Origin of the sequence: Candidatus Pelagibacter communis (assembly GCF_001179845.1) — a bacterium.
In the GTDB taxonomy this organism is placed as follows: Bacteria; Pseudomonadota; Alphaproteobacteria; order Pelagibacterales; family Pelagibacteraceae; genus Pelagibacter; species Pelagibacter ubique_Q.
Genome location: NZ_CVSB01000045.1, coordinates 1 through 50,000 on the forward strand (window position 1 = coordinate 1; position 50,000 = coordinate 50,000).

Below are 50,000 nucleotides of genomic sequence, written 5' to 3' on the forward strand. Positions count from 1 at the left end.
TCTTTCTTTTTTAAGTAGATCTTCAACACCTTTTAAACCAAAACCTGGTTTATCTAATTTATTAATTTACCGTTTTATAGGTGGTATACCTTGGCAGCTGAGCTGTCTCTTACCAACCTTATTTAATGTTAAGGTTATAAATTTTTTCTTTGCTACATTGATTGGAATAATTCCTCAAATTTTTTTAGCAGTTTCTATTGGTAGTGGATTAGAAAAAATTATAGACCAAAATGCTGAAGTGCCAGGAATAACTGATATAATATTTTCACCTGATATATATATTCCTATTTCAGCTTTCTTTATTTTAATTCTGATTACAATATTTTTGAGAAAGTTTTTTTATAGAAATTAGTGGTGCTCCCACCCTGTACTGACCAGGGAACTAGTCATTACCAATGACTTGTTATACCATTTAACTACAGGAGCTTAGAGACAAATTGTATTTTATTGATAATAAAGCATTTTTTTCAAATTATTGCCTTAATTTTTTGATGAATATGATTTATATCTATTTTAGGAAAATGTTATGGGAATTCATTACGACTACAAATCAACTAAAGGTAATAAGCTTATGGAAAAGCAAGCTAAAAGGGAGAGAAAGCTTGCTGAAAAAAAAGCTAAACGTTTAGCTAAAGAGGGCCAAAAAAAAGAAGAGGAAAAAGCACCTGTACTAGATCCTAATAAACCAATTTCTTTAGATTTCCTGACTAACCCAGATAAAGAATGAGTTCAAAAGAAAAAAATGAGCGTTTAAGCTTGGCGCTTAGAAAAAATTTGAAGAAAAGAAAAATTTTCCAAAAAAAAAATAAAAAGAAAAATAAATAATGTCAATTCAACCTGATTCTTGGATAAAAAAAATGTGTAAAGAGCACAATATGATAGAGCCATTTTTGGATCATCAAGTTTCCGAAGGTAAAATTTCTTATGGATTAAGTAGTATGGGATATGATGTAAGAATCTCAGATGAATATAGAATTTTTACCAATGTTAATAGTTCTTTAGTTGATCCAAAGAATTTTTCTGATGATAACTTTATAGAACGAAAAGGACCACATTGTATTATCCCACCAAATTCATTCGTTTTAGCTAAAACAGTAGAATATTTTAGAATACCAAAAGATGTTTTATGTATTTGTGTTGGAAAAAGCACTTATGCAAGGACAGGAATTATTTGTAATGTTACTCCAATTGAAAATGAATTTGAGGGCAATATTGTAATTGAGCTAAGTAATACAACACCTAATCCTGCAAAAATCTATTCAAATGAAGGAATAGCACAATTTTTATTTTTTAAATCAGATACTCAGCCAGAAACAACTTATAAATCAAAGAACGGTAAATATCAGGGTCAAACTACAATTCAAGTTGCTAAAATTAAAAAGTAATTTATGGATAAATTTCTGATTAATGGCCCTTGTAAAATCAAGGGCAATGTTTCAATTTCAGGTTCGAAGAATGCATCTCTCCCAATTTTAGCTGCAACATTATTATTTGATAAACCTGTTGTTATCAAAAATTTACCAAGAGTTAGAGACATTAATACAATGTTAAATTTATTAAAGTCTCTTGGTTCTAAAATATTTTTATCAAGAGATAAAAAAACAGCAAAAATTATAAATAAAAAAAATATGAAAACTTTTGCTAGTTATTCTTTAGTCAAAACAATGCGTGGTTCTATTTTGGTTTTAGGTCCACTTATTTCAAAACACCATAAATCTAAAATCTCTTTACCTGGAGGGTGTTTAATTGGTGCTAGACCAGTTAATTATCATCTAACAGCATTAAAAAAACTTGGGATGAAATATGAACTAAAAGATGGATATATTTTAGCAAAATCAAAAGGAAAACTTAGCGGAACAACTGTAAATTTTCCAAAGATAAGTGTTGGGGCAACTGAAAATTCTATAATAGCAGCATGTTTAGCAAAAGGAAAAACAGTTTTAAAAAATTGTGCAATAGAACCTGAGATTAAAGATCTTACAAATTTTTTAAATAAAGCTGGAGCGAAAATAAAATGGACAGGAAGAGTTTGTAAAATTATAGGTGTAAATTCTTTACATGAAACTGAATATTCTGTAATGGCTGATAGAATAGAAGCAGGCACATTTTGTGTAGCTGCAACACTTGCGAAAGGTAATTTACAAATAAATAATTTAAATCCTAAAATTATTGGTACAGAAATAAAATTACTAAAAAAAGTTGGTGCTAAAATTAAAACTAGTGAAAATAAAATCTTAATTAAAGGACCTGAAAAAATAAAATCCATAAAAAGCATTAAAACTAAAGAATTTCCAGGTATTCCAACAGACCTTCAAGCACAATTGATGGTTTTAATGTGCAAAGCAGTTGGCAAAAGTTCAATAACCGAAAGTATTTTTGAAAATAGATTTATGCATGTTGCAGAATTACAAAGACTGGGAGCAAAAATAAATATTAAAAATAATACTGCTACGATAGAAGGAAATACTAAATTCATTGGCGCTGAATTAATGTCTAGTGATTTAAGAGCTTCTGTTGCTTTGGTTCTAGCAGCTATAGTTTCTAATGGTAAATCATATATTAACAGAATTTATCACTTAGATAGAGGTTATGAAAAAATAGAAAACAAATTAAAAAAAATAGGTGTTAAAATTAAAAGATTAAAATAGTGAATAAATATTTAGCAAAAATTATAGCAAGTGACCAAGAAGGGTTACAGATGATTTCAGCTTGTAGTTCAGGGGCTAAGGTTAAAATTGCAGATATAAAATATCTCGCATCCAATAAGGTTTTTTTATTATCAATTGAAAGAACTAAGATTGAAAGCGATCAGGTAGATAAAAAAATCAATAGCATTTGTAGGTTTGATTTTGTTGATAAAGTAAGATCAAAGAACATTGATCAATCAAATCAAGAAATAGTTTTAGAACTAATAGGTATAGATTATTTGAAAAATAATGATGTTTATGAAATAAATCTTATTTTTAATAACAATGCTCATATTGCTTTAACCACAGAAACTATTGAAGCAAGATTAGAGGATCAAAGTGAAATTAAATAATATGAAGATACTAAATAGTAAAAGTAAAAATTTTGATAAATTATTAGAGAATTTGCTCTTACAGAGAAAAAAAAAAATTCAATCAGACTCTGTCTCTGTAACAAATATAATTAAAGATGTTAAAAAAAATGGTGATAAAGCATTATTAAAATACGAGAAAAGATTTAATCAAAACAACATAATTATTCCAAGCACAAAACAAATAAAAAAATCCATAAATTCACTTGATAAAAAAGTAAAGAAAGCAATCGATACGGCTTATAATAGAATTTATAAATTTCATTCACTTCAAAAATTTAAAAATATTTCTTATACAGATAAATTAAAAAACAAACTTGAATATAAATACGTACCTTTGGAGTCTGTTGCAATTTATGTTCCTGGTTCTACTGCTTCATACCCATCGAGTGTATTGATGAATGCTATTCCAGCAATTGTAGCGGGTGTTAAGAGAATAGTTATGATTAATCCAGGTCATAAAGGAAAACAAAATCCAGCCGTATTATACGCCGCAAAAAAATGCAAAATACAAGAAATTTATTCTATCGGGGGACCTTCTGCTATTGCAGCAGTATCTTATGGGACTAAAAAAATTAAAAAAGTTCATAAAATAGTTGGTCCAGGAAACGCATATGTTGCGGCTGCAAAAAAAGAAGTTTTTGGTGTTGTTGGAATTGAAGGTATGACCGCAGGTCCTTCAGAAGTGACTGTCGTTTGTGATAAATTCTCAAATCCTGAGTGGGTTGCAAGTGATTTAATTGGACAAGCTGAACATGATATTCTTGCACAATGTATTTTGATTTCAAAAGATAAAGATTTACTAGATAAAGTAAAAATTGAAATTACTAAACAATTAAAAGAAATTCCAAGAGCTTCTGTTGCAAAAAGAAGCTTAATTAATAATGGAATTCTTATGTATATTTCTTCAGAGGCTAAAATAATAAGTGTTATAAATAAAATTGCACCAGAACATTTAGAATTAAATATTAAAAATTATAAATCGTTAGTTCCAAAAATAAAAAATTCAGGATCAATATGTTTAGGAAAATATGCAGTGATGGCAATGACTGATTATAATGTTGGATCAAACCATGTGTTGCCAACTAATGGTTCTGCCAAATACTCAAGCGGCATAAGTGTAAATGAATTTTATAAAAGAATTTCATACATAAACTTATCAAAAAAGGGTATTGAAAGTCTTGGACCATCAGTTATAACACTTGCAAATTACGAAGGGTTGGTTGGACACGCTCAATCTGTAGTAAAACGAATAAGGAGAAAATAAATTTGTCAAAACAAGACTTACTGGAATTTAAAGGTACAGTGATAGACCTACTTCCGAACGCTATGTTTAGAGTAAAATTAGAAAATGGACATACCGTTACTGCCCATACAGCTGGTAAGTTAAGAAAAAACAGAATTAGAGTTCTCCAAGGTGATAATGTGACAGTTGAAATGACACCTTACGATCTTACTAAAGGAAGAATAATCTTTAGGGGATAAATAAGGCTGAGTAGCTCAGGAGTAGAGCAGAGCCCTGAAAAGGCTTGTGTCGGAGGTGCGAATCCTTCCTCAGCCACCACCACAAAGTTTCATCTTGAAATAATCTTAAAAGAAATTAACTTTAAGAGATAATAAATAACAAAAGGACTAAGAATAAGATGACTACAACATTAACTGGAAAAATAAAATGGTACAATGGGAAGAAGGGTTATGGGTTTATCGAAAGAGATGACAAAGAGAAAGACGCGTTTGTACATGCCAGCGCTTGCAAAGCAGCTGGTCTGAGATATTTAAATGAAGGTGATAAACTTGAGTTCACTTTAGAAGATGGTCCCAAAGGTCCTTCTGCAGTTAATTTAAAAAAAATAGACTAATTTAGAAATTATTTAAAAGGGCGTTTTATCTATCAAATAGATAAACGTCCTTTTTCTATTTAGACCTTGAATATTAATTTTTTTTGTCTAAAAGACTGCTCATGAATATAAATATTACATACAGAAAGACTTTTAGAAGTACTCATAGAAACTGTTTCCATAGCCAGTAGGCTATTTATTTATATTATAATTTTAAATCCACATAAAATAAGATAAAAACAAAGAGGATAAGCCCGGGTGGTGTAATGGTTAGCACGGAAGTTTGTGGAACTTTAAGTTTGAGTTCGACTCTCAGCCCGGGTACCAAAAAATGAATAAAGAAAAAAAATTAATTCCTGGATTACCTTCAGGATTTGAAGATCGTTGGGATAAAAAACTTCTTCTCAAAAAAAAGCTTTTAAAAGCTATTGAGAATAATTTTATTAAATTTGGAGCAGAGGCTCTGGAAACCCCTTCGTTTGAGATAAGTGAAAATATAGGATCTTTTTTGGCAGAAGATGAAGCTAATCCTATGTCTGATGTATTCTCATTTCAGGATGGAGAAAAAAGCATTACTCTTAGGTATGATCTTTCAAGCCCACTAGCTAGATTCGTTGCTCAAAATAATCAAGAGCTTCCATCAATCTTTAAAAGGTATGCTATTCAAAATGTCTTTAGAAATGAAAAGGCTGGTAACGGAAGGTACAGAGAATTCATGCAAGCAGATTTTGATATCGTTGGAAATGTTAATCCTGCGCAAGCAAATGCGGAGCTTTGCAATTTAATATCAAGTACTTTGTTAGATTGTGGTCTAAAAAAAGATCAATTTACAATTAACATTAGCAACAGAAAAATAGTTCAAGGATTAATTGATGATTTAAAAATATCAGAAGAAAAACAAGTAAAAGTAATTAGGGCAATTGATAAATTAGATAAACCAGGTTTTGGTTTAAAAGGTGTTGAAGATCTACTTAAAAAAGAAAGAAAAGATATAAGTGGTGCAGTCACTAAGGGTGCAGATTTAAACGATGAACAAGCATCTGAAATACTTAATTTTCTGAAAATTAAAGATTTAAAAGTATTAAAAGAAACATTAAAAAATCCATTGTCTCAAGAAGGTATAAAGGAATTAGAACAAGTATTTGAAGTATTGAGTTACAGTTCAAATTTAAATCAGGTCAAAACAAATTTTACAATTGTTAGGGGATTGGCTTATTATTCAGATTTCATTGTTGAAACAAATCTAAATTTTAAAGTCACAAATAACAAAGGCAAAGAGGTCGATATAGGCAGTATTTGTTCTGGAGGAGCCTATGCAAAATTAATTTCGAGATTTAAAGGTGTGGATATTCCAGGCACTGGAATTAGTTTTGGAGTTGATCGATTGTTATTTGCTTTAATTCAATTAGATCAAGTAAAAGTAGATAATCAAAAACCAGTTTTAGTTTGTGTAATGGATGAAAAATATCTTAAAAATTACTATGAAATTTTAGATCTTTTAAGAAATAATAATATTAATGCTGAAATATTTTTAGATACCAAGAAAAATTTAGGCAAGCAATTAACATTAGCAAATAAACGTAAGTTGGATGTTGCAATAATATGTGGTGAAAATGAATTTAATGAAAATACAGTCACTATAAAAAGTCTTAAAGGTGTTAAGGGTGAAAACAATAAAACATTTTCAAAAGAAAATTTAATCGATGAAGTCAAAAAACTTATCTGAAAACATCCTTAGATCAGTAAAATCTAAGGGTTTTAAATATATTGATTTACCTTCAGTAATTGAGGCTAATCACATTGTTCAAAGATCAGGAGAAAATTTTAGAAAGTTTATCTTCTCCTTTACTGATCAGAATGGAAGCGAGTTGTGTTTAAGACCAGATTTAACAATTGCATCTTGTTTAAGGTATTTGGAAAATAATTTAAAAGGTAAGGAAAAAATTTTTTACAGTGGTCAAGCTTATCGAAAATCACAAAACAAAAAAGACTCAATCATTAGAAATCAAATTGGATTTGAAATTTTAGGATCTAAGGATGAGAAAAATGACGATAAAGAAATTATAAATACATCTCTTAAATCACTTCAAAATATCAAATATTCTTCAGGAACACTAACTATTGGAAATGTTGAAATATTTAATTTGTTAATTTCAAAAATGGATATTCCAAAGAGATGGAAGCTAAGATTAGCCAGACACTTCTGGAGAGAAGAATATTTTAATGATTTATTAAAAAGATTAGAAACTAATTCAGATGTTGATCCAACAATTGTAGAAATAGATAAAAAGCGTTACGTGAAAATGCTTAAAGAGGATTTATCAAATATTGTTGCAGGAAGAACAATTAATGAAATATTAAAAAGGTTTGATCAGAAAATAAAAGATCCTAGAAGAGCTAGTAAAGGAAAGAATGTTTCAAAAATAATTAAAGATTTCTTAAAAATTAAATGTCCCATAAATAAAGCAGCAATTGAATTAAATAAATTTTTTAAAAAAAACAAAATAAATCTAGCTGTAGATCAAAAATATTTTCCAATCTCTAATAATAAGGTTTCAAAATTAAATGTAGTATTTTCAGCATCCTTTGGAAGACAATTAGAATATTACACCGGAATGGTTTTTAAAATTGATATTAAATCTAAAAACTCATTAAAAAATATTATTAATGGTGGTCGTTATGATGGTCTAATTTCGGACTTAGGATCAAAAAAACAAACTCCAGCAGTAGGTGCTGCTTTAAATTTAAATTACTAATGACAAAAAATATTTTAAATATTGGAATTCCAAGCAAAGGTAGACTTAGAAAAAATATTTTAAATATTTTTAAAAAAAATAAATTAAATCTCATTTCTGAAAGAGGAGAAAGAGATCTTTTAGGATCTATAAAACAATTTAAAAATATTAAGATTTTATATCTTCATGCAAGAGAGATCATCGAAAGACTTGGAGACGGATCTTTGGACATAGGCTTTTCAGGCTTTGATTTATTAAAGGAAAGTGAAATTAACACTCAAAAGAAAATTAATGTTTTAAAAAGATATGATTTTGGTAAGGCTACATTAGTAGTTGCAATTCCAGATCCATGGATAGATGTACAAACAGTTGCAGATTTAGAAGAAATTGCATTTGAATTTAAAGATAAGAAAAAGAAAAGATTAAGGGTTGCAACAAAATATCCAAACTTAACAAGGGAATTTTTGTTTTCAAAGGGCGTTACCCAATTCAAATTAATTGATAGTTTGGGTGCAACTGAAGCTTATCCTTTTACAGGCTCATCGGAAATAATTACAGATATTACTTCTACCGGAGAAACGTTAAAAGCAAACAATCTACGTATTTTAAAGGATGGAGAAATATTAAGATCAGAGGCTTGCATGATGATTTCTAAGTCATCCAATAATAAAATGGGTCTTAAAAAAATAGTAAAATTACTTTCTAAAAATTAAGTCTTTCCAATAAATTAGTATAATTTTGATAATATCTAGATTTCTAATAATTGCATAAAGTGCAACAATAACACATATAATAAAGAATATTTTTAATACTAAAATTAGTTCCATAAAGTATTTTTAAATATTTAAATACATTAATCAAATATTTACGATAAAATAAAAAATTAGAATCATGGATAATATATTGTTAATTTTACTAGTTTTGTTATTAGGTGGCGTTTTAGCTATTCTTTATCTAAATTTAAAAACTAAGCCAAAAGATGAAAATGAAAACAAAGAAGCTGAGGAAATAGCTAATTTAAAATCAGAAATATCAAGTTTAAAAGATACCTTAAATACTACAATCAATAGCTCACTTGGCGCAATGTCGACTTCCTTTAATAATCTATCAACTGGGGTTACTAAAGATATGACTGAAACTTTAACTAAGGTAGAGGAAAAGGTTGGTAATTTTAATCAACAAGTTCAACTATTAAATCAAAGCCAAGAGGGGATAACTAAAATTTTAGCTGGAGTTAAGAAATATGGAACTCTTGCAGAATTTAGCTTAGATGCTCTAATTAAAGATTTGCTACCAGCCTCTCAATTCATGACAAATGTTAAAATGAAAGAGGACACCAGTGAAAATGTTGAATTTGCAATAAAGCTTCAAGGAGATGTTTTAGTTCCTGTTGATAGTCATTTTCCAGTAGAAAAATTCAAAGCAATTACCGATGGTCATGACGCGGAAGATAAAAGGGCTGTAGCAGATGCTAGAGCAAAATTAGCCTCAGCGTTTAAAGCAAAAGCTAAAAGTGTTAATGAAAAATATATTGTTCCACCAAAAACTACTGATTTTGCAATCGTATATGCTCCTACAGAAAGTTTATACAAAGAGTTAACTGAATACCAAGATCCAAGTACAAAAGAATTATTAACTCAAGAGTTAATGAAAAAATATAAAGTTGTAATATGTGGACCTAATACCCTTTCTGCCTACTTACAGTCTTTACATATGGGATTTCAATCATTGAAGGTACAAAAAGGTGCAACGGAAATTTATAATCATTTAAAAACAATCAGTACAAGATTTTCTAAACATTTTGACAACATTATAGTTCTTAGAAAAAAATTAGAAGATGCTATGGGAGTTGTTGATAAATTTGGAACGGATGCAAGATCAATTTCAAGAACCTTAGAAAATATTAAAGATCCCGAGCAGGTTGAGAAAGCTTTACAAACTGAAAATGTAGAAAAATTTGTTGAACGAAATAGGCAGCTTAAAAATTAATTTCTTTTTTTCCTTAATAACGTCTATAAGAAATCTCATGCAGTGGAATCAAAAATATGATTATCCAAAATCATCAAGAGCAACAGTTGATGGCATTAGAAGATACTTATTAGGGGAAACAAAATTACCAAGTGTTACTTCAATTTTAGATGCAACTCGATCTGAAGAAGATAAAGCAGCATTAGCAAATTGGAGAGAAAGAACTGGGCAAAAAGAAGCTGAAGCAATTACAAGAGCAGCAAGTAGCAGAGGATCTCAAATGCACAACTATTTAGAGTCTTATTTACTTGGAAGAGAAAATTTAAGTTTTTTTGAAGATAATGAACAATACAAATTAATGGCCAAAGAGATTATAGAAAAAGGATTAAAAAATAGATTAGATGAAATTTGGGGAGTTGAATGCACACTTTATTACCCAGAGAAGTATGCAGGTACCGCTGATTGTGTTGGAGTGTATGAAGGAAAAGAAACAATAATTGATTTTAAACAAAGTAATAAACCCAAAAAAGCTGAGTATATAGATTCATGGCTTCTTCAAACAAGCGCATATTCATTAGCACATAACATTGTGTATAACTCCAATATCACTTCTTGTGTAATTTTGGTTTGCACAGTAGATAAATTATTCCAAGAGTTTAAAATTCAAGGGCATGATTTAATTGTTTATCAAAATTTGTTTTTGGGAAGATTAAAAAAATTTAACGAGCTATCGGATTTAACTTAGGATTTTATGGATAAAATAGTAATTTACGATACAGAAACAACAAATAGCACAATTTGGGGCTCAATAATTGAAGTAGGTGCGGTAGTTGTCGATAAAAACTTAAAAGAAATTGGTAAGCTTAATATTCGTGGCAGAATGCCTGAAGGTGAGGTTCCAAGCGCAAAGGCCTTATTGGTTAATTCAACAAGTATTGATTTACTTACCAAAGGAAATTATTCGCATTACGATTTTTTAGGAGCTGTCGAAAACTTTTTCTCAAAAGCTGGCCCAGCATTGTTTATGGGTTGGAGTAATTTAAATTTTGACAGAAGAATGTTTCATTTTAATTTTTTTAAAGGGAACAGATATCCATACATTACACACTCATCACCCAATAAAGAACATGATGGTTTACATGTTGCAAGAGTAGCTCAAACCTTGAATCCTGAAACATTAAAGACTGAATTAACAGAAGCAGGCAATGAAAGTCTTGCTCTAGAGGGTTTAGCTAGACAACAAGGTTTTGATACATCTCAACAACACACAGCTTATCATGATGCGTTCACAAGCTTAAAAATTCTTCGAATTATAAAAGATAAACATAAAGACAATTGGGAAAATTTTTTAAGTACATCTACAAAAAATAGTGTTGAAACTATCTTAAAAAGTGAGGGGATTTATTCAATTTTCGAAAATGTTAAGGGAAAAAATATGATGTATCTTGTCTCTACATTACATTCAGATCATTGTTTTCATCCATCATATGCATCTTGGGGATATTTATTTGATTTAAGAAGAGATCCTGAACCTTTGTTAAATTTATCAATAAATGATCTTAAAGTTTATTTAAAAAAGTTTAGTCCTAAAGCACTTAGAGTAATCAAAACCAACAAAGCTCCTGTAGTTCTTGATAAAAAGTTTGCATTAAAAGAGAAGGCATATGCTGACTTAGATTTAGAAACAATCCAGAAAAGAGCAAAAATGGTTAGAAATAGTGAAAATTTTTGTAAAAATATTCAAATTATTAATAGAGAGGCCGCTGAAGAAAAAGCTCAAACTCAAACCCAGGAAGATCTATTACCAGAGGAAACTTTATATGAGAAATTTATTCCTAATATAGATACCCAATTGTTTAAAACTTGGCATAGTTCTTCTTGGGAAGATAAATTAAGAATGTTGGATAAGTTTCAAGACAAAAGATGTAGTTGGTTTGGGCAAAAAATTATTTATCAAGAAGCACCACATATCTTGCCACCAGATTTATATAAAAATATAAAAAGTGAAATTGCTAGACGAATTTTGAGTAAAAATAGAGAAAAGTGGCAAACTATAGGAATGGCTTACCAAGAAATTGATACCTTAAGAGATCAGGCATCTAATAGAGACGATGAAGAAGAACTAAAAAAATTAGATGAAATAAATGAATTTATTATGTCTATAGAAAAAAAATATGAAATTTCCTAGTTGACTTTAAGGCTCTAATTAATAGAAAAGATATATGCTTACAAATTTTAAAGACGAAGATTTTGATACTAAAATTAAAAATGAGGATATTTCAGTCATTCAGTTTTCAGCTGAGTGGTGTGGCCCATGTAAGGCACTAAAACCAGTAATGGATAAATTATCTGATGAATATAAAGATAGGGCTGGTTTTTATTATGCAGATATTGAAGATGGTGGAATTAATACTGGAAGTGCAGCGGGAATTAGAGGTGTACCGACAGTTATTATTTACAAAAAAGGTGTTGAAGTAGATAGAAAAGTTGGTGGAGTTCCCGAAAGTCATATGAAAGAATTTTTAGATAAAAATATCTAATTTAAATTTAATACTTCTCCAGCAAGATAAAGAGATCCAGTAATTAGGATAATGTCGTTTTCCTTGACAGGAATTGACCTAATTGCTTCCTCTATACTTTCTTTATAATTGATATTCTTGAAGTTATTTAGCTTATCTTTTAGATCTTTTCCTTTAATTGAATTTGGCTGATTAGGAATATCAATAGTAGTTAAGGTTTTAACATTCATAAAGTAACTCATAAATTCGTTATGATCTTTATTAGCCATCATTCCTAAGATGATGTGCTTATTGCAATTTAAACTTTCTAAATATTCATTTAATACTTTTGCCCCTAAAGGATTATGTGAACCATCAACAAATAATTGATGATTTTTTGTAAGTTCTTTGAGTTTACCAGACTTTATTTCCTGTAATCTTGCAATACTATTTATTTTTGTAATTCCTTGTTGAATATGTTCATCCTTAATATTAAAATCTTTTGTAGCTCTTAACGTTGCGATTGCAGTTGAGATATTTTCTAATTGAAATTGGCCCTTAACATTTGGCATTGGTAATTTTATTCCACCCAATTGATCCTCATAATAAAAGAAATTATTTTCTTTCATTGTAAAACTATAATTTTCATTATGAAAAAACTTATTTGAACTATTATTTAATATTGTTTTTTTTATACTTTCTGAAATTTCTCTAGAACTTTGTTTTGCAACTATAATATTTGAATTTAAAAGTGACGAAGTTTTCTCAAATATAATTTTTTCAATAGTTTTCTCGCTTTCAGGTAGCCAATCTAAATGATCAAGACCAATAGAAGTTACAACACTAGCCAGATTATCTTTAAGGATATTTGTTGCGTCAAATCTATGAAATAGGCCAGTTTCTATTAAGTTGATATTATCTGGATATTGAGAAGCTTTTAAAAAATAAGCTGCAGTTAATATCTCAAAAAAAGTAATAGGTTCATTGTTATTAGCGTTTTCAATTTCTTCAAACAAATTTGCTAACTCTTCATCATTGATTTCTTGGTTATTAAATACAAACCTTTCATTGATACTCTTGATATGAGGGCTAGTGTAGATATTACATTTAATGTTTGCCTCTTTTAGAATAGCAAACATCGCTTGAATGGTTGAGTACTTTCCATTTGTCCCTACAATTGAAATTGCTTTGAGTTTGTGTTGGGGGTTTCCTAATTTTTGACAGAGATTTTGTATACGATCTAAATTTAAATCTATTTCTTTAGGATGCAGCTCTTGTAAGCGACTGACTATCTTCCGAAGTTTCATTTTGCTCAGAATTTATAACAGAATTTTGCTTTAAGAGTATTGATAATAAAGTTCCTATTTTGAATGCAAGATATTTACGCTCAACAATCAAATCAACAAAACCTGTTTTTTCCACATATTCACTTTTTTGAAAACCCTCAGGTAATTCTTCTTTAACGGTTCCTTGAATAACTCTTGCACCCGCAAAAGCAATTAATGCACCAGGTTCAGCAATATGAATATCGCCCAACATTGCATAAGAAGCTGTGATACCACCTGCCGTTGGATCCGTAATGCATACCAAATATGGTAAACCATTTTTCTTTAATTCATTAATTGCAAGGGTTGTTCTAGTCATTTGAGAGAGTGAAATTAAACTTTCCATCATTCTCATTCCTCCCCCCGCACTAATGCATAAAAAAGGAGTTTTGTTTTCTATAGCATGTTGAATTCCATATAAAAAAGCTTCTCCTTCAGCAGCGGCCATAGAAGCACCTAGGAAATCAAAGTCAGACGCAACTGCAGTAATTTTAATATTATTGATGGTTCCACAAGTAACCATCATTCCACACTCCATCCCTGTTTTTTTACGAGCATTTTTTAATCTCTCTTTGTAGGGTTTTGAGTCTGTCCAGTTTAAAGGATCATCTTTTGGTATAGGCGTCTTAAATACCTCATAATTATTTTTACCAAACAAAATATCAAATCTTTGTCTTGGTTTAATTCTATGATGTTTGTTGCAATCTGGGCAAACCCATAAGTTTTGTTCTAAATCTTTTTTAAGAATTGGACCTCTACAACAGCTTGTCCAATCACTTTTTGCAATATCTTCTTTTGTAGCTCGTTCATGAAAAGCAGTTTTTATTTTTTCACCTGCTTTTATTATTTTTGTAATCCAATTCATTTAATCTTATTTTTTAATCTTTTAACTATATTAGTAACATTTGTGACAGGATTTTGTCTTTTATTAATTGAGTCTGAAATTTCTTTACAAATTGCACTTCCAACCACCAATCCATCAGCTTTTTTTAGAGATTTTATTGTTTTTTCTGTAATTCCGAATCCAATAACAACATTCTTAGATTTGTTTTGATTTTTAATTTTGCTGTATCTTTCAAGTATTTTTTTAGGAGAAACTTTTAGTTTTCCTCCGGTAGTTGATAGCATACTGATGTAATAGACCATATCATGGGAGTCTTTGATGATTTTTTTTAATCTTATCGAAGTTGTGGTTGGAGAAACTAATTGAATAAAGTTAACTCCTCTTTTTTTACATTTAGCAGCAAATTTTTTATTTTCAGGATAAGGAAGATCTACTACTATTAAACCATCAACTTTTACTTTTTTACATTTATCTAAAAATTTATTTTCATTATATTGAAAGATCATATTATAATAACCCATCAAAATAATTGGTTTATTTTTTTTTGATTTTTTAAAATCTTTTGCTATTGAAAAAACATCATTAATTTTTATTCCGTTTTTAATTGCTCTATATGCGCTAGTTTGAATTTGGCCACCATCAGCAATTGGAGTGTTGTGAGGAAATCCTAGTTCACAGATATCCGCATAATTAGAAATTGATTTAAGTATCTCTATTGATTTCTTTTTAGTGTTATCACCTGCAACAGTATAAGTAAGTAGTGCCGGTCTATTTTCATTTTTTGCATTTTGAAATGCTTTACTTAATAAAGAAGTCATTATTTTTTACCTAATCTTTCTCTTAAAATATCACGATCTTTTTTTGCGTCCCCACAAGAATTAACAATGATGATCGTGTCTTTACTTAATTTAGGTGCAATTCTAATAGCTTCTGCAAATGCATGACTAGGTTCTAAACTTGGATTTAAATTTTCATATTTTGTAACCATTACATGTGCTTTGAGGGCATCCTCATCTGTTGCATAAGTGTATCTTGCTCTTTTAGTATCTTTTAAAAAACAATGAATAGGGCTAACACCTGGATAATCTAATCCGGCACTAATAGACTCTGTATCATTAATTTGCCCTTCGCTATTTTGACAAAGATAAGATGCTGCTCCATGTAAAATTCCAATTTTAGCATTTTGGCTTAATGGTGCTGCATGAAGCTTTGATTTTTTAGGTCCACCAGCTTCAACACCAATTAATTCAATTTTTTTTCTGTCGTAGTCAATAAATTCACTCCAAAAACCATAAGCAGAGCTTCCTCCACCAACGCAGTTGATAAGTTTAATCTTATTTGGAAGTTTTTTAAATTCTGATTTTAATTGTACTTTTAATTCTCTAGAGATTTGTGCTGTACTCCAACCACAAATTTTAACAAATATATTTGGACCAACAGTACTTCCAACACACATATGAGTGTTATCACAATTAGACACCCAATATCTCATACACTCACTAACGGCATCCACTAGTGTTTGACTGCCTGAATAAACTGGAACTATTTCAGCTCCATTTTTTCTCATTGCATCACAGTTAGGTTTTTGTCTTTTAATATCTTTTGCCCCCATAAATATTTTACATTTGAGGCCAAATTTTTTAGCTGCCATACTAAGCATTTTACCTGCATACCCAGCTCCAGTATCACCAACGATATACTTCTTACCCATTGCTTTACAAATAAGTGCATGAACAGTTGCATTGTAAATTTTATGAGCCCCTCCATTAGCCTCGGAGACAACCTTTGCCCAAATCTGAGCACCACCTAAATGATTTGTTAAATTGTCTAATTTTACAAATGAAGTAGGAGTTCCAATATAATTTTTAAAATAAAAATCTCTTTTTTTTAAAAATTTTTTATCTTTTCTAAGTTTCTTGAACTCATTTGTTAAATCTTCTACAGGTTTTTTTAAAGTTTCAGGAATAAAGCTTCCTCCGAATTTTCCTCCCCAAAATCCGTATCGATCGTGCTGATCAATTAAAGGAACTCCTTTTTTAAGTTTCATTTTGTACCTGCTCTACTTTTTTTAAAAATATATCTATTTTGGATTTATCTTTCACCCCAGAGGTCTCAAGACCCCCAGATATATCTATAATATCTGCTATTTTTTTATATTTTTCAAGATTATCATTCACCTGAATGTTTCCTGCTATCATTAATGGTTTATTAATCTTTATTTTTTCAATAAGTGTATGATCAAAACCCATACTTTTCTCATAACCCTTGCTATCAAATAAATAAATATCAGTTACTTCAGAAAATAATTGATATTTTTTAATATCTGTTTCATCTTTAATAGTGAGAGCAGTAATAATTTTCTTATTATACTTTTGCTTAATTTCTTTTATTTCTTTAGCTGTGCAGTCATAAATTTGATAATAATCAAAAGGAAGGTGTTTAATTTTTTCCAAAATATCTTTATCTGGTTTTACAAGTACTGCTACAAAGTTAGAATTCTTTTTATCTAGTTTTAATAATTCGTTTAGCTTTTCAACTTCAACATATCTTGAACTTTTTTTATAGTTACAAATGAAACCAACAAATTGAGGTGGATAAGGATGATTGATTATAAATTTAAGTGTATCAAGATCTGAGACGCCACAGATTTTAGACCTTGTGATCATCTATTTATGTGGTCAATTAATCTTTGAATATTATTTTTAATATTTCCTTTAATTAATGATCTGCCGAGCACAATTCCTGATACTTTATTTTTAAATGCGTTATTGGGAGTCATCACTCTTGACTGATCATTGGCACTATCGCCAGGCAATCTAATTCCAGGGGTAACAATAAATAATTTTTTATGTTTCTTTCTAACTATTTTAGCTTCGTTCGCTGAGCAAACTATTCCATCACACCCCGATTTTTGTATAAGACCAGCTTGTTTTAATACTAATTCTTTTACAGACTTTGTGTATCCTATTTCTTTGAGAGATTTATTGTCAAGGCTTGTAAGAATTGTAACTCCAAGAATTTTTAAATTTTTATTAATTGATTTAGCTTTTTTCTTGATTTCTTTTAACATCTTAAGCCCACCATTTGAATGGACCGTTATGTATTTACATCTTTTTAAATCTTTTAAACTATCTACTGCAGATAATGCAGTTTGTGGGATATCGTTAATTTTTAGATCTAACCAAAAGTCTTTATTATATTTTTCTAAAAATTTTCTTCCATTTTTAGAGTAAAAAAATTGTAGACCAAATTTTGGAATAATTTTAAGTTTGTTTGTCTGTGTTTGATTTATAATTTTTTTTATTTCGCTTAAACTAGATGTATCGCAAGCAACAAAAATTTTTTTATTTTTCATTGTTTAATTTTTTAAATAAGTCTTTTGACATTTTAAAGTGAATTGTTTTTTTTTCTGGCGTATTTACTTTCTCACCTGTTTTTGGGTTTCTGGATATACGAGCTTTTTGAATATTTGTTGAAAATACACCAAAACCCCTAAGTTCAACTCTCTCACCTTTTTTAAGTGCTCGTTTAATTTCTCCTAAAATTATATTGATAAATTTGTTGAGATCTTTTTTTAGAAAATTTGGGTAGTTATCTGAGAGTTGTTTTAAAAGCTTTGATTTTACAATAGCCAATTTTTTAAATCTTTTTTATTCTTTTTCTTCTTTTTTCTTCAAATCCTCAGAAAGTGATGAGAAAGGTAAATTTTTACCCGAGTCTTCAGACCCATATTTTTCTAAAGCTTCTTTCTTCTCAATTTCTTCTAACAACTTAATGCTTAAAGTCACTTTTCTTTTTGGAAAATCTATGTCAGCTATTGCACAGTCAAGTTTTTCACCACCTGTCCACCTGTTTGGTCTTGCATCAGCAGCATTAACAGCAATGGCTGATTTTTTAATTTGAAAATCCATTTCACAACCTTCCGGTCTAACTGTTAAACCTTTGTTATCAGTAGAGATTACTTTAACTGTAATTGTTTGATTTTTAGATTTATCTTTAAACCAATCAAAAGGATCTGCTTGGGTTTGTCGAAGTCCAACTCTAATTTTTTGCTCTGAAGTTTTAATTTCAAGAACTTTAACTTTTATTTTGTCACCTTTTTTATATTTTTCTAATTCCTCTTCACTGTTATTTAAATAAGTTAAATCATTACAATGTAAAAATGCATCAATATCTAAATCTTCCACTTTTACAAATAACGAGTATTCATTTTTATTTATAACTTCTCCCTCAACTATTGTTCCAACTGGATAATTAGTTTCAAATATTTCATAAGGGTTATCTTGAGTTAATCTATGAGAAATTGCAACACGTCTTTTCTCTTTATCGATTTCTGTAATGACACAATCAATTTCATCACCAACTTTAAACATTTTTTTTGAAGAAACATTTTTTTTAGTCCAGCTAAGTTCACTTGAGTGAAGCAGAGTTGTAAGACCTGGTTCCAATTCGCAAAATGCACCAAAGTCCATTAGTTTAACAACTTTTACTTTATAAATTTTATTTAACTCATAATTTTGAATATGTTCAAAGGGATCCGGAGAGAGTTGTTTAACAGAGCACCCAACTTGAAGTTTTTCTTTGTCTACTGTAATTACTTTTAAATCATGTTTCTCACCTATGTTAAATACCTCGTCAGGATGATTAACTCTAGAGTAAGAAATTTCTTGTAAGTGAACTAAAACATCTAATTCATTATTAACGTTAAAGAAACAACCAAATGAGCTATATCCTTTTACTTCAGCATTTTTAATAATATCTCCAACTTTATATTTTTCTATAATTTTAGCTTTATCCTCTTTTTTAAAAGATGAAATAATTTCTTTTCTTGAAACACAAGCATTGCCTCTTACTTTGTCTAATTTGATCAAAGCAAATTTTTGTGGTTCATTCATTAAATGACTAATATCTTTTAGAGGCTTATCACTAATCTGTGAACCAGGTAAAAACATTAAGGAACCAGTTTCTATATGTTCGACTATGCACCCACCTTTACACTTAGATGTAATTTTTCCCATAATCGGTTCATTTTTTTCATAAGCCTCAACTAATTTATCCCAACCTTTTATTTTTTGTGCTTTAGAGGCCGAAACTAATATTTCACCATTTTTATCCTCAATTTTTTCTAACAATACAGGAATTGTTTCTCCAACTTTAATTTTGTCAGCAAGATCCATGCTTTTAAGTTCGTTCACATCAATAACAGGTTCACTTTTCAAACCTTCTACAAACAAGAAAACAAATTTGTCAGTAATTTTATTAATTTTACCCTCTATAATTTTACCTTCTTCAATTTGGATTTTTGACAGTTGGCTGTTAAGTAGTTTTTCGAATTCTTTTGAAGCTGGATTTGATAAATCTTTGTAAATTTCCATTAAATATTTTTTTCTGTGTATATTTTTTTAATTTTTAAAAAACACGATCTTTTAGTAAGTTTTGATCTATTTAGCAACAATGAATCTTGAGATTTTTTAGAATTAGATTTTTTCACTTTTTACTTAGATTTTTACCGATTTTATGCATTATTTTGATAAATTTTTTATTATATTTAAAAATGTTGGAAAAGAAGTGTTGATAGAGTTTTTGTCATGTATATACCATGTTCCACCAAAGGCTAAAGCAGCTATTACACTGGTCATAAATACACGGTGATCTTTTAGATAATTTTTAATTTCAATTTTTTTATTCACTCTTAAATTAGGGTTTCCAAATATCTTTATTGAGGTTTCTGTAGAAATTGTTTTAATTCCAATTTTACTTAAGATTTTTGATGCCCATTTAAGTCTTGGACTTTCTTTTTTATTTAATTCACCTATATCTTTGAAATAAGATATCCCATTTGATTTAGCAGCAATTAAAAAAATAACTAAAAATTCATCAATAGCTAAACTATTGAATTTTTTTGGGCAATTTATTGCTTTTAGTTTTTTTGAGCTATTTACAAAAATATTAGCTATTGTTTCGCCTTTGTATTTTTTTTTATTTTTAAATTTTATATTAACTCCCATTTTTTTTAAAATAGTTATTATGCCAATTCTTGATGGATTTATATTTACATTTTTAATTAGTAATTCAGAATTATCTGATAAAGCTGTCAGTACTATAAAAAATGCTGCAGAACTTATGTCAGAAGGTATCTTATAATTTAGAGGTTTAATTTTTTTAGCTTTACTAACCTCAATTAAATCATAGTTTTTAGTTTTGTTAACTTTAATAGGTAAATTCAAATGCTTACATAAAAGTTCAGTGTGATTTCTAGATTTTTTTGCTTTAATAAATGTCTTACCTCTAGTTTTTAAACCTGCAAAAATAACACTACTTTTACACTGTGCAGAACCTCTGTTTTCTAAGTATCTAATTGGACGTAAATTTTTATTTCCCTCAATTGTTAAAGGCAATCCATTTTTTGTAAGATTAATTTTAGCACCAAATTTATTTAATGGTCCAGCGACTCTATAAAAGTCTCTTCTCGATAAACTTTTATCTCCAATAATTTTAATTTTATGAGGAGTATCAATTAAAATACCCATGATTAACCTTCCTAAAGTTCCAGAGTTTTCAGCGTTGATTATGATATTTTTTTTATAATTATATCCGTAAAGTCCATTTCCATAAATAGTACAACTTTTTTTATTTAATTTTACTTTTATTCCAAATTTTTTTACTGTTCTAATTGCTGCTAAAACATCATCTGATAAAAGTAAGTTCAAAGCTTTTGAATTTCCTAGCGCCATTGAAGAAAACAGAACCCATCTAATACTTAAACTCTTATCCCCCGGAACTGTAATTGTTTTATTAAAATTATTAATCTTATTATTTATCTTTATTAAATTTGACATGCTATAATTCAATTATTCTAATTAAACTGAAAATTATTTCCAAAATAAAACTTATTAGCACTTTCATCTTTCATTAGATCATTTGGCGTACCTGAGGCAACTATTTTACTATTTGAAAGGATTATAGCTTTGTCACAAATTGCGAGCAGATCTCGAGCTTGATGATCAGTAATAATTATAGTCAAATTTAAATCTGACTGAAGATTTACTATAGTATTTTGCAACATTTGAATTGTTTGGGGATCTAGTGCTGCTAAAGGTTCATCCATTAGTACAATATCTGGTTTTGATATTAATCCCATGGCTATAACCAGCCTTCTTTTTTGACCACCAGATAAATACTTTGCTTCAATTTTTTTAACTGAGTCTAATTCAAATTTTGCTATTAGTTCATTTATTTTTATATTAATAAATGTCTTATCTTTGATTAAAATTTCAGCAACTGCTCTAATGTTTTGTTCAGTTGTAAGAGATGCAAAAAGACCTCCAAATTGTGGAATTATAGAAATTTTAAATTTTTTTGTTCTTATATAAATTGGAAGATCTGAAATATCATTGTTGTTTATTTTTATTTTACCGTAGTTGGGCTTTATCAGCCCCGAAATGACATTCATTAATGTAGATTTTCCAGCACCATTAGGACCAAGTAACCCTAATATTTGTCCTTTTGGTATTTTTAAAGATATATTATCTAATATTTGATGATTTTTTTTAAACGAAACTGATATATTTTCTAATGATATAAAACTTTTTTCACGCTTAAAAGAAGTAATTCTAAATTTTTTTACAATTGCCATTAGTTTTTTTTTCTTATTCTAATTTTTTTCTGGTTTTTTGATTTAATATCTATTTCTTTTGTTAACAAATTTATTACCACAATATCACTAAAAGCTTCGATGTTTAGATTATTATATTTAACGTTATCTTTGAATATTGCAATATTTTTATCAAATAAAAACTCTAAGTAGTCACTTTCAAGTGTTTGCTCTTTATAGATTAATTTTACATCTGTTGAAAAAGTTGTTTTGAAATTTTGCTTATTAAAAATTGCCTCCTTAGAATTGATTATTAATTTTTCGTTATTTACATAGTCTAGTGAAGCCTCAATCAGACTCATATAAATAATGTTTGGACGATCGTTGTCTAATATTCCTTTTTTGGCATTGATTAAATACTTGTTACCGTTTGTGTCAAATTTTTCATATGTAAGATTTATAATCTCATTATCTAAACTTTTTTTTACGAGATCTTTATTTGGTAAATTGTTTTTTTCTACGTCTAGAGAAATATCATTATTTACCTCTTCAATTTTATCTACAGTATAAAAATATTTATTAGAAATAAGATAAATAATTAAAATTAATATTAATAATAAAAATAATTGAATTAAAGTTTTATACATTCTTGCCTATTGAATGTTAGCATCAAGTATATTATGGATATGTATCAAGCCTATTGTCTTATTTTTTTTTGATTTAGAATGAACACATAAAGAAGTTATTTTTTTATCATTCATAATTTTTAATGCTTTAACTGCCAAAAGATCTTTATTTACACTTATTGGTCCTTTTTTTATAATTTTTTTTAATTGAAGTTTTTTAATATCATCAAATTTATTTAAAAGTCTTTTAATATCACCATCAGTTAAAATTCCAGTAGTATTATTTTTTTTATCTCTCGTAATTACTGTTCCTAATTTTTTTAAGCTAATAATCTTTAAAGCTTTTTTAACATTTAAATTTTCATTAATAAAAGGCATCTTAGTTTTGGTTATCATTAAATCTTCGACTGTTTTCAGTTTATTTCCTAAGCTTCCTGCCGGATGAAATCTTTTAAAATCTAATTTACCAAATTTTTTCTTTTGCATAGTAGCAATAGCGATAACATCACCAAGTGCAAGTTGAGCTGTTGTACTAGAAGTTGGAACAATACCGTATCCAGCTTCTTTTACTTCAGGGATTAAAAGTTTAACATCTGAATTTTTATTTAGTAATGAATTTTTTTTTGAACTTATTCCAATTAATTTTATCTTATATCGATTTACAAATTGTATTATATTTTTCAATTCTGAACTATTTCCAGAGTTACTTATTAAAATAACTATATCTTTTTTTGCAATACTTCCTAAATCACCATGACTACAATCATTAGCAGAAATATTAAATGCTGGAGTACCAACAGATGATAGAGTAGCTGCAATTTTAGATGCAATAATCCCACTTTTTCCAACACCGCAAACTATGACCTTTGATTGGCAATTTGTGATTAAATCAACTGCTGTTTCAAGTGATGAACTTAATGATGATTTGAGTTTTTTTAAAGCATTTATTTCAAGATCTATTACTTCGTTTGCTATAAATTTAATTTTTTTTTTCATAAAATCTAATGAGACCAAATATCATCTTTGAATAAAGCCAAATCTAAATCAACTCTTGTTTTTAAAAATTTAAGACAATTTTTATAAAGTTCAATTCTATTCTCTCTTTCTAATATTTTTTTAAGTTCTTCATGAATTTTATGCAAGTATATTACATCATTAGCACAATATTTTAATTGAGCTGGAGATAGTTCGCCTCCAAAATCTGAACTTTGAAACTGCTTACTAATATCAATATTAATAAATTCTTTTATTAATGTTTTAAGTGAGTGACTATCAGAATAAGATCTTGCTAATTTTGAAGCAATTTTAGTATCAAGAATGTTATTAGTTTCTGTTTTTAAATAGTATTTAATATGAGCCATATCTGCTCTTCCGTAATGAAATATCTTTGTGATATACTTATCGGAAAGTAATTTTGTTAAATTTGGAGCGTTATAATTTTCTCTATCAAATTGGATTATGTGAGCATCAGAATTTCCTGAAGATATCTGAATTAAGCAAAGAGGATCTCGTCTTACATTTAAACCCATAAACTCACCATCAACAGCTATTAGATTGCCTAAATCTAAATCATCTGGTAAATCATTTTTGTAGAGTTGAATATTATTACTCATTCTAAACATATATAATGGAATTCAAATGAAAGCAAAAAATTGTATAATTTTTGGTGGAAGTGGCCAAATTGGTCGAAACTTAATTAGGAAGCTAACCAAAAATAATTACAGAGTAACAGTTGTAACCAGAAATATTCATCAAAAGAGTTACATAATTAAAACCCAAGCAAATGCTGGTTATATTGATGTAGTAGAAGCTAATATTTTTGATGAAAGTAAAATTAGAAATCTTTTTAAAAAAACAGATATTTGTATAAATTTAATTGGGATTTTATTTGAAAAAAAAGGGGGTAATACATTTAAAAATATTCATTCGGTTTGGCCTTCGCTATTAGCTAAGCTCTGCAAGGAATATAATATTAAGCATTTTATTCATTTATCAGCTTTAGGAATAAATGAGGCAAAAGACTCTGATTATGCAAAAAGTAAATTAAAAGGTGAGGACAATGTATTAAAAAATTTTCCGTTAACTACAATCTTAAGACCATCAGTAGTATATTCTGTGGATGATAATTTTACTACTAACTTAATGACATTATTAAACAGATTACCATTTTTCCCAATTTATTATAATGGTAAAACAAAATTTGCACCAATTCATTGTTCAGATTTAACAGATATTATTTATCATGTAATTTCAAAAAATATTTATCCAAAAATAATTGAGTGCACTGGTCCAGAAATTATATCTTTTAAAGAGCTTTTAGAGAAATTACAGGTATTGATTAGTAAAAAAAGATTTTTACTACCATTTCCTTTGCCTATTGCTCATTTAACAGCGAGATTTTTTGAAATTTTACCAACTCCATTACTTACAAGAGATCAATTGAGATTGCTAAAATATGATAATATATCATCTGGAAAATATAAAACAAATTCAGATATTGGGATTCCTAGTGTTAGGTTTTTTGATCATGAAGTTAAAAAGTATTGTTATATGTGGAGAGAAGGTGGACAATTTTCAACTGAAAAATATCTAGATGACAAGAATCAAGATAATAATATTAATAATTAGTTATTAGGCTGACTTTATTTTCTTCTGAATAAGATCTGTCACTTCCTCTTTTTCATTATCTTCTTCTTTTTTACCTTTAGGTTGGTAAGCATACAAAAGATGTAGTTTGCAATAAGAAAAATCTTTTAATGAAGATCTACCGCAAAAATAAAATGATTTTTCGTTTGGATGTCCAATTGGCCATTTACAAGAATTCTCATCTAATTCTTCTAGTTGTTTGGGATTTTCTGGTTCAAAGTCCTTTTCGATAATTAAAGATTTAAATTTACTTTTTCTCCCTCTTTTGGATTTGAAATTTTTTTTATCTTGTAAATTTTCAAAATTTTGATTTGAAGTTGCTGCTCTTGTTTTAATTTTCGCTGAAAGATTTAATCTATGGGCCTTACCAATTACTGCATTTCTACTAATGCCACCTATAATTTCAGCAATTTGGCTAGCAGTATGACTTTTGCCCCAAAGTTCTTTCAGTTTATTTACTTTTTCTTCATTCCAGCTCATATCAACATGTTGTATTATAGTTTATAAAAACAACAATATACTGATATGTAAATAAATTAAACAAGGAAAATCTCAGAGTTATCAACAAAAACAGATAAAATTGTTTAATAAGTATTTTCAATCATAACTTGTATCTAATAATTAAAATTTATAAATACTGATTAAGATTATGAGCTATTTAGCAAAAAATTATAATAGAAAAAAAATTGCCTTTAAGTATGGAAAAGGAAGTTATCTTTTTTCAACAGATGGAAAAAAATATTTAGATTTTGTTCAAGGAATAGCAGTTAACTCATTAGGTCATGCTCATCCAAAATTAGTAAAAACAATAAGAAATCAGTCAAAAAAACTTTGGCATGTTTCTAATGCTTTTCAAATTCCGGAGGGAGAAAAATTAGCTAAAAAGTTGTGCCAAAAAACATTTGCAGATTATGTCATGTTTCAAAATTCAGGAGCAGAAGCCACTGAAGCATCAATAAAGGTTGCTAGAAGATATTTCTATTCTATTGGCAAACCACATAAAAATAGAGTTTTATGTGTTCAAAATGCATTTCATGGAAGAACTTTAGCTGCAATTTTTGCAAGTGGATCTAAGAAAATGACTGAAGGGTTTGGTCCAAAAGTTCCAGGATTTGATCACTTTGTTTTTGGGGATCATAAATCACTAAAGAAAAAAATTACTAAGAATACAGCAGCAATTATGGTTGAAAATATAATGGGGGAGGGTGGAATTAAGGTAATCCCAGATTTCTGTTTAAAAGAGTTAAGAAAACTTTGTGATAAAAAAAAAATACTTCTCATAGCGGACTCAGTCCAAGACGGAATTGGCAGATCGTCGGATTTTTTTGCTTTTGAACGATCAGGAATAAAACCTGATATAGTTCCAATTGCAAAAGGAATAGGTGGAGGATTTCCTATTGGCGCAGTCTTAATGAATAAAAAAGTTGCTTCAGGCATGAAACCTGGTACACATGGCTCAACTTTTGGTGGTAATCCTTTAGCTATGGCTGTTGGAAATACAGTAATGGATATCATTTCAAGTAAAAAATTTCTAAATAACGTAAAAAGATCTTCAAAATATTTTTTTTCGAAATTAAATAAGTTAAAGGAAAAATATCCAAGTATTATTAAAGAAATAAGAGGAAGAGGTTTGTTAATCGGAATACAGCTTCATAAAGATCAAACTAAGTTTATAAAAAAACTAATGGAAAATAAATTGTTAACTATCCGTGCAGCTGAAAATGTTATTCGTATTTTACCTCCCTTAAATGTCAAAATAAAAGAAATAGATTTAGCTTTAAAAATAATTGACAAAGTTTGCTCAGAAGTAAAATAATTATGAAACATTTCATAAATCTAAAAGATATACCTACAAAAGATTTGAGAAAGATCATTACTGATGCGAAGAAAAGAAAAAGTTTAAGAAAAAAACTAAGCACACTTGAGGTTGATAAGGGCTCACCATTAAAAGGAAAATTATTAATTCAAATGTTTGAAAAATCTAGTCTAAGAACAAGATTAAGCTTTTATTTAGCTATCAAACAATTAGGTGGTGGTACCTTGACTTTAAGATCTAATGAACTTCATTTAGGTCAAGGTGGAGAAAGTATTGCTGATACAGCTAAAATTTTATCTACTTATGGCGATGGATTTATGCTTAGAACCGATAGTGATAAAAAGGTTGAAAAGTTTGCAAAATATTTGTCAATACCGGTAATTAATGGTTTAAGCCCTTCATCTCACCCTACCCAAGTTTTGTCTGACGTTTTTACAGTTGAAGAAATTAAGAAGAAACCTATCTCTAATTTAAATATTTGCTGGATAGGTGACTCCAATAATGTTTTAGATAGTTTAATAGCCGCATCAGTGAAATTTTCTTTCAAGCTAAGTATTGGTTGTCCAAAAAAATTTGTACCAGGAAGAGAAGTTAGAACTTGGGTCAAAAAAAATGATAAACAAATTTATATTTATAATGATGCGAAAGAAGCAGTTTCTGGCGCTGACGTAATTTTTTCTGATAAGGTTATTTCTTTAAACGACAAAGTTAATAAGAAGAAAAAAATAGAAGCGTTTAAAAATTTTAAAATTAATAAAAAATTAATGAGTTATGCAAAAAAAAGTTGTATTTTTTTACATTGTTTACCCAGAGGAGATGAAGTGAGTGAAGATGTTTTCTTGGGAAAACAATCTTGCGTATGGCAACAAGCACTCAATAGAGTGCATGTACAAAAAAGTATTTTATTATATTGTTTAGGAAAATTAAGGTAGAGGTAAAGGATTATCAGAATTTTCATTCAAATACTTTATAACTGATGCTCTGTCACTTTCTTTTCTTAAACCCGCATAAGCCATTTTTGTTCCTTTAATATACTTAGCTGGTTTTTTTAAAAATCCGTTTAACTCTTCAAAAGTCCATTCTTTATCATATGCTGCCAATGCTTTTGAATATTTATAATCCTCCACTCCCCCAACCTTTCTTCCTACAACATTATACAGAGCAGGTCCTATAGCATTCTTTCCGCCTTTAACTATTGAATGACAAGCAGCACATTTTTTAAAAACTTTTTCTCCGGTCGCAATATCTCCCATTGCCATCAAAGTAGCTATATCAATTTTTTCCACTTCTGAACTTGAGTTAGTTGTGGAAACAGTAGTTGCAGCCTCCACCTCAACTGAATAACCAGGTTTCTCAGGTTTCTCTACATAGAATATAACATCAGATAATTTTCCAATACCGATAATAAGCAAGGCAACCATTAAAACTGCAGCAACAATTTTATTTATTTCGAAAGAATCCATTTTTTCTAAATTTTGTAATGAACGTATAACATGATAAATTAAAAAAAAGCTAAAATTTAATGTATAAATTTGCCTCTGTAGTTGTTTAATGAGTATAATAATTTAAAAATATAATGAAAACTTTAGTTATTATACCCTCTAGAATGTCCGCTACAAGACTTCCAGGTAAACCTTTGCTAAAAATAAATGGTTTATCAATTATTTCACTGGTGTCTAAAAAAGCTGAAGAAGCCAACATTGGTGACGTTATTGTAGCAACCGAAGACCAGGAAATAGTTGATGATGTAAAGAGAAATGGTTTTAATGCTATTTTAACTAGCAATAAACACAAAACAGGTACAGATAGAATTCATGAGGCATTTAAAAAATCAAATATTAGAGATGTTGATTTCATTATGAATTTACAAGGTGATGAACCAGCAATCGACATCCAAGATATAGTAAGATTGAATGATAAAATGTTACAAAATCGCCCTAATATAGGAACTCTTGCTGCAAAAATGAAAGACAACAAAAATTTGAAAAATGAAAATATTGTAAAGGTCATTACAGAAAATACTTTAGTGGAGAACAATTTTCCAAAGGGAATATCTTTTTTAAGAAAGTCTGAGAAGATAGATAATATTTATCATCATATTGGCGTTTATTGTTATTCAAAAGATTCACTCGAAAAATTTGTTCAGTTAAATCAATCTAAAAATGAAATAGAAAATCGGTTAGAGCAATTAAGAGCATTAGACAATAATATTGATATCAATGTATCACTTGCAAAGTCATCTCCAATAGGAGTAGATACAGAGGAAGATTATGTAGCCTTGAAAAAAATAATGGAATATAAGAATTGATGAGTAAAATTTATTTTCAAGGGACCTTTGGTGCATATTCTCATTTAGCAGCTCTTTCAATTGATCCCAAGGCTGAGATTTTGCCATGTAAAACTTTTGATGATTGTTTCAACAAAGCATCTGAGGAGCCAAATAGCAGAATTATAATTCCAGAGTCAAATAGAATTACCGGTAATATTGGAATTGAATATTTAATATTTAAACATAGGCTAAATATATATAAAGAGCACTTTCAGAAAATTGAACACAACTTATTAGGACAACCTGGTGCTAAATTAAAAGATATCAAAGAAGTATACTCACACGCACAGGGATTGTCTCAGTGTTCAAAATTTATAAAAGAAAATAATTTAGTTGAACATATTAGAGCAGATACTGCTGGATCTGCTGAAATGATCTCTAAAACAAAAGATGTTAAGCAATCAGCTATAGCATCCTCATTGAGTGCCAAAATTTATGGCTTAGAAGTAATTAAAAAAAATATTGAAAACGAAAGTGGAAATTTGACAAGATTTTTGGTTATGGGAAAAAATATTTCTCAACCAGAATTTAAAGATAAAACTTACATAACCTCTTTTTTATTTAAATTGAAAAGTAAGCCAGCTGCACTCTATCAATCACTAGGAGGTTTTGCTATTAATGGTGTAAATTTAACTAAACTACAAAGTTATCCAGAAAAAAATAGTTTCGACTCTTATTTTTTCTTGTGTGATTTGGATGGACACATCGAGGATCCAAAAGTTCAGAAATCTCTTGAAGAGCTAGGTCTACATTGTGAGGATTTTCACGTTCTAGGTGTTTTCGAAGCAGATAACTTGAGACAAAATAAATAAGAATCTTTTCTTGTTGATTAGAAATTTTAACTGCTATAATGGTTCTGGAGGCTAGAGGTGGATGCTGCTTGAACCCGACCAGATCTTAACGGAAGCAGTCGTAGAGACAGTTATTCAGGTTCTAGTCTCCTTATAGGTATATGAATAATAATTCAAAAGTATTAGCACTTAAATATAGACCACAAACTTTTGATGATCTTATTGGTCAAGAGGTTGTTGCTGAAACTATTACCAATTCTATAAAAGCTGATAAAATACCTAATGCATATTTGTTCACTGGAATAAGAGGAATAGGAAAAACCACAACAGCACGAATTGTTGCAAAAGCACTTAATTGCTCAAATGGTATCGTTAATTTATGTAAAGAAAACTTTTGTGAAAGCTGTAAATCTATAAGTGAGTCTAGTCATATAGATGTGCTTGAAATGGATGCAGCAAGCAAAACAGGTGTAGATGACGTAAGAGATTTAATCGAATTTTCAAGATATGGACCGACCTCGGCTAAATATAAAATTTTCATTATTGACGAAGTTCATATGTTAAGCAAACAAGCATTTAATGCCTTATTAAAAACTTTAGAGGAACCACCAGAATATCTAAAATTTATTTTTGCAACTACAGAAATTAAAAAAATTCCAATTACAGTCGTATCTAGATGTCAAAGATTTGATCTATCTAGAATTAAATCCTCAGAATTATTGGAGTTTATTAAAAAAATTAAGGACCAAGAAAATGGAAAAATAACAGACGATGCTTTAAAACTTATAGTAAAAATTTCTGAGGGCTCTGTTAGAGATTCTTTATCGTTGCTCGATAGAGCACTATTAAGTTTGGACGAAGGAAAAGAATTAGACTTAAATTCAGCTCAGAAAATTTTTGGGTATTTTGATAAATCGCAATTAATCGATTTGTTTGAGTTAATTTTAAAAGGTGAAGAAACAAAAGTAATAAGTATTTATAGAAAAATTTATGACCAAGGTGTTGAACCAAAGGTTTTTATTAATGATTTCTTAGAGTTACTTTACTACTTTAAAAATATTAATTCTTTAACTTTAGAAAGTACAAACTTTTCATTAAATGATGAAGAATTTTCTAAAATTAAAAATTTATCAAATCAAATAGACTCAGAGGTATTAATATTATTTTGGCAATTTGCCATCTCTTCTCTCGAAGAGATAGACATAGTTTCCAATCAACACCTTTCAATTGAGATGTTATTAATAAGACTAATGCATTTAAGTTCTGTAAAATCTGAAAATAAAATTGAAAATGTTGAGACTCACTTGAAAAGTGAAAATTTTGCAAAGAATACAGAAACTGAATTAACTTCTAAAACAATAAATCAAATTAAGAATGTTGCACAGGAAGAAAAAATCAAACCAGAAGTTCAGACAGAAATTAAAGCAGAAAATAAAATTAATATAAATGCATTTGAGGATTTAATTGAAATTTGTTCAAAAAAAAAAGAGATCAAACTTAAATACGAGTTAGAAAAAAATGTTAACCTTGTAAAATTTGAAAAAAATAGAATTGAAATATCTTTTAATGAAAGTTTAGATAAAGATTTTGTAAAAGATTTATCATCAAAGCTTTTTGAATGGACCGGTGAAAGATGGATTATTACGTTTAGTAAATTAAAAGGGCAAATGTCAGTAAAAGATAAAGAAATAAATATAAAAAAACAGTTAATGGATGAAATGAAAAATTTAGAAATATTTAAAAGTGTGATTGATAAATTCCCTGATGCTGAATTAATAGATGTAAATTCAAACAAAGACGGAGTTGATAATGACTGATTTTAGTAAAATTTTAGATAAAGCAAAAGAACTTGAGGCAAAAATGAAAGAAAGCCAACAAAAGATTAAGGAAATTCGAGTTGAAGGAGTTTCGGGTTCAAATTCTGTAAAGATAACTTTAGATGGGGAGGGAGAGATGCAAACAATAAAGTTATCTGATGAAATTTTGAAAGAGGACAAAACCATTATTGAAGATTTAATTGTTGCAGCACATAATAGTGCTAAATCTCAACTTAAATCAAAAACAACGGAGGAAATTTCAAAAGCAACTGGAGGCTTTGGAATTCCTGGTTTTAAATGGCCTTTATAATAGATGCAAAACATCAGTGAGATAGAAGAATTAATTAAATTAATTTCAAAACTTCCTGGTTTAGGTCCCAAATCAGCAAAAAGAATCGTTTTAAAATTAATAAACAATCGTGATGAACTTGTAAAACCTATGGCAAATACATTGGCGCAAATGTATAAAAATGTAGTTAGATGCAATTCTTGTGGCGCATTAAAGTCAAATTCAAATGGATGTCTGAATTGTGAGAATACAAAAGAAAAATACAATAAAATTTGTGTAGTAGAGGATATTGCAGACCAATGGTCGATTGAAAATTCAAATATCTTTCAGGGCTATTTTCATATTTTGGGTGGAACTATTTCTTCAGTTGGCCAAAGAAAAGAAGATTTATTAATTAACTCGTTAGTAGAAAGAGTTAACAGAGATAAAATTGAGGAGGTAATTCTTGCAACTAGTGCAACTGTAGAAGGTCAAACAACTGCATACTACATTCAAGATAGTCTAAAAAATTTAGATGTTAAAATTACTAAATTAGCACAAGGTTTGCCAGTCGGAGGAGAGATTGAGAGTCTAGACGATGGGACATTATTTTCTGCTTTTAAAAATCGATCTAATTTGGTTTCGAACTCAGATTAGATTTTTTTTTCAATCGATTTAAATGAAGTAATGGCTCGGTATAACCTGAAGGTTGCTCTTTACCTTTAAACACCAAATCACACGCAGTTTGAAATGCTATAGAGTTTTCATAATCACCACTCATTTTAACATATAGCGGATCATCTTTATTCTGGTCATCTACTATTTTAGCCATATCTTTCATTATCTCAGTTACTTGTATTTTTGTTGTAATTCCATGATGGATCCAATTGGCAATATGTTGTGAAGAAATTCTTAGTGTTGCCCTATCTTCCATCAAGCCAATATTATTAATATCAGGAACTTTTGAACAACCCACACCTTGATCGACCCATCTTACAACATAACCCAATAAGGTTTGCGCTGAATTAGAAATTTCTTTGTTTATATCTTCCACAGACCAATTTGGTCTGTCTGCTATTGGGATTGTTAAGAGATCATCAAGTTTAGCTGGCTCTCTATCAATTAATTTTTTTTGTTCATTAAAAATATTTATTTCATGATAATGTAAAGCATGTAATGCAGCTGCTGTTGGAGAAGGAACCCATGCGCAGTTTGCTCCTGCTTTTAAGTGTCCTGTTTTTTGTTCCATCATATCTTTCATTTTATCTGGCATTGCCCACATTCCTTTTCCGATTTGAGCTTTACCAGAAAACCCACAACTCAAACCAATATCAACGTTGTTGTTTTCGTATGCAGTAATCCATTTAGATGACTTCATATCACCTTTTTTAATCATAGGACCAGCTTCCATTGATGTATGCATTTCATCACCGGTTCTATCTAAGAAACCAGTATTAATAAAAAAAACTCTATTTTTAAGACTTCTAATACATTCTTTTAAATTTGCTGATGTTCTTCTCTCTTCATCCATAATACCAATCTTACAAGTGTACTTAGGTAAATTTAGAACTTCTTCAACTTTAGAAAAAATTAAATCTGTAAATGCTGTCTCGTCTGGACCGTGCATTTTAGGTTTTACAATATAAACTGATCCAGTTCTTGAATTATTTTTATTTTTAATATCATGCAGTGCAGCTGCTGTAGTTATAAATGCATCCATAATACCCTCAGGTATTTCACTTCCATCACTCAATAAAATTGAAGGGTTAGTCATTAGATGACCAACGTTTCTTACAAGTAAAAGGCTTCTACCATGTAACTTTAAACCTTTTCCATCTTTTGAGATATAGCTTCTGTGTGGATTTAATTTTCTCTCAAATAATTTACCTTCTTTTTCAAATTTTGACTTAAGATCTCCTTTCATTAGACCTAGCCAATTTCGATAACAAATAATTTTATCTTCAGAGTCAACAGCCGCTACACTATCTTCATTATCACAAATTGTTGACACCGCAGATTCTAGTATTATATCGCTAATACCAGCATGATCTTGTTGAGCAGCAAAAGCTCTCGAGTCTTTTAGAATTTCAATATGCAAATTATTATTCTTTAGAATAATTGCAGATGGATTATCACTTTCACCTCTATGCCCAACAAATTTATTTTCGTCCTCCAAATCAAAAATATCAGCACCTTTTAAAACTTTTAATTTCCCATATTTTACAGCAAAGCTTGTAATTTTATTCCAACTTAATCCAGCTAATGGAAAGTATTTATCTAAAAAATCTCTTCCATATTTTATAACCATTTCACCTCTTAAAGGGTCATACCGTTCAGATACGCTGTCTTCAGACTGTTCAATTACATCTGTACCATAAAGACTATCATATAAACTCATCCATCTTGCATTAGCAGCATTTAGTGCATATCTTGCATTCATGACAGGTACAACTAGCTGAGGTCCAGCTATAGTTGTAATTTCTTCATCTACATTTTCAGTTTCTATTTTAAAATCAGGTCCTTCATTTTTTAAATAACCAATTTCTAATAAAAATTTTTTGTACTCATCTAAATTAAATTTTTTACCTTTATTTCTGATATGCCAATCATCTATTTTCTTCTGTAAATCTTCCCTTAATTTAATTAATTGTTTATTTTTTGGGGCAAGCTCATCCAGGGTTTTTTCTAGACCTAACCAAAAATTTTCTGAAGATACATTTGTATTTTTTAATAATTCATCATTTACGAATTTTGATAGCTTTTCAGATACTTGAAGATTATTAATTTTAATGTATTTTTCTTGCATAGCACTTAACTTCTTACCCCATCTGTATTTTTGCCTGAGAGCTTTACTCCTTCGGCGGAAATCAATCTCTTTCCAGAGTGTTATGCTTTAATCGGTCCTTTTGCCTGAGAGTTTCCGGGGTGGTTGCTCCTTCGGCGCTATAAATAGTCTCTCCCGATAATGAATTTGTATCTGTTAAATGATTTAAGTCAATTAGTAAGAATTACACCTTATTTAATATCATTTTATTGCCTTTTTTGTATTTTAACCATCCGTTATAAATAAAACATGAAAAATTATCTAAATTTTGAAACAGAAATTAAAGATCTAGAAAACGAACTAGAAAAATTAAAAGATCCTTACAATCAAGAGGGATTATCAGAAGTCGATACTCAAAAAATTTCAAGTACTCAAAATGAAATAGATGAAAAATTAAAAAATATTTATTCTAATTTAGACCCTTGGCAAACTACTATGGTTGCTCGTCACGAAGATAGACCAAAAGCTAAATTTTTTATAGATAATTTATTTGATGATTTTATCTCACTATCTGGAGATAGATATTACGGTGAGGATAAATCAGTTTTAACTGGATTTGCAAAATTTAATGGAAAATCTCTATTGGTGATAGGCCAAGAAAAAGGAGAAGATTTAGATAGCAGAATTGAGAGAAATTTTGGAATGATGAGGCCTGAGGGTTATAGAAAAACTATCAGGTTAATGAACTTAGCAAATAAATTTAATATTCCGATAATTTCTTTTATTGATACTCCAGGAGCATATCCGGGAGTTGGTGCTGAAGAAAGAGGTCAAGCAGAAGCAATTGCTAAATCAATTGAGTGCTGTATGGAACTTAAGGTTCCAACAATTGCAATAATCATAGGTGAGGGTGGTTCTGGTGGAGCAATAGCATTAGCCTCTTCAAACAAAGTTCTTATGTTAGAAAATGCAATTTATTCAGTAATATCTCCAGAGGGATGTGCAACTATTCTTTGGAGAGATCCAAAAAAAATGCTTGATGCCGCAAAAGCTATGAAGCTTTCAGCTAAAGATTTATTAAAATTAAAAGTTATAGATGAAATAATTGACGAACCTTTAGGTGGTGCACACAGAGATAGAGATATTATATTAAACAATGTAAAACAAACTTTAACAAAAAATTTAAATTATTTTGACGAATTATCACCAGAGGAAATAATGACTGAAAGAAAAAATAAATTTCTTAAAATTGGAAGAAACGATGGTTTTATGACTAGTACAGAAGATTTAAGCAAATTAACCATTAAGAAAAATAATTTGTATCAAATTTTTAAATCAAAAAAAATATTACTAGCGATTATTGGAGGGTTAATTTTAGTTTCTTCAATACTTTTACTAATTTAAATTCTATAAGGCTCCACAACAGTTTTTAAATTTTTTTCCTGTGGCCTCACATCTATCATTTCTAGAAATTTTTTGATTTTTTTTAATTAACAATAAACATTTTGGATTGTCAGATATATCGATTTTCTTTGAATCCTGTGTTTCGTTGTTTGATTCCATCACCACTTTTAAGTTCATAAGAATTGTTACAAAATCTAGTTTTAATTTTTCTAGAAGATTTGAAAATAATTCAAATGCTTCTTTTTTATATTCAACTAACGGATCTCTCTGACCATAAGATCTTAACCCTATAACTTGTCTTAATTGCTCCAAATATTGAATATGTGATTTCCAATTTAAATCGATTGATTGAAGAAAAATTCTTCTTTCTATTTCTTTAGCATGATTGTCCCCTAGAAGTTTAATACGCTCGTTTCTTGCTTCTTGGAATTTGGTAGAGATTTTTTTTCTAAAATCATTATCTTTAGCTTCAATTAGATTCTTAAACTCAGTTTCTTCAAAGCTTTTTCCAATTATTTGCTTTGTTTTGTTATAAAATTCATTACTTTTTGGATTGGATAAATTTGAAATTTTTAACTTTATTAAATCATCATATATTTCTTTTAAAAATTCATCTGAATAATCAAAGATATTTTCACTATTCATCGCATTTTTTCTTTGTGAAAATACAACATGCCTTTGATCATTTAGAACATTATCAAATTTAATAAGTGTTTTTCTTATATCAAAATTTCTAGCTTCAACTTTCTGCTGAGCTCTCTCTAGTGCTTTATTAATCCATGGATGATCAATACTTTCACCGTCTTTGAGTCCTAGTTTTTCTAGCATAGTATTCATAGACTCTGATCCAAAAATTCTCATTAAATCATCTTCAAGACTAACATAAAATACTGAACTGCCTTCATCTCCCTGCCTTCCAGATCTTCCTCTTGCCTGGTTATCGACTCTTCTAGACTCCATTCTTTCTGTGCCAATTACAAATAAACCGCCTAAAGATTTAATTTTATCTTTATCTATTTTAAGTTGATCTTCTGGAACAGAACCTTTCTTACCACCAAGTTGAATATCAACTCCTCTTCCTGAAATACTTGTTGTAATTATTAATGAATTTTCTTTTCCTGCATTTGCAATTATCTCAGCCTCATTTTCATGATTTTTTGCATTCAACACTACATGTTTAATATTTTTTTGATCTAATAAATTTGAATAAACTTCAGATTTATTAATGCTTGAGGTAAATACTAGTATAGGTTGACCTATTTTATTTCTTTCAATTATTTTTTCTATAATAGCATCATTCTTTTCTTTTTCTGTTCTAAAAATTAAATCATTAAAATCCTTTCGGATCATTTCTTTGTTTGTAGGAATGACAACAACAGGTAGATTATAAATTTCAAAAAATTCCTCAGACTCTGTAGCAGCTGTACCAGTACAACCAGATATTTTTTTATAAAGTTTAAAATAATTTTGATATGTTATTGAAGCTAATGTTTGGTTTTCAGCCTGAATTTGTATTTTTTCTTTAGCTTCAAGAGCTTGATGTAAACCATCTCCAAAACGCCTACCCTCTAAAATTCTTCCAGTAAGTTCGTCAATAATTTTAAGACTTCCATCTGCTACAATATAATCTCTTCCTTTCTCAAATAAATGATTTGCACGTAATGCTTGATTAACGTGGTGAACCAAATGTAAATTTTCTGGATCATAAAAATTATTATTTTTTAAAATTCCAGCATTAGAAAAAAGTTTTTCTACATTAGTTATTCCATCATTTGTTAATAGAACACTTTTTTCTTTTTCATCTATCTCATAATCTTTATCGTTTAAATTTCTAATTAATTTATCAATTGCTAAATATTGAGCTGTTTTATCTTCAGCGGCTCCAGATATCACCAGAGGTGTTCTTGCTTCATCAATCAAACAAGAATCTATCTCATCTACTATTGAAAAATTATGTTCTTTCTGAACCATTTGTTCCTCAGAGAATTTCATGTTGTCTCTTAGGTAATCAAAACCTAATTCACTGTTAGTTGCATATGTAATGTCACAATTGTAATTTTTTTTACGCTCTGTATCATCTTGATAATTATTAATAAATCCAGAAGTTAGACCTAGAAAATTATATATCTCCCCCATTTCTATAGAGTCTCTTTTTGCAAGATAATCGTTAACTGTAACTATATGAACACCTTTTTCACTTAAGGCATTTAAGTAAGCAGCCAATGTAATTGTTAAAGTTTTTCCTTCTCCAGTTCTCATTTCAGCAATTTTACCCTCATGCAAAGCAACACCTCCAATTAACTGAACATTAAAGTGTCTCTCGTTACGTGTTCTTTTGGCAGCCTCTCTAACCAATGCAAAAGCTTCAGGAAGTAACTCGTCTAAAGTTTTTCCATCTTTTAACTGATTTTTAAATTTATTAGTTTTTTTTGGAAAGTCGTCGTCATTTAAATTTTTAAAATCATCCTCGTGTGAGTTTATTTTTTCAACAATTTTACCAATTCTATCTAGCTCTTTTTGATTACTAGATTTGATAAATTTTGTTATTAAATTTAATGGGTTAAACATTACTATTTGATTTATTCTTTAATTATATTGTTTAATATATGTATTAAATAAATAATTTAAACAATATGGGAATTAATTTAACAAATTTTTTATCATCTCAATCAAAAAATACTAAAATGATTGATTTTCAAGACCTTGATCATTTAGATGGTCTTTCAATTTCAGTTGTTTCCGCAAATTTATATAAAGATATAAGAGATGATTTAACAATGTTCTATTTCAGAGAAGGCGCGAATTATGCTTCTGTTTATACTCAGTCAAAAATAGTATCTGAAAATATAAAATGGAATATTAACCAAAGACCAAAAAAAATATATTCCCTTATTGTAAATACAAGAAATGCAAATGCTTTCACAGGAAGGCAGGGTTATGAAAGTTTAAAAAAAATAGCAGATTTAACAGCAAAACAATTAAATAAAAAACAAGAGGAGGATGAGGATAATCCTAGGAAAATTTCTACAAAAAATATAATTTTTGGTTGCACAGGCACTATTGGAGAAATTTTTCCGTATGAAAAAATTTCTAAAAATATTCCAAATTTAATAAATAAAATTCGTTACACCCAAAATAAATTTATTTGGATGAAGGCAGCACTTGCAATCATGACTACAGATACGAAGCCAAAATTAGCTATGGAGGAATGTCATATTGGAAGTGAAAAAGTAAAAATATATGGAATAGCCAAAGGATCAGGAATGATATATCCAAATATGGCTACGACTCTTGCATATATATTTACTGATGCAACCTTATCTAATGATATTTTGGGAAAGCTATTAAAAAAAAATATAACTAATACATTTAACGCTATATCCTGTGACGGTGACACTAGCACCAACGACATGGCAACTATTTTTGCAACTAATGAGGTAAAAAATTTCCAAGTGAAAAGTATAAACGAAAATAAAATTAAAAATTTTGATAAAGCTCTAAATAGTGTTCTTTTAAATCTAGCCAAAAGAGTTGTTTCAGATGGTGAAGGATCATCAAAATTTATTTCAATAAATGTTAGTAAGTGCAAAAATGAGATAGATGCAAAAAAAATTGCTTTCTCAGTTGCTAATTCTCCATTAGTAAAAACTGCAATTGCTGGAGAAGACCCAAATTGGGGACGAGTAATAATGGCAATTGGCAAAGCAGGACCTAAAATTAATCTAAATAAATTATTAATTAAGTTTGGAGATATAATAATTGTTGAAGGTGGAAAATTAAATCAAAGTTATGATGAAAAACAAACAGCAAATTATATGAAAGGAGAAAATATTGAAATTAATATTGAGACTTTTACGGGAAAGAAAAACTTCACAGCTTATACGATGGATTTAACGAAAAAATATATTGAAATTAATGCAGATTATAGAAGTTAACTTATTGAAAAATTAAAAAGTATAATTAATTAAGAATTATGATTAAATATAAACTCATTTGTAAAAACTGTGATTTAAAATCAGATAGTTGGTTTGCATCTTCAAACGAATATGAAAGATTAAAAAAGAAAAAACTTTTGAATTGCCATAAGTGTAATTCATTCAAAGTTGAAAAAACTATAATGGCTCCTCAATTAATTAATAGTAAATTAAAAATAGATAAAAAAATAGATTTCGAAAAATATAATATAGTCAAAAAAACTATAAAAGATTATCAAAAATTTATTAAAGATAATTTCAAATATGTTGGTGATAATTTTGCATATGAGGCTAGATCAATTCATTATAATAGTAAAAAAAAAACAAAAGGTATTTATGGAAGTGCATCAAAGGAAGATTTAAAAGAATTAAAAGAAGAAGGTATAGATGCTCAGATGATTCCTTGGATAGATGAAAAAGAAAATTAGTTTTTAATAAACTTAGCTATATAATTTACAGATAAATCTTTAGAAATACTCCATTCATCCTTAATAATATTAAAATTCATACCCTCTAATTTATTGAGAGATAAATCATACTTCATTAAAATTTTTTTTAGATCCTCAGGTTTAACAAATTTTTCCCATTCATGTGTTCCAATTGGTAGCCACCTCAAAACATACTCTGCTCCAACAATCGCAAAAACATAAGATTTCAAAGTTTTATTTATCGTTGCAACAAACATTAGTCCATTTTTTTTCAAAAGCTTTGAGCATGACTTTAAAAAAAAATCTATATCTTCCACGTGTTCGACAATTTCCATATTTAAAATTACATCAAATTTTTTTTCAATTGTAAGTTTTTCTGGTGAAGAACATAAATAATTAATTTTTAGCTTATTTTTTTTTGAATGAAGTTTTGCAATTTTTATATTTTTATCAGATGCATCAATACCTGTTACATTAGCACCCATTCTTGACATTGGTTCAGATAACAATCCTCCACCACAGCCAATATCTAAAATTTTTATTCCTGATAAAGGTTTAGATTTATTTTTTAATTTGAAATTATTAATAATATTTTCCTTAATATATTTTATTCTTGTTGGATTAAATTTATGAAGTGGTTTGAATTTACCTTCTGGATCCCACCATTCATCAGCTATTTTAGAAAATTTATCTATTTCTTTTTTATTTATGCTAGTCATTGTGATAAATAGTTGACATAGTTATTTAGATGTATTTTATCCATTATTTATTAAATATTATTAATTAAAGCTAGCATGAAAACAGTCGTATTAAAATTTGGTGGTACATCTGTAGGAAGCATAGATAGAATAAAAAAAGTATGTAAAATAATTGCTTTTTATAAAAAGAAAAAAAATAGGATAGTAGTTGTTTCGTCAGCAATGAGTGGTGTGACAAATGAATTGGTAAATAAATCTAAACTGATTAGTAATAATTTTGATAGAGCAGAATACGATGCACTAGTCTCAACTGGAGAACAAGTTTCTTGTGCACTTATTGCAGGAAGATTAAAACATAATGGGTTTAAATCAAGATCTTGGACATCTTGGCAATTACCTATTTTAACAGATGGTCCTCATTCAAGTGCAAGAATTAGCTCTGTAGGCATTAAAGAACTGAATAAATATATTAAATCAGGCGGTATACCCATTATAACTGGTTTTCAAGGTATTAGTAATGATTTTAGAATTACTACTATAGGAAGAAGTGGATCTGATGCAACAGCAATTATGCTTGCAAAATTTATTAAAGCAGATGAGTGTATAATATATACTGATGTAGATGGAGTTTATACTACAGACCCAAGGCAATATAACAAAGCTAAAAAAATTAAAAAAATATTTTATGATGAAATGTTAGAGATGGCATCTCTTGGCTCAAAAGTAATGCAGCCTACTTCAGTTCAGGATGCAAAGTTAAATAAAATTGATATTAAAGTTAAATCCTCTTTTGTTGCAAAGAGTGGAACTTTAATAACAGGTTCAAAAAAGATTTTTAGTAATCAAATTATAACTGGAATTTCTTCAACTAAAAATGATGCCAAAATTACAATTGTAGGAGTTAAGGACAGACCTGGAGTGGCGGCATCAATTTTTAGACCATTATCAAAGAATTTAATTAATGTTGATATGGTTGTTCAAAATATCTCTCAAAATGGAAAAGAAACAGATTTAACATTTACAATTAAGTCTGAGGATTTGAAAAAAACTGAGAGATTAATTAAAAAAAATAAGTCAATATCATATAAAAAATTGTCTTTTGATAAAGATTTATCAAAAGTTTCTATAATTGGAGTAGGAATGATAACTACACCTGGAATAACTTATAGGATGTTTCAAGCTTTAGCTTTAAAAAAAATAAATATTCTTGTTATATCTACTTCTGAAATTAAAATTTCAGTACTTATTTCCTCTAAGAATGTTAAAAAAGCTATAGCGGTCTTACATAAAGAATTTAAATTAGACTAATTTTATGAGCCTTAGGCCTTTTAGAAATATTGATAGAAAAAAAACTAAAGTAATTCATGTAGGTGATGTAAAAGTTGGAGGAAATAATCCAATTTCAGTTCAATCTATGACCAATACATTGACAACTGATGTGTCAGCTACAATAAAACAAATTCAAGAAATTCATGAGGAAGGTGCTGATATTGTAAGAGTGTCTTGTCCAGATGAAGATTCGTCAAAAGCTTTAAAAGAAATCACCAAAAATGTTCAAATCCCTGTAATTGCTGATATTCATTTTCATTATAAAAGAGCTATTGAAGCTGCGGAGAATGGCGCAAAGTGTTTAAGAATAAATCCAGGAAATATTGGAGATAAAAAAAAAATTCATGATGTTTTAAAAGCTGCAAAAGATAATGATTGTTCAATTAGAATAGGCGTTAATGCTGGATCTTTAGAAAGAGATATTCTTGAAAAATATAAAGAACCTTGTCCAGAGGCATTAGTAGAAAGTGCTTTGAGAAATATAAAAATTTTAGAGGATGAAGATTTTTTTAATTTTAAAGTAAGTGTTAAATCTTCAGATGTATTTTTGTCAATTGCAGCTTACAGACAACTTTCTAAGGTCATGAATTATCCATTACATTTAGGAATAACAGAAGCAGGAGGCTTTGTTACTGGCAGTGTTAAGTCTGCCATAGGTCTTGGATCACTACTCTTAGATGGTATTGGTGACACCATAAGAGTATCTTTATCTGATGATCCTGTAAAAGAAGTTAAAATTGGAAATGAAATTTTAAAATCGTTGGGATTAAGAAACAGAGGAGTAAAAATTATATCTTGCCCATCATGTGCAAGGCAGGCTTTCCAAGTAATTGATACAGTAAAAATACTAGAGGAAAAATTATCCCATATAAAAACCCCAATAACACTATCTATTATTGGCTGTGTTGTGAATGGCCCAGGTGAAGCTGCCTTGACAGATATTGGCATAACAGGCGGTGGAAAAGGAAATAATATGCTTTATTTATCAGGTATTCAAAGTGAAAAAGTTTTAACTAGCGAGATAATAAATAAAGTAATTTCAGAAGTTGAAAAAAAGGCAGCAGAAATAGAAAATAAATAAAAAAATGATTCCATCAAAAACAATCGAAGAGCTAATTGAAAAACATTCTTCTTTAGAAAAAGAACTTTCTTCAGGGGAAATAGATAAAAAATTGTTTGCAGAAAAATCTAAAGAGTATTCAGACATTAACGAAATTATAGATGTTGCAAAAAAACATATCTCTTTTGATAAAGATAAACAGGAATTAGAGAAAATTCTAAATGATCAAACATCAGATGATGAGCTAAAAAAAATGGCCGAAATAGAATTAGCTGATTTAAATTCACATCATGAAATTCATGAAAAAAAATTAAAATTATTTTTATTACCAAAAGATGAAGCGGATAAAAAAAATGCGATTATTGAAATTAGAGCAGGAACTGGTGGTTTAGAGGCAAGTTTGTTTGCTTCTGACTTATTTAAGATGTATGAAAAAGTTAGTCATAAAAAAAGATGGACTTTAGAATTAATTTCAATTTCAAGAAGTGATGCTGGAGGTTTAAAAGAAGTTATAGCCTCTATTAAAGGAAGAAATATTTATTCTACATTAAAATATGAAAGTGGAGTACATAGAGTTCAAAGAGTTCCAGACACAGAAACTCAAGGAAGAGTTCATACATCGGCAGCAACAGTAGCTGTATTGCCTGAGGCCGAGGAAGTTGACTTAAAGATCAACGACTCTGATCTAAGAATTGATGTTTTTAGAGCAGGAGGTCCAGGTGGACAATCGGTTAACACAACAGATAGTGCAGTTAGAATTACTCATATACCAACAGGTTTATCTGTATCTCAACAAGATGAAAAATCACAACATAAAAATAAAGCCAAAGGCATGAAAATTTTAAGAGCACGTTTATATGAATTGGAAAGGTCAAGAATAGAACAAGAAAGATCTCAAGATCGTAAGACAAAAATTGGTACCGGAGACAGATCAGAAAGAATAAGAACTTATAACTTTCCTCAAGGAAGAGTTACAGATCATAGAATAAATTTAACCCTTCATAAATTAGATGAATTTTTAGAAGGAGAAGCATTTGATGAAATGATTGAATCTTTGACACTACAAGCACAAGAGGAAAGTCTTAGCAACTTAAAATAATATATGAATATTAATTTGGCTATTAATGAGGGTTCGAAAATTTTAAAGAGTAAATTTATACCTAACTCAATATTAGATGCTGAAATTTTAATGGCAAAAATAATTAATAAAGATAGAAATTATATTTTACTCAATTCCAGTAATTCAATTAATAAAAATGATTTAAATAATTTTTATAAGTTAATTGAGCAGAGATCTTTGGGATACCCGCTAGCATACTTAACTAAAAAAAAGTCTTTTTGGGATTCAGAGTTTTTTATTACAAAAGATATATTAATACCAAGGCCTGATACAGAGTTGGTTGTTGAAAATATATTAAGATTAACAAAACAAAAAAGTAAAATTAATATTTTAGATATTGGCGTTGGTTCAGGCTGTATTATTGTTTCAATTTTAAAGGAGAGAGAAAATTTTCGTGGAACTGGCATAGATTTAAGTAAAAAATGTTTAATTATAAGTAAAAAAAATGCAGTAGCTCACAAAGTTAGTTCTAGATTAAAATTATATAAATCAGATGTTGACAAATTCAATTTAGGTAAATATGATTTAATTGTTTCTAATCCTCCTTATATTAAAAAACATAAATTAAAATATTTGGAAAGAGATGTTGCTGAGTTTGAACCAAGACTAGCTTTAGACGGTGGATTGGATGGTTTATCAGAAATCAGAAAAGTAATTAAAAAATCCTCTGAACTGATAAAAAAAAACGGGAAACTAATTTTAGAGATCGGATTTGATCAAAAAAATAAAGTTATTAATTTATTAAAAAAAGAAGGTTTTTATATAGATAGCACTCAAAAAGATCTTGCAAATAATGATAGATGTATAGTCAGCACAAAAATATAATCAATTAAATCATGGTAACATTTAGAAATAACAACAATAATAACAATAGAAGAAGTGGTTTTAGAAGAAATATAAGAAATTTTAAATCAAATGGCGAGAATTCAAAATTTGCTCCCAACTTTTCAAATAATGAAAATTTTAAAAGAAAGTCCCCAGGACGAAATAATCACAATGCTCCAAAGTTAATTGAAAAATATAACGATTTAGCTAGAGAGGCCCTTTCAAATGGGGATAAAATTTTATCTGAGAATTATTTACAGCACGCAGATCACTTCACTAGAATACTTAATGAAAGAGAAAGTTTTAGGAGAGATAAATTTTTAGAAAATAAATCTGAAAATAATTCTGAAATTTCTGAAGAAAATATAGAAAATTCAGAAAAAAATTCTGCTAAAGATCTAGAAAACAATCCTAATGATAAAAATAAAATTCAAAAAGATTCAAAATCCCAACTAGAAATAATTTAATTTATTCCAAGTATTTTTTCCGATTTAAGGACGTCTAGCTTGATTTTTTCAGTTTCAAATAATTTTCTTTCTTTACCTTTTAAGATTTTACCCGAGGGAAGTTTTAATTTTTGTGAATTAACTTTTTTTCCATTTACTATCACTTCATAATGTAAATGTGGGCCAGTAGATTTACCTGTTGATCCAACATAACCAATAGTTTGACCCTGTTTAACTCTTACTCCAGATTTTATACCTCTAGCAAATTTTGACATATGAGCATAAACAGTTTGATATGTTGAGTTGTGTTTAATTTTTACACAGTTACCCCCTCCACCACACCATCCAGCTTTTTTAACAATGCCATCACCTGACGCCATTATGGGAGTTCCCATAGGGGCAGCAAAATCTGTTCCCCGATGCATTTTGTTGTAACCATCAATAGGATGTTTTCGCATTCCAAATGGAGAAGATAGCCTTGCTCCATTAATTGGAGTTTTCATTAAAGCTTTTTTTACACTTTTACCATTTTTGTCATAGTGCCCTTGACTATCATTAAAGTCAAAATAATATAAATTATTATCCTGTCCGCTTAGCTTAAGGTTTGCAAAAAGAATTTCTCCAGTTTCAGAAATCTCATTTTTTTCATTTAAGAAAATTTCATACATAATTTGAAATTTATCATTTTTTCTAATATCTCTTTGAAAATCAACTTGGAAACCATAAATCCCTGCAAATTCTATAATTATATTTGCTGGTATTTTTTGATCGGTGGCTGCTTTGTATAAACTTTGTTCAATTAAGTTTTCTTTGTAAATAATTTCTTTTTCTAATTTAATCGAGACAACTTCTTTTCTAAAATTATCTTGTTGAATGTTTCTTTTTAGATAAATCTTTTGAGTGTTTGAAACCTGATATATAAATTCTTCAATTTTATTATTAGTTTTATTAAGACTAAACTGAATTATCTGTTTTGTATTTAACTTATTAAGATTAACTTTTTTTTTAAGGGAATTTTTAATTTTATTTATTTCAGATTTTTCAATTGAATAGCTCTCTAATATTTTATCAAAAGTTTCTCCAGCTCTTATCTTATGTTTAACTTTTTTATATTTTGGTTCAAGATTGTCTATTAAGTGACTTAAAGTTTTTTTAAAGTAAATGTTATTTATAAAATTATTGTAAGCTTTATCATTTAAACTTTTTTTATAGTTAAAATAACTTGTAAAAGTTGCTGTAATAAAAATTAAGATTATGAGACCGAAAATTTCAAAATTTTTTTTAATTTTATTTTGTAAATTTTTAAGCATATATTTATAATAGACGTTCAATTATTAGTTTAGAGGTAGATAAAAATCAAAAAAAACCCTTTAAAATACTGTATTTTTGTTATTTTTTTTGCTCTTAAATGCTTGATTTCCATTAATTTTAGCCTATAAGCACTGAACTTTCTCAATAAAATTATTGTTTAAACAATAAATTAGTGAGGATTATTGAGCCTTTTTTGCTCAATTAGCTATTTTAAAAGTTAAAAATTTAAGAAGAGAAGTGTGGACGGTTAAGGTTACCAAAAATTTGTCGTACACACTTCAATCACATATAAATTTTATTCTTAGAATTTATATGGAAGCTAGTGTGCGCCGTTTTTAAACTTGAGAGTTTGATCATGGCTCAGAACGTACGCTGGCGGCACGCCTAACACATGCAAGTCGAACGAAGTAGTAATACTTAGTGGCAGACGGGTGAGTAACATGTAGGTATCTGCCCTTTGGCCTGGAATAACACGAGGAAACTTGTGCTAATACCGGATAAGTCTTTACGGAGAAAGCTTTATGCACCATTGGATGAGCCTGCACTTGATTAGTTTGTTGGTGGGGTAATGGCCTACCAAGACTGTGATCAATAGCTGATTTGAGAGGATGATCAGCCACATTGGGACTGAGACACGGCCCAAACTCCTACGGGAGGCAGCAGTGGGGAATCTTGCACAATGGAGGAAACTCTGATGCAGCGATGCCGCGTGAGTGAAGAAGGCCCTTGGGTTGTAAAGCTCTTTCGTCGGGGAAGAAAATGACTGTACCCGAATAAGAAGGTCCGGCTAACTTCGTGCCAGCAGCCGCGGTAATACGAAGGGACCTAGCGTAGTTCGGAATTACTGGGCTTAAAGAGTTCGTAGGTTGTTGAAATAGTTGGTGGTGAAATCCCAGAGCTTAACTCTGGAACTGCCATCAAAACTTTTCAGCTAGAGTATGATAGAGGAAAGCAGAATTTCTAGTGTAGAGGTGAAATTCGTAGATATTAGAAAGAATACCAAATGCGAAGGCAGCTTTCTGGATCATTACTGACACTGAGGAACGAAAGCATGGGTAGCGAAGAGGATTAGATACCCTCGTAGTCCATGCTGTAAACGATGTGTGTTAGACGTTGGAAATTTATTTTCAGTGTCGCAGGGAAACCGATAAACACACCGCCTGGGGAGTACGACCGCAAGGTTAAAACTCAAATGAATTGACGGGGACCCGCACAAGTAGTGGAGCATGTGGTTTAATTCGAAGATACGCGCAGAACCTTACCAACACTTGACATGTTCGTCGCGACTCTGAGAGATTAGAGTTTTCGGTTCGGCCGGACGAAACACAGGTGCTGCATGGCTGTCGTCAGCTCGTGTCGTGAGATGTTGGGTTAAGTCCCGCAACGAGCGCAACCCTCACTTTTAGTTGCCATCATTAAGTTGGGCACTCTGAAAGAACTGCCAGTGATAAGCTGGAGGAAGGTGGGGATGACGTCAAGTCCTCATGGCCCTTACGTGTTGGGCTACACACGTGCTACAATGGTATCTACAACAGGAAGCAAGACTGCGAAGTTAAGCAAATCCTCAAAAGATACCTCAGTTCGGATTGCACTCTGCAACTCGAGTGCATGAAGCTGGAATTACTAGTAATCGTGGATCAGCGTGCCACGGTGAATGCGTTCCCGGGTCTTGTACACACCGCCCGTCACACCATGGGAGTTGGTTCTACCTTAAGGCAAGGTTTAAAACCCTTGACCACGGTATAGTCAGCGACTGGGGTGAAGTCGTAACAAGGTAGCCGTAGGGGAACCTGCGGCTGGATTACCTCCTTTCTAAGGATGAATGAAAGTAAAATTTCATTCTAAATAATATACAGGATAATGTTGACCGTCCTCATTTCTCTTCTTGAATAGTGTTTCTCTTGCATGGGGGCCGGTAGCTCAGTTGGTTAGAGCACACCCTTGATAAGGGTGGGGTCGAAAGTTCGAGTCTTTCTCGGCCCACCAATTTAAGATCATGGGGGATTAGCTCAGCTGGGAGAGCGCCTGATTTGCATTCAGGAGGTCAGCGGTTCGATCCCGCTATCCTCCACCAAAACACTTAGTTATAAAAAATCGTAAAAATTAATAATTAATATCAATATCTATATCCGAACATTAGTAATGTTATTAGCTAATGTTCAAAATAAAAATTTGATTCAACACAGAATTTTTTTCTGTGCATAAATCAAGCGTTTAAGGGCGTGTAGTGGATGCCTTGGCACTGAAAGCCGATGAAGGACGTGATATACTGCGATAAGTTTCGGGGAGCTGTATGTAAGTTTTGATCCGAAAATTTCCGAATGGGGAAACCCACCACTTTATGTGGTACTTTAAACTGAATACATAGGTTTAAAGAGACAACCTGGAGAACTGAAACATCTAAGTAACCAGAGGAAAAGAAATCAATTGAGATTCCGTTAGTAGTGGCGAGCGAACGCGGACTAGGCCAGTAGTTTTGTTAAAAAAA

General features: G+C 29.4%; 49 protein-coding genes, 4 tRNA genes, 2 rRNA genes, 1 pseudogene and 1 riboswitch (1 of these 57 running past the window's edge). Of the genes and pseudogenes, 37 read left to right on the forward strand and 19 right to left on the reverse strand.

The genetic code is table 11. The features are described from left to right. From AMN81_RS06390 to AMN81_RS04280, 17 genes and pseudogenes are all read left to right on the forward strand, one after another. Window positions 1-352, forward strand: a pseudogene (locus AMN81_RS06390) (VTT domain-containing protein); the annotation flags it as partial. A gap of 174 nt (window positions 353-526) precedes the next feature. Continuing rightward, window positions 527-727, forward strand: coding sequence for a hypothetical protein (locus tag AMN81_RS04205; protein WP_072090850.1), 201 nt, complete (start codon window positions 527-529; stop codon window positions 725-727). A 97-nt stretch (window positions 728-824) separates the two neighbouring features. After that, complete coding sequence (gene dcd / locus AMN81_RS04210; protein ID WP_023854401.1) at window positions 825-1,385, forward strand: dCTP deaminase; 561 nt, start codon at window positions 825-827, stop codon at window positions 1,383-1,385. Window positions 1,386-1,388: 3 nt separating this feature from the next. Next, a complete protein-coding gene (gene murA, locus AMN81_RS04215) occupies window positions 1,389-2,648 on the forward strand; it encodes a UDP-N-acetylglucosamine 1-carboxyvinyltransferase (RefSeq protein WP_072090851.1) in 1,260 nt (419 codons plus the stop codon). Beyond that, window positions 2,648-3,040 carry a DUF2948 family protein gene (locus AMN81_RS04220; protein ID WP_256998227.1) on the forward strand — a complete coding sequence of 131 codons (393 nt, stop codon included), beginning with the start codon at window positions 2,648-2,650 and terminating at the stop codon, window positions 3,038-3,040. The genes murA and AMN81_RS04220 overlap by 1 nt, the downstream gene beginning before the upstream one ends. Window position 3,041: 1 nt before the next feature. After that, window positions 3,042-4,325 carry a histidinol dehydrogenase gene (gene hisD, locus AMN81_RS04225; protein ID WP_072090852.1) on the forward strand — a complete coding sequence of 428 codons (1,284 nt, stop codon included), beginning with the start codon at window positions 3,042-3,044 and terminating at the stop codon, window positions 4,323-4,325. Between the two features lie 2 nt (window positions 4,326-4,327). Beyond that, window positions 4,328-4,543 carry a translation initiation factor IF-1 gene (infA, locus tag AMN81_RS04230; protein ID WP_023854397.1) on the forward strand — a complete coding sequence of 72 codons (216 nt, stop codon included), beginning with the start codon at window positions 4,328-4,330 and terminating at the stop codon, window positions 4,541-4,543. Between the two features lie 4 nt (window positions 4,544-4,547). Then, window positions 4,548-4,622 (forward strand) — tRNA-Phe (locus tag AMN81_RS04235). A 79-nt stretch (window positions 4,623-4,701) separates the two neighbouring features. Then, a complete protein-coding gene (locus AMN81_RS04240) occupies window positions 4,702-4,917 on the forward strand; it encodes a cold-shock protein (protein WP_072090853.1) in 216 nt (71 codons plus the stop codon). Between the two features lie 231 nt (window positions 4,918-5,148). Then, window positions 5,149-5,223, forward strand: a tRNA-His gene (locus AMN81_RS04245). Between the two features lie 4 nt (window positions 5,224-5,227). Then, window positions 5,228-6,622, forward strand: coding sequence for a histidine--tRNA ligase (hisS, locus tag AMN81_RS04250; protein WP_072090854.1), 1,395 nt, complete (start codon window positions 5,228-5,230; stop codon window positions 6,620-6,622). Beyond that, the gene (locus AMN81_RS04255) at window positions 6,600-7,652 is read left to right on the forward strand and encodes an ATP phosphoribosyltransferase regulatory subunit (protein WP_072090855.1); all 1,053 of its coding nucleotides are present in this window, start codon (window positions 6,600-6,602) and stop codon (window positions 7,650-7,652) included. The genes hisS and AMN81_RS04255 overlap by 23 nt, the downstream gene beginning before the upstream one ends. After that, entirely contained in the window at window positions 7,652-8,344 is a 693-nt protein-coding gene (gene hisG, locus AMN81_RS04260) for an ATP phosphoribosyltransferase (RefSeq protein ID WP_072090856.1), read from the forward strand. The genes AMN81_RS04255 and hisG overlap by 1 nt, the downstream gene beginning before the upstream one ends. Before the next feature lie 178 nt (window positions 8,345-8,522). Further along, window positions 8,523-9,620, forward strand: coding sequence for a DNA recombination protein RmuC (locus tag AMN81_RS04265; protein WP_072090857.1), 1,098 nt, complete (start codon window positions 8,523-8,525; stop codon window positions 9,618-9,620). A gap of 37 nt (window positions 9,621-9,657) precedes the next feature. Continuing rightward, window positions 9,658-10,344, forward strand: coding sequence for a hypothetical protein (locus AMN81_RS04270; RefSeq protein ID WP_072090858.1), 687 nt, complete (start codon window positions 9,658-9,660; stop codon window positions 10,342-10,344). A gap of 6 nt (window positions 10,345-10,350) precedes the next feature. Then, window positions 10,351-11,787, forward strand: a complete 1,437-nt coding sequence (locus tag AMN81_RS04275; RefSeq protein WP_072090859.1) for an exodeoxyribonuclease I — start codon at window positions 10,351-10,353, stop codon at window positions 11,785-11,787. 34 nt (window positions 11,788-11,821) lie between these two features. Beyond that, complete coding sequence (locus AMN81_RS04280) at window positions 11,822-12,139, forward strand: thioredoxin family protein (RefSeq protein WP_023854389.1); 318 nt, start codon at window positions 11,822-11,824, stop codon at window positions 12,137-12,139. Here AMN81_RS04280 and AMN81_RS04285 read toward each other — a convergent pair. The 13 genes from AMN81_RS04285 to AMN81_RS04345 all read right to left on the reverse strand — a co-directional run bounded on the left by AMN81_RS04285 (window position 12,136) and on the right by AMN81_RS04345 (window position 24,099). Beyond that, window positions 12,136-13,404 carry a bifunctional folylpolyglutamate synthase/dihydrofolate synthase gene (locus AMN81_RS04285; RefSeq protein ID WP_072090860.1) on the reverse strand — a complete coding sequence of 423 codons (1,269 nt, stop codon included), beginning with the start codon at window positions 13,402-13,404 and terminating at the stop codon, window positions 12,136-12,138. The genes AMN81_RS04280 and AMN81_RS04285 overlap by 4 nt on opposite strands. After that, a complete protein-coding gene (locus AMN81_RS04290; RefSeq protein ID WP_072090861.1) occupies window positions 13,358-14,287 on the reverse strand; it encodes an acetyl-CoA carboxylase carboxyltransferase subunit beta in 930 nt (309 codons plus the stop codon). Before AMN81_RS04290 ends, AMN81_RS04285 begins: the two co-directional genes overlap by 47 nt. Continuing rightward, window positions 14,284-15,084 carry a tryptophan synthase subunit alpha gene (gene trpA, locus AMN81_RS04295; RefSeq protein WP_080986910.1) on the reverse strand — a complete coding sequence of 267 codons (801 nt, stop codon included), beginning with the start codon at window positions 15,082-15,084 and terminating at the stop codon, window positions 14,284-14,286. Before trpA ends, AMN81_RS04290 begins: the two co-directional genes overlap by 4 nt. Next, on the reverse strand, window positions 15,084-16,313 hold the full coding sequence (locus AMN81_RS04300; protein ID WP_023854385.1) for a tryptophan synthase subunit beta: 1,230 nt from the start codon (window positions 16,311-16,313) through the stop codon (window positions 15,084-15,086). Before AMN81_RS04300 ends, trpA begins: the two co-directional genes overlap by 1 nt. Next, the gene (locus tag AMN81_RS04305; RefSeq protein WP_072090863.1) at window positions 16,303-16,932 is read right to left on the reverse strand and encodes a phosphoribosylanthranilate isomerase; all 630 of its coding nucleotides are present in this window, start codon (window positions 16,930-16,932) and stop codon (window positions 16,303-16,305) included. Before AMN81_RS04305 ends, AMN81_RS04300 begins: the two co-directional genes overlap by 11 nt. Beyond that, window positions 16,929-17,621, reverse strand: coding sequence for an orotidine-5'-phosphate decarboxylase (gene pyrF / locus AMN81_RS04310; protein WP_072090864.1), 693 nt, complete (start codon window positions 17,619-17,621; stop codon window positions 16,929-16,931). Before pyrF ends, AMN81_RS04305 begins: the two co-directional genes overlap by 4 nt. Beyond that, on the reverse strand, window positions 17,611-17,901 hold the full coding sequence (locus AMN81_RS04315) for an HU family DNA-binding protein (protein WP_023854382.1): 291 nt from the start codon (window positions 17,899-17,901) through the stop codon (window positions 17,611-17,613). The genes pyrF and AMN81_RS04315 overlap by 11 nt, the downstream gene beginning before the upstream one ends. Before the next feature lie 15 nt (window positions 17,902-17,916). Beyond that, the gene (locus tag AMN81_RS04320) at window positions 17,917-19,641 is read right to left on the reverse strand and encodes a S1 RNA-binding domain-containing protein (protein WP_072090865.1); all 1,725 of its coding nucleotides are present in this window, start codon (window positions 19,639-19,641) and stop codon (window positions 17,917-17,919) included. A gap of 147 nt (window positions 19,642-19,788) precedes the next feature. After that, on the reverse strand, window positions 19,789-21,105 hold the full coding sequence (gene aroA / locus AMN81_RS04325; RefSeq protein ID WP_072090866.1) for a 3-phosphoshikimate 1-carboxyvinyltransferase: 1,317 nt from the start codon (window positions 21,103-21,105) through the stop codon (window positions 19,789-19,791). A 17-nt stretch (window positions 21,106-21,122) separates the two neighbouring features. Next, on the reverse strand, window positions 21,123-21,902 hold the full coding sequence (locus tag AMN81_RS04330) for an ATP-binding cassette domain-containing protein (RefSeq protein WP_072090867.1): 780 nt from the start codon (window positions 21,900-21,902) through the stop codon (window positions 21,123-21,125). Continuing rightward, the gene (locus tag AMN81_RS04335) at window positions 21,902-22,507 is read right to left on the reverse strand and encodes an LPS export ABC transporter periplasmic protein LptC (RefSeq protein ID WP_072090868.1); all 606 of its coding nucleotides are present in this window, start codon (window positions 22,505-22,507) and stop codon (window positions 21,902-21,904) included. The genes AMN81_RS04330 and AMN81_RS04335 overlap by 1 nt, the downstream gene beginning before the upstream one ends. 6 nt (window positions 22,508-22,513) lie before the next feature. Beyond that, window positions 22,514-23,482 carry a KpsF/GutQ family sugar-phosphate isomerase gene (locus AMN81_RS04340; RefSeq protein WP_072090869.1) on the reverse strand — a complete coding sequence of 323 codons (969 nt, stop codon included), beginning with the start codon at window positions 23,480-23,482 and terminating at the stop codon, window positions 22,514-22,516. Between the two features lie 5 nt (window positions 23,483-23,487). Further along, entirely contained in the window at window positions 23,488-24,099 is a 612-nt protein-coding gene (locus AMN81_RS04345) for a ribonuclease D (protein WP_023854376.1), read from the reverse strand. Window positions 24,100-24,124: 25 nt separating this feature from the next. Between AMN81_RS04345 and AMN81_RS04350 the strand changes: the two genes are divergently transcribed. Further along, entirely contained in the window at window positions 24,125-25,114 is a 990-nt protein-coding gene (locus tag AMN81_RS04350; protein WP_072090870.1) for a complex I NDUFA9 subunit family protein, read from the forward strand. A gap of 3 nt (window positions 25,115-25,117) precedes the next feature. Here the strand turns inward: AMN81_RS04350 and AMN81_RS04355 are convergent, their stop codons facing one another. Beyond that, complete coding sequence (locus AMN81_RS04355; RefSeq protein ID WP_072090871.1) at window positions 25,118-25,612, reverse strand: GcrA family cell cycle regulator; 495 nt, start codon at window positions 25,610-25,612, stop codon at window positions 25,118-25,120. A gap of 169 nt (window positions 25,613-25,781) precedes the next feature. On the opposite strand from AMN81_RS04355, the gene AMN81_RS04360 reads away from it, so the two are divergent. Both AMN81_RS04360 and argF read left to right on the forward strand, forming a co-directional pair. Further along, a complete protein-coding gene (locus AMN81_RS04360; RefSeq protein WP_072090872.1) occupies window positions 25,782-26,948 on the forward strand; it encodes an aspartate aminotransferase family protein in 1,167 nt (388 codons plus the stop codon). Between the two features lie 2 nt (window positions 26,949-26,950). After that, the gene (argF, locus tag AMN81_RS04365; RefSeq protein ID WP_072090873.1) at window positions 26,951-27,880 is read left to right on the forward strand and encodes an ornithine carbamoyltransferase; all 930 of its coding nucleotides are present in this window, start codon (window positions 26,951-26,953) and stop codon (window positions 27,878-27,880) included. On the opposite strand, the gene AMN81_RS04370 is transcribed toward argF, so the two are convergent. Further along, window positions 27,872-28,411: a c-type cytochrome gene (locus AMN81_RS04370; RefSeq protein ID WP_072090874.1), complete on the reverse strand. Its 540-nt coding sequence runs from the start codon at window positions 28,409-28,411 to the stop codon at window positions 27,872-27,874. The genes argF and AMN81_RS04370 overlap by 9 nt on opposite strands. A 113-nt stretch (window positions 28,412-28,524) precedes the next feature. On the opposite strand from AMN81_RS04370, the gene kdsB reads away from it, so the two are divergent. From kdsB to recR, 5 genes are all read left to right on the forward strand, one after another. After that, on the forward strand, window positions 28,525-29,256 hold the full coding sequence (gene kdsB, locus AMN81_RS04375; protein ID WP_256998228.1) for a 3-deoxy-manno-octulosonate cytidylyltransferase: 732 nt from the start codon (window positions 28,525-28,527) through the stop codon (window positions 29,254-29,256). Beyond that, window positions 29,256-30,089, forward strand: a complete 834-nt coding sequence (locus AMN81_RS04380; RefSeq protein ID WP_072090876.1) for a prephenate dehydratase domain-containing protein — start codon at window positions 29,256-29,258, stop codon at window positions 30,087-30,089. Before kdsB ends, AMN81_RS04380 begins: the two co-directional genes overlap by 1 nt. Before the next feature lie 140 nt (window positions 30,090-30,229). Then, window positions 30,230-31,885 (forward strand): DNA polymerase III subunit gamma/tau, encoded by a 1,656-nt coding sequence (gene dnaX, locus AMN81_RS04385; protein WP_072090877.1) that lies wholly within the window; start codon window positions 30,230-30,232, stop codon window positions 31,883-31,885. Then, complete coding sequence (locus tag AMN81_RS04390; RefSeq protein ID WP_034390172.1) at window positions 31,878-32,195, forward strand: YbaB/EbfC family nucleoid-associated protein; 318 nt, start codon at window positions 31,878-31,880, stop codon at window positions 32,193-32,195. The genes dnaX and AMN81_RS04390 overlap by 8 nt, the downstream gene beginning before the upstream one ends. Window positions 32,196-32,198: 3 nt before the next feature. Next, on the forward strand, window positions 32,199-32,810 hold the full coding sequence (recR, locus tag AMN81_RS04395; protein ID WP_072090878.1) for a recombination mediator RecR: 612 nt from the start codon (window positions 32,199-32,201) through the stop codon (window positions 32,808-32,810). Here recR and AMN81_RS04400 read toward each other — a convergent pair. After that, window positions 32,785-34,959 carry a malate synthase G gene (locus AMN81_RS04400; RefSeq protein ID WP_072090879.1) on the reverse strand — a complete coding sequence of 725 codons (2,175 nt, stop codon included), beginning with the start codon at window positions 34,957-34,959 and terminating at the stop codon, window positions 32,785-32,787. The two genes, recR and AMN81_RS04400, sit on opposite strands and share 26 nt — an antisense overlap. 82 nt (window positions 34,960-35,041) lie before the next feature. Next, window positions 35,042-35,125, reverse strand: a riboswitch (glycine riboswitch). A 101-nt stretch (window positions 35,126-35,226) separates the two neighbouring features. On the opposite strand from AMN81_RS04400, the gene AMN81_RS04405 reads away from it, so the two are divergent. After that, complete coding sequence (locus tag AMN81_RS04405; protein WP_072090880.1) at window positions 35,227-36,321, forward strand: acetyl-CoA carboxylase carboxyltransferase subunit alpha; 1,095 nt, start codon at window positions 35,227-35,229, stop codon at window positions 36,319-36,321. Between the two features lie 3 nt (window positions 36,322-36,324). Here the strand turns inward: AMN81_RS04405 and secA are convergent, their stop codons facing one another. Next, the gene (gene secA / locus AMN81_RS04410) at window positions 36,325-38,889 is read right to left on the reverse strand and encodes a preprotein translocase subunit SecA (protein WP_072090881.1); all 2,565 of its coding nucleotides are present in this window, start codon (window positions 38,887-38,889) and stop codon (window positions 36,325-36,327) included. 65 nt (window positions 38,890-38,954) lie between these two features. Here secA and argJ point away from each other — a divergent pair, with 65 nt between their 5' ends. Both argJ and AMN81_RS04420 read left to right on the forward strand, forming a co-directional pair. Next, window positions 38,955-40,256, forward strand: a complete 1,302-nt coding sequence (argJ, locus tag AMN81_RS04415) for a bifunctional glutamate N-acetyltransferase/amino-acid acetyltransferase ArgJ (RefSeq protein ID WP_072090882.1) — start codon at window positions 38,955-38,957, stop codon at window positions 40,254-40,256. A gap of 38 nt (window positions 40,257-40,294) precedes the next feature. After that, entirely contained in the window at window positions 40,295-40,723 is a 429-nt protein-coding gene (locus AMN81_RS04420; protein ID WP_072090883.1) for a DUF1178 family protein, read from the forward strand. On the opposite strand, the gene ubiG is transcribed toward AMN81_RS04420, so the two are convergent. Next, window positions 40,720-41,442 (reverse strand): bifunctional 2-polyprenyl-6-hydroxyphenol methylase/3-demethylubiquinol 3-O-methyltransferase UbiG, encoded by a 723-nt coding sequence (gene ubiG, locus AMN81_RS04425; protein WP_072090884.1) that lies wholly within the window; start codon window positions 41,440-41,442, stop codon window positions 40,720-40,722. The genes AMN81_RS04420 and ubiG overlap by 4 nt on opposite strands. Before the next feature lie 75 nt (window positions 41,443-41,517). Here ubiG and AMN81_RS04430 point away from each other — a divergent pair, with 75 nt between their 5' ends. From AMN81_RS04430 to AMN81_RS04450, 5 genes are read left to right on the forward strand one after another with little or no spacing between them, the layout of a single operon-like run. After that, entirely contained in the window at window positions 41,518-42,729 is a 1,212-nt protein-coding gene (locus AMN81_RS04430; protein ID WP_072090885.1) for an aspartate kinase, read from the forward strand. Window positions 42,730-42,733: 4 nt separating this feature from the next. Further along, window positions 42,734-43,831, forward strand: coding sequence for a flavodoxin-dependent (E)-4-hydroxy-3-methylbut-2-enyl-diphosphate synthase (gene ispG / locus AMN81_RS04435; RefSeq protein ID WP_072090886.1), 1,098 nt, complete (start codon window positions 42,734-42,736; stop codon window positions 43,829-43,831). 4 nt (window positions 43,832-43,835) lie between these two features. After that, a complete protein-coding gene (gene prfA / locus AMN81_RS04440; protein WP_072090887.1) occupies window positions 43,836-44,909 on the forward strand; it encodes a peptide chain release factor 1 in 1,074 nt (357 codons plus the stop codon). A gap of 3 nt (window positions 44,910-44,912) precedes the next feature. After that, the gene (gene prmC, locus AMN81_RS04445; RefSeq protein WP_072090888.1) at window positions 44,913-45,755 is read left to right on the forward strand and encodes a peptide chain release factor N(5)-glutamine methyltransferase; all 843 of its coding nucleotides are present in this window, start codon (window positions 44,913-44,915) and stop codon (window positions 45,753-45,755) included. Window positions 45,756-45,766: 11 nt separating this feature from the next. Further along, on the forward strand, window positions 45,767-46,222 hold the full coding sequence (locus tag AMN81_RS04450; RefSeq protein WP_072090889.1) for a DUF4167 domain-containing protein: 456 nt from the start codon (window positions 45,767-45,769) through the stop codon (window positions 46,220-46,222). Here the strand turns inward: AMN81_RS04450 and AMN81_RS04455 are convergent. Next, a complete protein-coding gene (locus AMN81_RS04455; protein WP_072090890.1) occupies window positions 46,219-47,511 on the reverse strand; it encodes a M23 family metallopeptidase in 1,293 nt (430 codons plus the stop codon). The two genes, AMN81_RS04450 and AMN81_RS04455, sit on opposite strands and share 4 nt — an antisense overlap. Before the next feature lie 338 nt (window positions 47,512-47,849). Between AMN81_RS04455 and AMN81_RS04460 the strand changes: the two genes are divergently transcribed. The 4 genes from AMN81_RS04460 to AMN81_RS04475 form a co-directional block, all read left to right on the forward strand. Continuing rightward, window positions 47,850-49,324: ribosomal RNA gene (locus AMN81_RS04460) — 16S ribosomal RNA — on the forward strand. A 97-nt stretch (window positions 49,325-49,421) separates the two neighbouring features. Next, window positions 49,422-49,498: transfer RNA gene (locus AMN81_RS04465), tRNA-Ile, on the forward strand. A gap of 12 nt (window positions 49,499-49,510) precedes the next feature. Next, window positions 49,511-49,586: transfer RNA gene (locus tag AMN81_RS04470), tRNA-Ala, on the forward strand. A gap of 130 nt (window positions 49,587-49,716) precedes the next feature. Beyond that, window positions 49,717-50,000, forward strand: a 23S ribosomal RNA gene (locus AMN81_RS04475) (it continues 2,469 nt past the right edge of the window). Together the 16S and 23S rRNA genes with 2 tRNA genes alongside form the textbook arrangement of a ribosomal RNA operon.

What these genes read in the sequence shown, in the direction of transcription:
- aroA (WP_072090866.1), bottom strand. Translation starts at nt 21,105, where the DNA reads ATGTCAAATTTAATAAAGATAAATAATAAGATTAATAATTTTAATAAA.
- AMN81_RS04450 (WP_072090889.1), top strand. Translation starts at nt 45,767, where the DNA reads ATGGTAACATTTAGAAATAACAACAATAATAACAATAGAAGAAGTGGT.
- AMN81_RS04380 (WP_072090876.1), top strand. Translation starts at nt 29,256, where the DNA reads ATGAGTAAAATTTATTTTCAAGGGACCTTTGGTGCATATTCTCATTTA.
- AMN81_RS04280 (WP_023854389.1), top strand. Translation starts at nt 11,822, where the DNA reads ATGCTTACAAATTTTAAAGACGAAGATTTTGATACTAAAATTAAAAAT.
- dcd (WP_023854401.1), top strand. Translation starts at nt 825, where the DNA reads ATGTCAATTCAACCTGATTCTTGGATAAAAAAAATGTGTAAAGAGCAC.
- hisD (WP_072090852.1), top strand. Translation starts at nt 3,042, where the DNA reads ATGAAGATACTAAATAGTAAAAGTAAAAATTTTGATAAATTATTAGAG.
- prmC (WP_072090888.1), top strand. Translation starts at nt 44,913, where the DNA reads ATGAATATTAATTTGGCTATTAATGAGGGTTCGAAAATTTTAAAGAGT.
- kdsB (WP_256998228.1), top strand. Translation starts at nt 28,525, where the DNA reads ATGAAAACTTTAGTTATTATACCCTCTAGAATGTCCGCTACAAGACTT.
- AMN81_RS04390 (WP_034390172.1), top strand. Translation starts at nt 31,878, where the DNA reads ATGACTGATTTTAGTAAAATTTTAGATAAAGCAAAAGAACTTGAGGCA.
- AMN81_RS04430 (WP_072090885.1), top strand. Translation starts at nt 41,518, where the DNA reads ATGAAAACAGTCGTATTAAAATTTGGTGGTACATCTGTAGGAAGCATA.
- AMN81_RS04400 (WP_072090879.1), bottom strand. Translation starts at nt 34,959, where the DNA reads ATGCAAGAAAAATACATTAAAATTAATAATCTTCAAGTATCTGAAAAG.
- AMN81_RS04370 (WP_072090874.1), bottom strand. Translation starts at nt 28,411, where the DNA reads ATGGATTCTTTCGAAATAAATAAAATTGTTGCTGCAGTTTTAATGGTT.
- ispG (WP_072090886.1), top strand. Translation starts at nt 42,734, where the DNA reads ATGAGCCTTAGGCCTTTTAGAAATATTGATAGAAAAAAAACTAAAGTA.
- AMN81_RS04290 (WP_072090861.1), bottom strand. Translation starts at nt 14,287, where the DNA reads ATGAATTGGATTACAAAAATAATAAAAGCAGGTGAAAAAATAAAAACT.
- AMN81_RS04350 (WP_072090870.1), top strand. Translation starts at nt 24,125, where the DNA reads ATGAAAGCAAAAAATTGTATAATTTTTGGTGGAAGTGGCCAAATTGGT.
- dnaX (WP_072090877.1), top strand. Translation starts at nt 30,230, where the DNA reads ATGAATAATAATTCAAAAGTATTAGCACTTAAATATAGACCACAAACT.
- AMN81_RS04320 (WP_072090865.1), bottom strand. Translation starts at nt 19,641, where the DNA reads ATGGAAATTTACAAAGATTTATCAAATCCAGCTTCAAAAGAATTCGAA.
- AMN81_RS04335 (WP_072090868.1), bottom strand. Translation starts at nt 22,507, where the DNA reads ATGTATAAAACTTTAATTCAATTATTTTTATTATTAATATTAATTTTA.
- hisG (WP_072090856.1), top strand. Translation starts at nt 7,652, where the DNA reads ATGACAAAAAATATTTTAAATATTGGAATTCCAAGCAAAGGTAGACTT.
- AMN81_RS04360 (WP_072090872.1), top strand. Translation starts at nt 25,782, where the DNA reads ATGAGCTATTTAGCAAAAAATTATAATAGAAAAAAAATTGCCTTTAAG.
- AMN81_RS04345 (WP_023854376.1), bottom strand. Translation starts at nt 24,099, where the DNA reads ATGAGTAATAATATTCAACTCTACAAAAATGATTTACCAGATGATTTA.
- AMN81_RS04305 (WP_072090863.1), bottom strand. Translation starts at nt 16,932, where the DNA reads ATGATCACAAGGTCTAAAATCTGTGGCGTCTCAGATCTTGATACACTT.
- argJ (WP_072090882.1), top strand. Translation starts at nt 38,955, where the DNA reads ATGGGAATTAATTTAACAAATTTTTTATCATCTCAATCAAAAAATACT.
- AMN81_RS04240 (WP_072090853.1), top strand. Translation starts at nt 4,702, where the DNA reads ATGACTACAACATTAACTGGAAAAATAAAATGGTACAATGGGAAGAAG.
- AMN81_RS04420 (WP_072090883.1), top strand. Translation starts at nt 40,295, where the DNA reads ATGATTAAATATAAACTCATTTGTAAAAACTGTGATTTAAAATCAGAT.
- AMN81_RS04205 (WP_072090850.1), top strand. Translation starts at nt 527, where the DNA reads ATGGGAATTCATTACGACTACAAATCAACTAAAGGTAATAAGCTTATG.
- AMN81_RS04330 (WP_072090867.1), bottom strand. Translation starts at nt 21,902, where the DNA reads ATGGCAATTGTAAAAAAATTTAGAATTACTTCTTTTAAGCGTGAAAAA.
- ubiG (WP_072090884.1), bottom strand. Translation starts at nt 41,442, where the DNA reads ATGACTAGCATAAATAAAAAAGAAATAGATAAATTTTCTAAAATAGCT.
- AMN81_RS04285 (WP_072090860.1), bottom strand. Translation starts at nt 13,404, where the DNA reads ATGAAACTTCGGAAGATAGTCAGTCGCTTACAAGAGCTGCATCCTAAA.
- secA (WP_072090881.1), bottom strand. Translation starts at nt 38,889, where the DNA reads ATGTTTAACCCATTAAATTTAATAACAAAATTTATCAAATCTAGTAAT.
- hisS (WP_072090854.1), top strand. Translation starts at nt 5,228, where the DNA reads ATGAATAAAGAAAAAAAATTAATTCCTGGATTACCTTCAGGATTTGAA.
- AMN81_RS04405 (WP_072090880.1), top strand. Translation starts at nt 35,227, where the DNA reads ATGAAAAATTATCTAAATTTTGAAACAGAAATTAAAGATCTAGAAAAC.
- AMN81_RS04340 (WP_072090869.1), bottom strand. Translation starts at nt 23,482, where the DNA reads ATGAAAAAAAAAATTAAATTTATAGCAAACGAAGTAATAGATCTTGAA.
- recR (WP_072090878.1), top strand. Translation starts at nt 32,199, where the DNA reads ATGCAAAACATCAGTGAGATAGAAGAATTAATTAAATTAATTTCAAAA.
- AMN81_RS04265 (WP_072090857.1), top strand. Translation starts at nt 8,523, where the DNA reads ATGGATAATATATTGTTAATTTTACTAGTTTTGTTATTAGGTGGCGTT.
- AMN81_RS04300 (WP_023854385.1), bottom strand. Translation starts at nt 16,313, where the DNA reads ATGAAACTTAAAAAAGGAGTTCCTTTAATTGATCAGCACGATCGATAC.
- AMN81_RS04355 (WP_072090871.1), bottom strand. Translation starts at nt 25,612, where the DNA reads ATGAGCTGGAATGAAGAAAAAGTAAATAAACTGAAAGAACTTTGGGGC.
- pyrF (WP_072090864.1), bottom strand. Translation starts at nt 17,621, where the DNA reads ATGAAAAATAAAAAAATTTTTGTTGCTTGCGATACATCTAGTTTAAGC.
- AMN81_RS04270 (WP_072090858.1), top strand. Translation starts at nt 9,658, where the DNA reads ATGCAGTGGAATCAAAAATATGATTATCCAAAATCATCAAGAGCAACA.
- AMN81_RS04255 (WP_072090855.1), top strand. Translation starts at nt 6,600, where the DNA reads ATGAAGTCAAAAAACTTATCTGAAAACATCCTTAGATCAGTAAAATCT.
- trpA (WP_080986910.1), bottom strand. Translation starts at nt 15,084, where the DNA reads ATGACTTCTTTATTAAGTAAAGCATTTCAAAATGCAAAAAATGAAAAT.
- prfA (WP_072090887.1), top strand. Translation starts at nt 43,836, where the DNA reads ATGATTCCATCAAAAACAATCGAAGAGCTAATTGAAAAACATTCTTCT.
- argF (WP_072090873.1), top strand. Translation starts at nt 26,951, where the DNA reads ATGAAACATTTCATAAATCTAAAAGATATACCTACAAAAGATTTGAGA.
- murA (WP_072090851.1), top strand. Translation starts at nt 1,389, where the DNA reads ATGGATAAATTTCTGATTAATGGCCCTTGTAAAATCAAGGGCAATGTT.
- AMN81_RS04275 (WP_072090859.1), top strand. Translation starts at nt 10,351, where the DNA reads ATGGATAAAATAGTAATTTACGATACAGAAACAACAAATAGCACAATT.
- AMN81_RS04455 (WP_072090890.1), bottom strand. Translation starts at nt 47,511, where the DNA reads ATGCTTAAAAATTTACAAAATAAAATTAAAAAAAATTTTGAAATTTTC.